General features: G+C 52.8%; 48 protein-coding genes and 1 pseudogene. 20 read left to right on the top strand and 29 right to left on the bottom strand.

The window, feature by feature from the left end:
• The 5 genes and pseudogenes from QLH52_RS22400 to QLH52_RS22420 all read left to right on the top strand — a co-directional run.
• Positions 1–104: pseudogene (locus tag QLH52_RS22400) on the top strand (IS5/IS1182 family transposase); the annotation flags it as partial.
• Positions 105–167: 63 nt separating this feature from the next.
• Entirely contained in the window at positions 168–803 is a 636-nt protein-coding gene (locus QLH52_RS22405; protein WP_319963019.1) for a DedA family protein, read from the top strand.
• A gap of 18 nt (positions 804–821) precedes the next feature.
• Complete coding sequence (locus QLH52_RS22410; RefSeq protein WP_033155782.1) at positions 822–1,892, top strand: AI-2E family transporter; 1,071 nt, start codon at positions 822–824, stop codon at positions 1,890–1,892.
• An 8-nt stretch (positions 1,893–1,900) separates the two neighbouring features.
• Positions 1,901–2,674: a DUF3530 family protein gene (locus tag QLH52_RS22415; protein WP_319963044.1), complete on the top strand. Its 774-nt coding sequence runs from the start codon at positions 1,901–1,903 to the stop codon at positions 2,672–2,674.
• 24 nt (positions 2,675–2,698) lie between these two features.
• Positions 2,699–2,935, top strand: a complete 237-nt coding sequence (locus QLH52_RS22420) for a TIGR02647 family protein (RefSeq protein ID WP_171695983.1) — start codon at positions 2,699–2,701, stop codon at positions 2,933–2,935.
• Positions 2,936–2,942: 7 nt separating this feature from the next.
• Here the strand turns inward: QLH52_RS22420 and QLH52_RS22425 are convergent, their stop codons facing one another.
• On the bottom strand, positions 2,943–3,314 hold the full coding sequence (locus tag QLH52_RS22425; protein ID WP_319963020.1) for a DUF6164 family protein: 372 nt from the start codon (positions 3,312–3,314) through the stop codon (positions 2,943–2,945).
• Between the two features lie 75 nt (positions 3,315–3,389).
• Here QLH52_RS22425 and QLH52_RS22430 point away from each other — a divergent pair, with 75 nt between their 5' ends.
• The gene (locus QLH52_RS22430; protein WP_319963021.1) at positions 3,390–5,093 is read left to right on the top strand and encodes an ATP-binding SpoIIE family protein phosphatase; all 1,704 of its coding nucleotides are present in this window, start codon (positions 3,390–3,392) and stop codon (positions 5,091–5,093) included.
• 5 nt (positions 5,094–5,098) lie between these two features.
• Here QLH52_RS22430 and mutM read toward each other — a convergent pair whose 3' ends face one another.
• From mutM to QLH52_RS22450, 4 genes are read right to left on the bottom strand one after another with little or no spacing between them, the layout of a single operon-like run.
• Positions 5,099–5,914, bottom strand: coding sequence for a bifunctional DNA-formamidopyrimidine glycosylase/DNA-(apurinic or apyrimidinic site) lyase (mutM, locus tag QLH52_RS22435; protein ID WP_319963022.1), 816 nt, complete (start codon positions 5,912–5,914; stop codon positions 5,099–5,101).
• 7 nt (positions 5,915–5,921) lie between these two features.
• Positions 5,922–6,545 (bottom strand): high frequency lysogenization protein HflD, encoded by a 624-nt coding sequence (hflD, locus tag QLH52_RS22440; protein WP_171695979.1) that lies wholly within the window; start codon positions 6,543–6,545, stop codon positions 5,922–5,924.
• Position 6,546: 1 nt separating this feature from the next.
• Entirely contained in the window at positions 6,547–6,984 is a 438-nt protein-coding gene (locus tag QLH52_RS22445; protein WP_319963023.1) for a rhodanese-like domain-containing protein, read from the bottom strand.
• A gap of 28 nt (positions 6,985–7,012) precedes the next feature.
• Positions 7,013–8,218, bottom strand: a complete 1,206-nt coding sequence (locus tag QLH52_RS22450; RefSeq protein ID WP_319963024.1) for an EAL and HDOD domain-containing protein — start codon at positions 8,216–8,218, stop codon at positions 7,013–7,015.
• A gap of 120 nt (positions 8,219–8,338) precedes the next feature.
• On the opposite strand from QLH52_RS22450, the gene QLH52_RS22455 reads away from it, so the two are divergent.
• Genes QLH52_RS22455 through QLH52_RS22465 form a run of 3 tightly spaced genes read left to right on the top strand, consistent with a single transcriptional unit; the run spans position 8,339 to position 11,420 of the window.
• Positions 8,339–8,548, top strand: coding sequence for a heavy-metal-associated domain-containing protein (locus QLH52_RS22455; RefSeq protein ID WP_319963025.1), 210 nt, complete (start codon positions 8,339–8,341; stop codon positions 8,546–8,548).
• 55 nt (positions 8,549–8,603) lie between these two features.
• Positions 8,604–10,853 carry a heavy metal translocating P-type ATPase gene (locus QLH52_RS22460; RefSeq protein WP_319963026.1) on the top strand — a complete coding sequence of 750 codons (2,250 nt, stop codon included), beginning with the start codon at positions 8,604–8,606 and terminating at the stop codon, positions 10,851–10,853.
• A gap of 9 nt (positions 10,854–10,862) precedes the next feature.
• Positions 10,863–11,420, top strand: a complete 558-nt coding sequence (locus QLH52_RS22465; RefSeq protein WP_319963027.1) for a Uma2 family endonuclease — start codon at positions 10,863–10,865, stop codon at positions 11,418–11,420.
• Between the two features lie 44 nt (positions 11,421–11,464).
• On the opposite strand, the gene QLH52_RS22470 is transcribed toward QLH52_RS22465, so the two are convergent.
• The 4 genes from QLH52_RS22470 to QLH52_RS22485 are packed head-to-tail and all read right to left on the bottom strand — an operon-like array spanning position 11,465 to position 15,665.
• The gene (locus tag QLH52_RS22470; protein ID WP_101055126.1) at positions 11,465–13,081 is read right to left on the bottom strand and encodes a methyl-accepting chemotaxis protein; all 1,617 of its coding nucleotides are present in this window, start codon (positions 13,079–13,081) and stop codon (positions 11,465–11,467) included.
• A gap of 15 nt (positions 13,082–13,096) precedes the next feature.
• Positions 13,097–13,678: a hypothetical protein gene (locus tag QLH52_RS22475; RefSeq protein ID WP_101055128.1), complete on the bottom strand. Its 582-nt coding sequence runs from the start codon at positions 13,676–13,678 to the stop codon at positions 13,097–13,099.
• A gap of 11 nt (positions 13,679–13,689) precedes the next feature.
• Positions 13,690–14,196 (bottom strand): cytochrome c3 family protein, encoded by a 507-nt coding sequence (locus QLH52_RS22480; protein ID WP_033155403.1) that lies wholly within the window; start codon positions 14,194–14,196, stop codon positions 13,690–13,692.
• A 2-nt stretch (positions 14,197–14,198) separates the two neighbouring features.
• Complete coding sequence (locus QLH52_RS22485; protein ID WP_101055130.1) at positions 14,199–15,665, bottom strand: hypothetical protein; 1,467 nt, start codon at positions 15,663–15,665, stop codon at positions 14,199–14,201.
• 371 nt (positions 15,666–16,036) lie between these two features.
• Here QLH52_RS22485 and QLH52_RS22490 point away from each other — a divergent pair, with 371 nt between their 5' ends.
• The 3 genes from QLH52_RS22490 to lpxB all read left to right on the top strand — a co-directional run bounded on the left by QLH52_RS22490 (position 16,037) and on the right by lpxB (position 19,298).
• On the top strand, positions 16,037–16,975 hold the full coding sequence (locus tag QLH52_RS22490; RefSeq protein WP_101055132.1) for a Gfo/Idh/MocA family protein: 939 nt from the start codon (positions 16,037–16,039) through the stop codon (positions 16,973–16,975).
• Between the two features lie 12 nt (positions 16,976–16,987).
• On the top strand, positions 16,988–18,085 hold the full coding sequence (locus tag QLH52_RS22495; RefSeq protein WP_033155400.1) for a DegT/DnrJ/EryC1/StrS family aminotransferase: 1,098 nt from the start codon (positions 16,988–16,990) through the stop codon (positions 18,083–18,085).
• 61 nt (positions 18,086–18,146) lie between these two features.
• Positions 18,147–19,298 carry a lipid-A-disaccharide synthase gene (lpxB, locus tag QLH52_RS22500; protein ID WP_033155399.1) on the top strand — a complete coding sequence of 384 codons (1,152 nt, stop codon included), beginning with the start codon at positions 18,147–18,149 and terminating at the stop codon, positions 19,296–19,298.
• A 71-nt stretch (positions 19,299–19,369) separates the two neighbouring features.
• Here lpxB and tgt read toward each other — a convergent pair whose 3' ends face one another.
• On the bottom strand, positions 19,370–20,479 hold the full coding sequence (gene tgt / locus QLH52_RS22505; RefSeq protein ID WP_033155398.1) for a tRNA guanosine(34) transglycosylase Tgt: 1,110 nt from the start codon (positions 20,477–20,479) through the stop codon (positions 19,370–19,372).
• Between the two features lie 298 nt (positions 20,480–20,777).
• On the opposite strand from tgt, the gene QLH52_RS22510 reads away from it, so the two are divergent.
• From QLH52_RS22510 to QLH52_RS22530, 5 genes are read left to right on the top strand one after another with little or no spacing between them, the layout of a single operon-like run.
• A complete protein-coding gene (locus QLH52_RS22510; protein WP_033155397.1) occupies positions 20,778–21,878 on the top strand; it encodes a response regulator in 1,101 nt (366 codons plus the stop codon).
• A 7-nt stretch (positions 21,879–21,885) separates the two neighbouring features.
• On the top strand, positions 21,886–22,806 hold the full coding sequence (locus tag QLH52_RS22515; RefSeq protein ID WP_101055137.1) for a response regulator: 921 nt from the start codon (positions 21,886–21,888) through the stop codon (positions 22,804–22,806).
• Between the two features lie 17 nt (positions 22,807–22,823).
• A complete protein-coding gene (locus QLH52_RS22520; RefSeq protein WP_101055139.1) occupies positions 22,824–25,145 on the top strand; it encodes a PAS domain-containing protein in 2,322 nt (773 codons plus the stop codon).
• Positions 25,142–27,790 (top strand): PAS domain S-box protein, encoded by a 2,649-nt coding sequence (locus tag QLH52_RS22525; protein WP_101055141.1) that lies wholly within the window; start codon positions 25,142–25,144, stop codon positions 27,788–27,790. Before QLH52_RS22520 ends, QLH52_RS22525 begins: the two co-directional genes overlap by 4 nt.
• Before the next feature lie 52 nt (positions 27,791–27,842).
• Positions 27,843–31,001 (top strand): response regulator, encoded by a 3,159-nt coding sequence (locus tag QLH52_RS22530; protein ID WP_319963028.1) that lies wholly within the window; start codon positions 27,843–27,845, stop codon positions 30,999–31,001.
• 113 nt (positions 31,002–31,114) lie between these two features.
• Here QLH52_RS22530 and bfr read toward each other — a convergent pair whose 3' ends face one another.
• The 13 genes from bfr to pta all read right to left on the bottom strand — a co-directional run bounded on the left by bfr (position 31,115) and on the right by pta (position 45,666).
• Positions 31,115–31,585, bottom strand: coding sequence for a bacterioferritin (bfr, locus tag QLH52_RS22535; RefSeq protein ID WP_033155394.1), 471 nt, complete (start codon positions 31,583–31,585; stop codon positions 31,115–31,117).
• 134 nt (positions 31,586–31,719) lie between these two features.
• A complete protein-coding gene (locus QLH52_RS22540; RefSeq protein WP_319963045.1) occupies positions 31,720–32,694 on the bottom strand; it encodes a CobW family GTP-binding protein in 975 nt (324 codons plus the stop codon).
• A gap of 189 nt (positions 32,695–32,883) precedes the next feature.
• The gene (locus QLH52_RS22545; protein ID WP_319963029.1) at positions 32,884–33,879 is read right to left on the bottom strand and encodes a CobW family GTP-binding protein; all 996 of its coding nucleotides are present in this window, start codon (positions 33,877–33,879) and stop codon (positions 32,884–32,886) included.
• 10 nt (positions 33,880–33,889) lie between these two features.
• A complete protein-coding gene (gene folE2, locus QLH52_RS22550) occupies positions 33,890–34,678 on the bottom strand; it encodes a GTP cyclohydrolase FolE2 (protein ID WP_319963030.1) in 789 nt (262 codons plus the stop codon).
• Positions 34,679–34,721: 43 nt separating this feature from the next.
• The gene (locus QLH52_RS22555; RefSeq protein ID WP_319963031.1) at positions 34,722–36,407 is read right to left on the bottom strand and encodes a formylmethanofuran dehydrogenase subunit A; all 1,686 of its coding nucleotides are present in this window, start codon (positions 36,405–36,407) and stop codon (positions 34,722–34,724) included.
• Positions 36,408–36,417: 10 nt separating this feature from the next.
• Positions 36,418–37,134 (bottom strand): DUF1826 domain-containing protein, encoded by a 717-nt coding sequence (locus QLH52_RS22560; RefSeq protein ID WP_205800439.1) that lies wholly within the window; start codon positions 37,132–37,134, stop codon positions 36,418–36,420.
• A 9-nt stretch (positions 37,135–37,143) separates the two neighbouring features.
• Positions 37,144–37,929 carry a ZIP family metal transporter gene (locus tag QLH52_RS22565; protein ID WP_319963032.1) on the bottom strand — a complete coding sequence of 262 codons (786 nt, stop codon included), beginning with the start codon at positions 37,927–37,929 and terminating at the stop codon, positions 37,144–37,146.
• Positions 37,926–38,171 carry a hypothetical protein gene (locus QLH52_RS22570; protein WP_319963033.1) on the bottom strand — a complete coding sequence of 82 codons (246 nt, stop codon included), beginning with the start codon at positions 38,169–38,171 and terminating at the stop codon, positions 37,926–37,928. The genes QLH52_RS22565 and QLH52_RS22570 overlap by 4 nt, the downstream gene beginning before the upstream one ends.
• Complete coding sequence (gene zigA, locus QLH52_RS22575; protein WP_319963034.1) at positions 38,164–39,381, bottom strand: zinc metallochaperone GTPase ZigA; 1,218 nt, start codon at positions 39,379–39,381, stop codon at positions 38,164–38,166. The genes QLH52_RS22570 and zigA overlap by 8 nt, the downstream gene beginning before the upstream one ends.
• An 80-nt stretch (positions 39,382–39,461) precedes the next feature.
• Positions 39,462–41,492: a TonB-dependent receptor gene (locus QLH52_RS22580; RefSeq protein WP_319963035.1), complete on the bottom strand. Its 2,031-nt coding sequence runs from the start codon at positions 41,490–41,492 to the stop codon at positions 39,462–39,464.
• Positions 41,493–41,782: 290 nt separating this feature from the next.
• Positions 41,783–42,988 carry an acetate/propionate family kinase gene (locus tag QLH52_RS22585; RefSeq protein ID WP_319963036.1) on the bottom strand — a complete coding sequence of 402 codons (1,206 nt, stop codon included), beginning with the start codon at positions 42,986–42,988 and terminating at the stop codon, positions 41,783–41,785.
• A 24-nt stretch (positions 42,989–43,012) separates the two neighbouring features.
• The gene (locus tag QLH52_RS22590) at positions 43,013–43,540 is read right to left on the bottom strand and encodes a DUF2380 domain-containing protein (RefSeq protein ID WP_319963037.1); all 528 of its coding nucleotides are present in this window, start codon (positions 43,538–43,540) and stop codon (positions 43,013–43,015) included.
• Positions 43,537–45,666 (bottom strand): phosphate acetyltransferase, encoded by a 2,130-nt coding sequence (gene pta / locus QLH52_RS22595; protein ID WP_319963038.1) that lies wholly within the window; start codon positions 45,664–45,666, stop codon positions 43,537–43,539. Before pta ends, QLH52_RS22590 begins: the two co-directional genes overlap by 4 nt.
• Before the next feature lie 250 nt (positions 45,667–45,916).
• Here pta and QLH52_RS22600 point away from each other — a divergent pair, with 250 nt between their 5' ends.
• Together QLH52_RS22600 and QLH52_RS22605 are read left to right on the top strand one after the other, a co-directional pair.
• A complete protein-coding gene (locus QLH52_RS22600; RefSeq protein ID WP_033155385.1) occupies positions 45,917–46,561 on the top strand; it encodes an FHA domain-containing protein in 645 nt (214 codons plus the stop codon).
• 4 nt (positions 46,562–46,565) lie between these two features.
• Complete coding sequence (locus tag QLH52_RS22605; protein WP_319963039.1) at positions 46,566–46,973, top strand: PilZ domain-containing protein; 408 nt, start codon at positions 46,566–46,568, stop codon at positions 46,971–46,973.
• Between the two features lie 23 nt (positions 46,974–46,996).
• Here QLH52_RS22605 and QLH52_RS22610 read toward each other — a convergent pair whose 3' ends face one another.
• From QLH52_RS22610 to QLH52_RS22630, 5 genes are read right to left on the bottom strand one after another with little or no spacing between them, the layout of a single operon-like run.
• A complete protein-coding gene (locus QLH52_RS22610) occupies positions 46,997–47,476 on the bottom strand; it encodes a protein disulfide oxidoreductase (RefSeq protein ID WP_319963040.1) in 480 nt (159 codons plus the stop codon).
• On the bottom strand, positions 47,476–48,210 hold the full coding sequence (locus QLH52_RS22615) for a M48 family metallopeptidase (RefSeq protein ID WP_319963041.1): 735 nt from the start codon (positions 48,208–48,210) through the stop codon (positions 47,476–47,478). The genes QLH52_RS22610 and QLH52_RS22615 overlap by 1 nt, the downstream gene beginning before the upstream one ends.
• Positions 48,207–48,872: a transglutaminase-like cysteine peptidase gene (locus tag QLH52_RS22620; protein WP_319963042.1), complete on the bottom strand. Its 666-nt coding sequence runs from the start codon at positions 48,870–48,872 to the stop codon at positions 48,207–48,209. Before QLH52_RS22620 ends, QLH52_RS22615 begins: the two co-directional genes overlap by 4 nt.
• A complete protein-coding gene (locus QLH52_RS22625; RefSeq protein ID WP_319963043.1) occupies positions 48,859–50,763 on the bottom strand; it encodes a bifunctional diguanylate cyclase/phosphodiesterase in 1,905 nt (634 codons plus the stop codon). The genes QLH52_RS22620 and QLH52_RS22625 overlap by 14 nt, the downstream gene beginning before the upstream one ends.
• 5 nt (positions 50,764–50,768) lie before the next feature.
• Positions 50,769–51,161, bottom strand: coding sequence for a group II truncated hemoglobin (locus QLH52_RS22630; protein ID WP_033155379.1), 393 nt, complete (start codon positions 51,159–51,161; stop codon positions 50,769–50,771).
• Positions 51,162–51,287: 126 nt separating this feature from the next.
• Between QLH52_RS22630 and QLH52_RS22635 the strand changes: the two genes are divergently transcribed.
• Positions 51,288–51,956 carry a Bax inhibitor-1/YccA family protein gene (locus QLH52_RS22635; protein ID WP_171695947.1) on the top strand — a complete coding sequence of 223 codons (669 nt, stop codon included), beginning with the start codon at positions 51,288–51,290 and terminating at the stop codon, positions 51,954–51,956.
• Between the two features lie 194 nt (positions 51,957–52,150).
• On the opposite strand, the gene QLH52_RS22640 is transcribed toward QLH52_RS22635, so the two are convergent.
• Positions 52,151–52,291 carry a hypothetical protein gene (locus QLH52_RS22640; RefSeq protein ID WP_155931185.1) on the bottom strand — a complete coding sequence of 47 codons (141 nt, stop codon included), beginning with the start codon at positions 52,289–52,291 and terminating at the stop codon, positions 52,151–52,153.
• Between the last annotated feature and the right edge of the window lie 419 nt (positions 52,292–52,710).

Raw genomic sequence — 52,710 nt, forward strand, 5'->3', positions numbered from 1 at the left:
GACTGAAACATTTTAGAGCTATTGCCACCCGATATGACAAACTAAAACGCAATTTTGAAGGTGCTATCGCCCTGGCTTGTGCATTTATATGGTTACCGATGTGAAACGGCAACAGCCCCTAGTAGCAGATATTATTGACCGAGATTTTTCAACCAAACGAGTAAAACATGGACTGGCTACACTATTTGACCGACATTCTGCTGCACATCGATAAACATTTGGCCAATATCATCAGCGACTACGGCACGCTGACCTATGCCATTTTGTTTTTGGTTATTTTTGTCGAGACCGGTTTTGTAGTGATGCCGTTTTTGCCCGGTGACTCCCTGTTGTTTGCCGCCGGTGCCTTTGTGGCGATGGATGCTTTCAATCTGCCGATATTGCTCGGTGTTTTGGGAGCTGCGGCGGTGCTGGGCGATACCGTCAACTATTGGATAGGTCGCAGCATTGGTCAACGCGCCTATTCGCTCAGTTGGGTAAACCGCGAACATCTTGACCGCGCCCAGGCGTTCTACGATACCTACGGCGGTAAAACTATCGTACTGGCGCGCTTTGTGCCTATCGTGCGAACCTTTGCGCCGTTCGTGGCCGGGATAGGGAAAATGCCTTACAGCACTTTCATTTTGTATAACATTATCGGCGGAGTGGCATGGGTGTTGATTTGCGTGTTTGCCGGCTATTTCTTCGGCAATATTCCGCTGGTGAAGAAAAACTTTGAGTTAGTGGTGTTAGGCATCGTGCTGATTTCGGTCTTGCCGATAGTCCTGGAAGTTTGGAAAGCCCGTAAACAAGCCAAGCAATAAGGTCGCATGATGGTAGAGATGAACGATTCGCAAAAATGGTTTGTACTGGCCTTTATACTGGCTTTCGGCGGCCTATTGTATGTGTTGGCGCCGGTGCTGATGCCTTTTGCGTTTGCGGCCATTCTCGCTTACCTCGGCGATCCTGTTGTGGATAGGCTGGAAACTTTGCAATTCCGCGGTTGGCGTTTAAATCGGACGCTGGCAGTCATGGTGGTGTTTTCCGGCATCATTTTTTCGATAGCTGCGCTGCTGATCGTCATCATTCCTGCCCTGGAATATCAAATCAGCGAATTCATCGACAAACTGCCGTCTTATTTAAACTGGATAAACAAATCGGTCGTGCCGGTTTTGCAAAAATATCTGGGACGCACGATTAGACCGTTGCGCGAAGATCAATTGATTAATCTGATCAAGAGTCATTGGCAAGACGGCGACGGCGTTGCCGAGAACCTGATTCAATCGGTCTCCCATTCCGGTGCGGTGATCGTTGGTTGGGTGATGAATCTGGTGTTGATTCCGGTGATTACCTTCTATTTACTGCGCGATTGGGACGACTTAGTGGCGCGAATCCACGATTTGTTTCCACGCCGCGTTGCCGGCACTGTCGCCAAACTGGCTGGCGAGGCCGACGTGGTGTTGGGTGCGTTCATGCGCGGCCAGTTTTATGTGATGCTGGCGCTGGGCGTGATTTACAGCGTCGGCTTATGGTTGGTGGATCTGGAACTGGCCCTGGTGATCGGTATGCTGGCTGGTTTGGTCAGTTTCGTGCCGTATATGGGTGCCATCACCGGTATCGTCTTTGCCTGCATCGCGGCCTTGCTGCAATTTCAGGATGCGATGCATTTATTGCCGGTGTTGATCGTTTTTGCGGTGGGTCAGAGTATGGAAGGCATGCTGTTGACGCCGTGGTTGGTCGGAAACAAAATCGGTTTACATCCCGTAGCAGTCATGTTTGCTGTACTGGCGGGTGGTCAGCTGTTCGGGTTTTTAGGCGTCTTGTTGGCCTTGCCGGTGGCGTCGGTGATTATGGTGCTGTTGCGGCATATCCATGAGCGTTATACCTTTAGCGGTTTTTACAGCAAAGGTTAGTGTTCGCTATGCGCAATGCGTCGTTATTTGCGGCATTATTGCTAATTTCGACATCGGTGTTTGCGACCGATAGCCGCAGAGAGCAGGACTTTGCTGCGGCTATTCAGCAACAATTGCCCGTGGGGCAGGCGATTTGGTTGAAATCCGCCGACAAAACTTTTCTGGCGCTCTTCACGGAAGCCGAAAAGACCGACAACAGCCAAGTGGCAATCGTACTGCACGATATGGGCGAACATCCCGATACCAAGCCATTGATTCATCGCTTGCGAACCACGTTGCCGATGCATAATTGGGCGACGCTTGCCCTACAAATGCCTGTCAGGGAAAGCGGCGCGCAGGCTGAAGACTATTACCCGCTGTTCGAAGAAGCACGTGGACGGATTGATGCGGCTGTGGAGCATCTGCTGAAAAACGGTGCGAAACATATCGCAATTGTCGGCTACGGCATGGGCGCTTTGATGGCCGCATCCCGCCTTGCCGATAAACCCAATGACGTGACGGCGCTGGTATCGATTAGTTTGCCCGTGCCGCAAACCACTGCAACACAGGCGCAAAGCCTCGATTTGATTAAAAAAGTGCAATTGCCTTTTTTGGATGTGTATGCCGAGTTTGATTTACCGGCAGTGCTCGATAGCGCCCGGCAACGGCGTATGGCCGGTAAAGATAATCCGGTGTATCGGCAGATAAGAATGGATGGCGAGGATCACGGCTATCAACAAGATTACGATTTGCTTGTAAAGCGCGTATACAGTTGGCTGACTACGACGGTCAGCGAAGATTAATAATTATTACAAAGGGTGTAACACATGCTTTTAACCGAAGAATTGGTCGCGGAAATTAAATTTTTATCCTTGTTCAATCTGGAGTCCGTACAAGAAGGCGTCAAGGTGCATGGCAATGCCGAGCCGGTATTGATTGCTGCGGCGCAACGTCTGTTCGACAAAGGATTGGTCACCCAGCATGACGGCGGGTATCTGACCGACCTGGGTATAGAAGTGGCGGAACACGCCCAACGGATGTTGACGATATTGCAGTCTAACTAACGACGATTCAAAGGCCTAGGCCCAGCTCGAACAACCACTTCAAAGAGACGTAAAAAATCAGGACTATGAGCAGGCTATAGCCGAGAAATCGGATGGGCTTGTTCAGATTGTGGCGGAAAAAGCCTTGGTATTCGCCTTGCGCCTTCAATTGCCGGTAAAGTGCGCGTTGGTTTAGGGCGCGTTTTTGTTGGTATTCGTTGAATAATTGTCTGGCTTTATCGACGTCATCGCGTTGATAAAGCCAGATAGCCGGCATGGAAATGCCCCAGTTGCCTGCTGACGTTTCGTAAAATTCAATATCGTTGTCGGCCAGTAACTGCCGAACATCGTCCGCTTCGTCCGTGGGTACGCCTCTTAGCGAGAAAAATAAAATCGTCATAGCCAGCCGCATGGTGTAAGAAGCGCAAATTATAAATCAATAAGCGTGCATCGAGCGCCGGGCAAACTCTTCAGAATGAATCAACCCAGCCCATTTCCACTGCCCGCTCAGACCTCTATTGTTTTGCTGGAGGATGCTGGAGCAAACCCAAGTGCAGATAGTTTGCAAGGCGTGCTGCGCGCGCAGGATTTTCGCTGTGCGGTGGCGTCGAGTGCGGAAGAGGTGATGGAGCTGCTGACAAATGCGCCGGTGGACTTACTGATTATTGCCTGTCGAGATTGGCCTTGGCGGCAGGTAGCCGATATGCGCGATGCGGCCGATTCCTACCTGCCTATCATATTGATTGCCGATGATTTAACCGACACGCTGCTGGACCATTGCGCCGCTGTTGAGATCGACGCCGTCATTTGTCGACCGGTCAATCAGCATTTATTGCTGTTAAAAATACGGTCGTCGTTAAAACTGCGCATGTTGTATCAGCACGAGCACGCGCAAAAAACGCTGTTGCTCGATTATTGGCAGACTTCCGATCTGGAACATGAAGTCGCGGCCAAACTGTTCAACGACGTGTTAAAAGCCGACTTTCTGGAAACTGAAGCCGTGGAAGTGGTGATGTCGCCGATGGCCTTGTTTAACGGCGATTTGGTGTTGATTGCCAAAACCCCGGAAAATCATTTGCATGTGCTGTTGGGCGATTTTACCGGCCACGGTTTGTCGGCATCGATAGCCGCTACGCCGCTGGCGGATATTTTCTATGGCATGACGCGGAAAGGTTTCGATATTAACGAAATCGTTACCGAAATTAACGCCAAACTGTATCGGGTGTTGCCGGCCAACCGCTTTTTGGCGGCGACGGTGGTGGCGCTGTATCCCGAGTCGTCGTCTATGAAAAGCATTACCTGCGGGCTACCCGAGCATTTTTTAGTCAATCATGCCGACAACAGTTTTTTGGCGATACGCTCTTTGAATATTCCGCTGGGTATTCAGCCTTCGATTGACATCGAAGAGCAACTGCATCGGGTAAGCGAGAATCAGCGTTTATATCTGCTCACGGATGGCATTTTTGAGGCGGAAAATGCTGAAGGTGAGCTTTTCGGCGGGGAACGCATTCTTAATGCTATCCGGCAAAGTAAATCCGACGCCATCAAAAATTTGCAGGCCAGCCTTGAAGCACACACCGGCGGTGCGATTCAGAAAGATGACAATACCCTGGTTATTTTGAGCTGTGCGGTCGATAGCGTGCCCTGGGGGCGGCGAGAAATCCGGCTTCCCCGGCAACGGATCGCCGCGACGACCTGGAAGCAGGTACTGGAATTTGACATCGATAGTTTGCGCCTGATCAATCCGGTGCCGGTCATGGTCAACACCGTCATGGAAATCCAGGGTTTACAGAATTATCGCCAGGATATTTTCATGATAGTCAGTGAATTGTTCGCGAATGCGCTGGACCATGGCGTGCTGGGCTTGGATTCGGCTCTGAAGAGCAGTCCGGAGGGCTTTATGCGCTTTTATGCGATGAAGGACGAGAGGTTGCAACAGCTCCAGCGCGGCAAAATCCGCTTATCGTTTATCCATCATGCGACCGAGTACGGTGGCCGCTTGATCGTTAAAGTCGTCGATAGCGGCAACGGCTTCGATTGGCGACGGCGCATCGGTTTGCGGAAGAGTGATGAGGCTTACTGCGGCCGCGGCATTATCATGCTGGAGACTTTATGCAGCAGCCTGAGCTACCACGGTTGCGGCAATCGCGTAACCGCCGTTTTCGATTGGCGGCATTAACGGGCTTAGTGTTGGCAATTGCCGCAATAGTAGCTGGCTCGTTGACCTATTTTGAGTTGCTGAATTGGTTCCTTGCAGCGCAGGCAGGCTTGTCCGCCGCGACCGTACACATTTAGGGATTGTTTGAAATAACCGGGTTTGCCCTCGGCATTGCTAAAGTCGCGCAACGTGGTGCCGCCTTTATCGATGGCTTGTTGCAATACGGTTTTGATCGCCGCCACCAACGCTTCGCACGCCGGCGTATCCAGTTCTCCGGCGCAGCGCATCGGCTGTACGCCTGCTAAGAACAAGGCTTCGCTGGCATAAATGTTCCCCACGCCCACCACGACATGGCTGTCCATAATCAATGATTTGATCGGCACCGCGCGGTTTGCCGCCCGCTGCCGCAAATAGTTAGCGTCGAATGCCGCGGAGAGCGGTTCAGGCCCCAGCGTGGCCAGCAAGGGATGCAACATTGGATCTTCGGCAGTCCACAAGGCCGCGCCGAAGCGGCGCTGATCGTTAAAGCGCAGTACCGTATCGTCGGCAAAAATGAAGTCGATATGGTCGTGCTTGCGCAGCGTTTGCTCGGGTGTGGTGATGCGCAGATTCCCCGACATGCCCAGATGCAGGATCAGCGTGCCGCGCCCCGTACCGAGTAATAAATATTTGCCGCGCCGCTCGACAGCGTCCAGACGCTGGCCCGGCAAATCGATGGTCAGGGACTCGGGAACCGGCCAACGCAACTGCGGGTGACGCACAATCACGGTTTTAAAGGTTTTGCCGGTAATATGCGGCGCGATGCCGCGCCGACTGGTTTCGACCTCAGGTAATTCCGGCATGATTGCGTCAGATTTGGGTGAGTAAAAACTGGGCTTCGTCCTGGATCTTTTTGCGGAAGAACAATAGCTTCCAGCGGCTGCCGCCGCATTGCCGCCACAATAAAGTGGCGCGTATGCCTGCCAACAGCAGGGCGCGTATTTTATTCACAGTACTTTGGTTGCCCAGATATTGCTGATCGCCTTGCACCATGATCCGCGGTTGCAGGGTACTGATGGTGCTGTGATACACATCGGCCAGATTGGCCAGCACATTTTCATGCAGCACGCCGAAATGTTCGGTTTGAGCTTGAGCCTTGCTGACGCCGGCCTGTATGGTTTTTTGCATGTCCGGCTGTTTGTTCAACTGTTTTTGCAAATAGACAATCTGTGCCGCGTATCGGGCCTGTTCCGGACTGGCCAGCACCCGGCTGCCGAGCTGGGTCGTGAGCTGTTGTAAGCCGTGTTCGATACCGATCAAGCCGCCGTAGACATCAATCACGCTGTCCGCGTCTATTTTCAGCAAACTGCTGATGCTGGCTTCCAATGCGGCGTTTGGACAAGTGCCGGTGCCGGCAAGCTGATGCACCAAGGAGCAGGCTTGGGCGATGCCGGCCAGCGCGATGGTTTGGTTACTGAGCGTGTTCAGGGACATGTTACTTACAGGCGGTAGTCAAACAATCGGCTTTAACCGGGTGGCCGTCTTTGATCCATGACTGGATGCCGTTGGACAAATGATAGACATTTTTCATGCCCAGCTGCTCGGTGAGGATTTGGCCGATCTTACCGCTCCGATTCCCGGAACGGCAAACCAAAATGATCGGTTGGTCGGGCGACGATTTCAGTTTTTCCAAGTTGGCCAGCCATTTTTCCTGGTCGAAGTGGCCGTTGCCGTCAAAGGATTCCAGTTTTTGGCTGTTGGCGATGACGCCGGTGGCTTGCCATTCCGGCGCGGTACGCACATCCACGACCAGCGCATTCTGATTTTGCTGCATGCTTAGAAGTTGTTCGGCAGTGACTACGCCTAGTTCGGTGGCGTAAAGATGGGCCGCGAATAGACAGCCTAGCCAGAATAAAGTCAGTCTCAGTTTCATGATGATGCCGGTAGGTAGGATAAATGGCTCAAGCGGCCAAGAAAGGTAAAATGCGCGTCGCCCACCAGTCTATGCTCTCCAGATAGATATTGGCGATACACTCGGGATTTATGCCGCGGAAGGTGCCAAGGCCAGGCTCCCAGCGCTCGTAGGCGATGCAGAATTGTAACGCTTCGCCGGCGTTGCCGCGATATTTCAAAATGGCATCGTCAACATCTTCCGCCAGCGGCAATTGTTCCAATACTTTGTTCGCCGGCATGTCCAACAGACTGTCCAAACCCGACAGCATGCCGATTAAAAAATAGTGTTCCTGATCGTCTTTAAGTTCTCGCGCTATTAATTCACACATTTTGGCGCGGATCAGCACGTTTTGCAGTACCGAAGAAGGTTTGCCGGACATGGAAGATAAGGCCAGAATATTCACCCAGCGTTTGATCTCGACCAGTCCCAGGCAAGCTATGGCATGCTGAATGGATTCGATTTTTTGCGGCAAGCCGAAAAACGCGGAATTTAAATAATGCAGCAATTTAAAACTCATCCCAACGTCTTGCGAGATAATCTTGCCGATTTCCGCAAAACTGGCGTCCGCCTTGTTCACTGCGGACAGTAATTGGATGGCGGCGGTTTGGCTGACGCCTAGCCGTTTACCTTCCACAATATTGGGTTTACTGAAGAAAAAGCCTTGAAACAGCTCGCAGCCCCATTCGCGTAGGGTTTCAAACTCCTGATGCGTTTCGACTTTTTCCGCGAGCAATTTGAGTTTATAGGGTTTTAGCTGTTCAATCAGTTGCCGGGTGCCGTCCAGTCCGTCGGCCATCACATCCAGCTTGATAATATCGGCAAACTCCAGCAAGGGCAGCCACTCCGGGGACAAGACGAAGTCGTCCAGCGCGATGGTATAGCCCAGTTGTGATAATTCTTTCAGGTTGGCGACAATGTTGTCATCAATAGTCACGCTTTCCAGTACTTCGATGACGATACGCTCTTTGGGCAGATGCAGCGGCGTTTTGTCTAGGATGTTTTGCGTGGTGAAATTAATGAAGGCTTTGTGGGGGCCGACCAGTTCGTTCAGGCCGATTTCCAGCAGCGTATCGGTGATAACTTGATTTGTGGCGTTGGCGGCACCATCTTTCAAACTGAGATCGAAATCTTTGCCCCTGAATAAAATCTCGTAGGCGAAAGTGTTCAGATGGCGGTCCAGAATTTGCTGTCTGCCAATCAGAAAATCTGTCATTTATTTACGGGCTCCCGATCATTGCACTATCATGCGAATAGGTCGCGCCTTATACCATGTTCAAACAGTTTAAGTCGAGAATGGCCGACCAGTCTTAATTTCAATCATAAGGAGATCAACATGTCCGAATCAGCAACGTTAACAGTAAGCGGTATGAAATGCGGTGGTTGCGAGAGCAGCATCGTCAGTAAAGTATCGGCGATTGCCGGCGTGGTAACGGTGCAGGCCTCGCATAAAGACAAACGGGTCGAAGTCGAATTTGATCCGGCGCAAACCGACTTGGACGAAATCGAAGACGTTATCACCGACGCCGGTTTCAAGGTCGAATAAAACCGCATCGGCGTTTGCCTACGGATCAACACGATATTGCTTGGGAATCGTCATCATGACTTTAGATCAATCGACTAATCAGCAGCAGGAAATACGCCTTTCCATACTCGGCATGCGTTGCGCCGGCTGTGTCAGCGCAGTGGAAACCGCCTTGCAATCGGTGCCGGGGGTTGCGTCCGTCACCGTCAATTTTGCCGACCACTCTGCTACCGTCGGCGGCGATCCCGATCATCAAGCCATGAAGCAGGCCTTAAAATCCGCCGGCTACGATGCGGCGGTGATGGAAGGCTTGGAAGACCCGAGTGAAGAGGAAAAGCAGGAAGAAGAGCGTTATCGCGACCTGCTGCGAAAAGCTGGCGTGGCCGGCGCATTGGGTCTGCCTTTGATGCTGGGCGCACATCTGGACTGGTTTCCGGCCATGGGCAGTGCCGCCGGCACGGTGTTTTGGTCCGAGGTGGCCCTGTTGACGTTGGCGGTGATGTTTTATTCCGGCGGACATTTTTTTCACAGCGCGCTTAAATTGCTGCTGGTCAAGCAGGCCAATATGGATACCTTGATCGCGCTGGGTACCGGCTCGGCGTGGTTGTACTCCTGTATCGTCATTGATTACTCCGGCCAGCTGCCTTCACTGTCCGCTCATGCCTACTTCGAGGCCTCGGCGGTGATCTTGGCGTTCATCAATCTGGGCAGTGCGCTGGAAACTCGGGCGCGGGGTAAAACCTCGGCGGCGATACGCGCGCTGATCGGTTTGCAACCCCGTACCGCTCGGGTGGTGCGAGAGGGACAAGAGATCGATATTCCTATTGAGCAAGTCGGTCTTGGTGAAACCTTGCGGGTTAGACCCGGCGAAAAAATCGCCGTGGACGGTGTGGTGTTGGAAGGACATTCCACTATCGACGAATCCATGCTGACCGGCGAATCGATGCCGGTTGAGAAAATGGAAGGTGCCAGTGTCGCCGCCGGCACCATCAATCAGCAAGGCAGTTTTTTATTTAGCGCGACCCGCATTGGCCGCGATACCGCTTTGGCGCAGATTATTCAAAGCGTGCGGCAAGCGCAGAACAGCAAACCGGCGATTGCCAAACTGGCGGACAAGATTTCCGCGGTATTTGTCCCCACCGTGGTGGGCATATCGGTACTGACTTTTTTAATCTGGTTGAGTATTGGCCCAGACCCGGCTCTGGGTTATGCGTTTGTCACATCGATGACGGTGTTGGTAATTGCTTGCCCGTGCGCATTGGGTTTGGCTACGCCGATTTCGGTGATGGTCGCGGTCGGTCGTGCCGCGCAAATCGGTATATTGATCCGCAAAGGCGAAGCCTTGCAAAGCGCCGGCAAGTTGACTTGCCTGATTCTGGATAAGACCGGCACCGTCACTGCCGGTAAGCCCAGTCTGGCTGAAGTGATCGCTTTTGGCGATGTCGACGAAGTCCAGGTGTTGCAGTATGCCGCCAGTCTGGAATCGGGGTCCGAACATCCCTTGGCCGCAGCGATACTGGCGGCTGCCGAACAAAAACAGCTTAAGTTGGAGAAGGTCAGAAAATTTCAGGCCGTGGCCGGGCACGGTATCGCCGGCCGCATCGCGGATCGGCAATGTTTGTTCGGCAATGCCGCGTTGCTAGCGGAACATGGCATCGACGATAGCAAGCATCGCGATAAAATGGCCGAGTTGGCGGCAAAAGGCCAGACACCAATGTTTTTGGCCGTCGAAAATTCGGTGGTTGGCATCGTGTCGGTCGCAGACCCGATTAAACCCGATTCCGCCGCAGCGGTACGGCAATTACGGAAGCAGGGTATCCGCGTGCTGATGGTGACGGGCGACAACGAGATCACCGCGCAAGCGATAGCGGCGCAAGCCGGAATCAGCGAAGTCCGAGCGCAAGTCTTGCCACAAGACAAAGCCGCCGTGGTAAAAGCCTTGCAACAGCAAGGCGAAATTGTCGGCATGGTCGGTGACGGTATCAACGACGCGCCGGCCCTGGCGCAAGCGGATGTCGGTTTTGCGATTGGCACCGGCACCGACGTGGCTATCGAAAGCGCCGACATTGTGTTGCTGCAAGGCTCCTTATTGAAGGTGTCCGAGGCAATGGCGCTGTCGACATTGACGGTTGCCAATATCAAGCAAAACCTGTTGGGTGCATTTTTCTACAACACTATCGGCATTCCGGTCGCGGCCGGTTTGCTGTATCCGTTATTTGGCTTGTTACTCAACCCAATGATTGCCGGCGCGGCCATGGCCATGTCATCGGTCACGGTCGTCAGTAACGCCAATCGTTTGCGCTGGATTAAGCTGGATGTTCAGTAGGGGCGAAGAATGAATAGCGTGCCTAAAGCGTCGGTACAAACCTTCAGTATCGCCGACTATACGGGATGGCCGGACGACGAGCGCTGGGAGTTAATCGACGGCGTTCCTTACAATATGAGTCCCGCACCCAGCATCAAACATCAGACGGTTGCTGGACGTGTTTTTAGCCGGATGGAACAATTTTTAAAAGGTAAGCCCTGCAAGCCTTTCATCGCCCCTGTGGACGTCATTCTCTCCGAGCATGACGTGGTGCAACCGGATTTGTTTGTGGTCTGCAATCCGGAAAAGATTGGCGAAAAAGCCATACACGGGGCGCCGGATTTGGTGGTAGAGGTTTTATCCCCCAGCACGGCGCTGAAGGATATGCGAGAAAAAAAAGCGCTCTACGAGCGTGCCGGCGTGAGGGAATATGTGGTCATCGACCCGTTGGAAAATTATGTTCAGCGTTTTTTTCTGGGCGCAGACGGTCGCTATGCCAATGCCGACGTTTTTGGGGTTGAGGAAGATTTGCCCCTGTTGAGTTTGTCGGAGTTGATTTTGCCCTTGGCGGAGGTTTTTGAGTTGTAAGGCGCTATTGGCTTGCAGGCAAACCGAATAGCGCGCTGGGTGGCTTATAGTTTGAATTGGGAAATCGTGGTGTGTAAATTACCGGCGATTTTTTGCAAATGATGGGCTTCTTGCGCGGTTTGCTCGGCGTCCTTCGAGTTGTTGATGGTGACGTCATTAATCGAATTGATGTTTTGATTAATGTGCTCGACGACGATTTTTTGTTCTTTCACCGCGTCGGAAATATGCGTATTCATGGTGGAAATTTGCGCCACCATACTGGAAATGTTGTCCAGCAATTCGCCGGTACTTTCGATGACTTCAACGGTCTCCTTAGCCTGATTTCGGCTTTCCGACATGGCTTTCACCGCTTCCCGCGAGCCTTGCTGCAAGCGCTCTATCATCGCTTGAATTTCATGCGTGGAATCCTGGGTTCGGCTGGCCAGTGTCCGCACCTCGTCCGCCACTACCGCAAAACCACGGCCTTGTTCGCCGGCTCTGGCGGCCTCAATCGCCGCATTGAGCGCCAATAAATTAGTCTGATCGGCGATGCTCTGAATCACATCCAGCACCGAGCTGACATTCACGCAGTTTTGCTCGACATTACCGATTACGGTGCTGGCCCTGTCGATATTGTTAGACAGCGCATGAATCGATTGCACCGTATTGGTCACCACCGCCTTGCCGTGGTTGGCGGCCACGCTGCTTTTCTGCGCCGTTTGCGCGGCGTTAGCCGTGTTGTTGGACACTTCCGTCACTGTCGCGGATAGTTCCGTTACCGTTGCCGCGACCTGATCCGTGCCCATCTGCTGTTTCAAAATATCCTCTTGTACCCGCTCGGACATTTGGCTCAAGCGGTTCGAGGCAGTGTTCAACTGTTTGGATTCCGTCGCCACTTGCCGCATCAGGCTATGTAACACGCTTAAAAATTCGTTGAACTGGGTGACGATAATGCCGACTTCGTCATTGCCTTCGTGCGGAATGCGCCGGGTCAAATCGCCGCCGCCCTGTCTAAGCAGATACAGCGATTTTTGCAGCTCGGTCAGTGGCGGCTCTATTTTGAAATAAAGCATGCTCAAACAGACCGTCACAAACAGTAGCAACCCGATGGAAAACGCAATACGCGATAGGCTGTAATCGTGCAAAGACGAACTTAATTGTTGTTTGGCGAGGGCAAGCTCCCGATCAAGTTGCTCGGTAATTCTGATTAATTCTTCGGTCAGCGTGGCAGCTGTGTCGTCAAGACCTGAGCCCGGCGCCTTCATGGTAACGGTGCCCGCCTCGGTGCCCAACTTAATGTAATCCCAAGCCATCTTTACGCCGGCATCGTGCATTACTTGAATTTTCCGCTTCAATGTTTCGACTTGCGCGTGCAATGCCGGGTGAGATTGTTCGGCTTTGTCCAGATTTAACAATGCGGCGTCCAGGTTTTCTTTGGCTTCGGCAAAGCCGCCATCATCATGCGTCGCGCCGACGTCGGTCAGAAATTGTTGAATCTGCACGACATGAAAACGCACATGAGACAAATAGTCCGAGGTGTTTTGTTTTTGCGCTGCTGCTTGCAAGTTGTCGTCTATGGACTGAAATGCATGCCACAGCGACAACACAAACAGCAGATTGGCAAATGCCAAAGCGGAAGCAATTAAGATCAGCGAAGATTTGATTGAGATATTTTTAAACATGAGGTTTTTGGGTAATTATTTTTCAAGTTTTTCTAAATCAGTCACCAACGCCGTCATTGCCGCAACGGCATGGTGTTGGGCTTCTGACAGGGCGTCGCCGTTGTTTAAGGCGTACAAACCGATCTGCCGGTTGAGTTCGGCAATTAAGCGTGCGCGATGCTCGCGGCGGTTGCGTAGTTTGGCAACCATATTCGAAAACGACAGCGCCAAATCCTGTAGCTGATCGTTTTCTCGCAAGTGCGTGACGGTATCAAGCTTGCCGTCGCCGACCTCTTGGCAGAGTGTTTCGAAGCGATATAAGGGCCCGGCGATTTTATGCGAGGCGTAAAGAACGGTGCTCACCGCAATGCCGCCGGCAACCAAAATAGCCACCAAGTTGCCGATTAAAATCGATACGCCCAGGCGTTCCGCCGCATTAACGATATTGGCGTGCGCCGACTGGGATTGAGCCTGCAGATCGCCGCCGGTCATCCAATAAATCAGTAGGGCCGAACATAATCCGGCCAGCAATATCAGTGCAAAAGCGCCGAGGATGAAACGGCCTTGAAAATCCCTTTTGATAAAAATTTGGCGACGTTTGGTAACGGTATTGTTCATTTTCAGGAACCTTAGTTGACGTTGTGACAAGTTAAACAGAGCTCGCCGTCGCTGTTGTTACGGCGGAGTAAAAAGCTTTTTTTCAGCCTTTCGGCGTTCATCAGTTTATCCATGAAGCTGTGGCTGGCTTGCGGCCGGTCGCTATCCAGCTTGCCGTGCGTGTAGTGGCAGGTCAGACAGGTAATGTCGTTTTCCTCGTTAAGCGGCAAGTCGGCGGGTACCGGAAAGTCGATATTCAAACCCACTTTGTGGCCTTGGTTCGGATTATGGCACGAGGAGCACATGGCCACGCCGTCCTTGCTAAAGGTGGTTTGATCGGCTGATATATTTTTGCTGTGTAAAATGCCGTCCTCTTTGATTTCCGGCGTCGTCGTATGGCAATTACTACACCCGGCTTGCGGCGATTGCTTGGAAATGAGGTGCGGATTGTCGTCGGCGGTATGCGCGCCACTGACGAACAACAGCAAAAGTGCGCCGGTGCCGCCGGCCAATAAGCATTTGTATAGGAGCTTGTTCATGATTAGAAAGACATGACGATTTGGGCTATGCCCAGTTTTCTGTCGAAATAACGCTCGGCGGTTTCGGTGCCCAGCGAATCGTTGTATTCAAATTTGACCCGTAAATGATCGCTGAATTTGTAGTTAAACCCGAGGCTAAGCATGGAGAGATCGTTGATCGCCACGGTGCTGCCATCAAAGTCCAAGCCAAGGTCTTGCGAAGGCTGCCAGCGGCTGTAGCGGGCGAACACCACAATGGGCTGTTTGCTCAGGCTTTCCAAATCCACGGTCAGCGTGGAGTGGTAGCCCAATTGGTGGCCCTTGCCGAACGGGCTGGTGTTTGGATCTGGGATGATGACAGGCAGTGGGTTGCCATCCGCGTCTTGTTCCAAAAACACCTGTTGATGCGCATTCAGCAGCATGAATTCGTTTTGTAAACGCCACATGCCGTAGCCGATACTCAGGTCCGCGCCGTAAACGGTATTGCGGATGCGGTTTTCGCCATCGAACTCGCTCAGATGGGAGACACCGATTTCGATACCTTCCGGATTGGTGTTGTGGATTTTGTAGGTATTTTGCCCCATAGCCAGGCCCACCCGGCCGCCGACGGTATGGCCGTCATTGGCGTACAGTGCGTCGGTCCAGAATACCGAGTAGTTGAATATATCCCAGGCACCGTAGGAACGAATGCCGTCGGCATTGTAACCGCCCAGCTGCATGCGGGAGGTGGTCAACGGTGCGGTAACAGTGATGCGGTCTTTGTTAGCGAAGTTTTGGTAATCGTTGCCGAACGGTAAGTCGAAACGGCCGGCCTGGATGTGCAGGCCTTTGTTATTGAAAATCCGGCCGCGCGGCGGAATACGATCATTAAACATATGGTAGTCGACCAGCGCGACGGCGATACCGGCCATTGTGCTGCCGCCACTCAGCGCGCCGGGGCCGCTGTTACCGCAGAATACCGCACCGGGCGCACCATAGTCGGCGTTGGATGAGTTGCCGCATAACACTAAAGCCGAGCTGGCGCCGAAATGGTCGTCGTGTACATAGTCCAGGTCCAACTCCACCGAGCCGACGCTAAAGGTCTGGTCAGTAGAGTTGCCGGTTTTGGCGTTGATGTCGAAAAAACCGCTCATTTGCAGGCCGTTGGCTTCGGCCGCTTCTTTTAATGCGGCAATTTTTTTGTCCAGGGCCTGGAGTTTGGTGTCCACGGTTGGCTCAGGTTTGCCGTTCGCAGCCGTTTTCACCGGTGCCGGGGCGGGTTCGCCGGCCTTAGCGACTGCCGGGCTCGGCGCTGCCGCTACAGCGCCGCTTCTTTCTTGTTCCAGTTGTTTGATACGGGCTTCCAGTTGTTCGATTTTCTGGTCCTTTTCCTTCAGCACGCCTTGCACAATCTGGCGGATATGTTCGTCTTCCGCAGCGGTGGCATGCGCGTTGGCGTGGGCTGCCAGGCTGAGCAGGGCGATAGCTATTCGCTGGTTTCTTGGATGCATAACTGTCTCTGTGTGTAAGCTTAGGACTACATTTTTTTCAGAATCTTCGTATCGAGGCAAGGTTAGTTGCTTTTGTAGGCATTTCAAGTTGATGCATGGGGCTGGCCTTATTCAACGGGCTCAACTTATCCCTGGCGCCTCGTTTGAGCTGAGGTCGTCAAAGCCTGGAGTGGTTTGTCCTTCGATAGACTCAGTACTCTCAAGGGCATAAAGGCGAATGGTATCTAAGGGCCGGGTTAACCATTCGCCGATCCGTTTGCGAATGCTGGTGCGGCTTATTCAACACAGAATCTGATGTTACAATGAACGGTTTTATGCCCGGCGCGCGTCTGTCAAAGGCTGGGAAACCGCGAATCAAGCTTAGGTCGTTTATGAATAAACTGAAATGTGCCGTGATAGGTGCCGGATATTTAGGAAAATTTCATGCGGAAAAATACGCATCGTTAAAGGATTGCGAGTTGGTGGCGGTGGTTGACATCAATGCCGAGGCGGCGCAACAAGTTGCCGAAAAAAACGGCGCTCAAGCGTTGACGAATTACCATGATTTACTCGGCAAAGTCGATGCGGTGAGTGTTGTGGTGCCCACCAGCTACCATCACAGCGTGTCCAAAGACTTTCTGAATGCCGGTGCGCATGTACTGGTGGAAAAGCCGATCACCGTTACCGTGGAAGAAGCCGATGAGCTGATCGCGATTGCCAAGGAAAAGAACGTCATTCTGCAGGTCGGGCATTTGGAACGCTTCAACCCGGCCGTACGCGGTTTGGAGAAAATGGAAGACAAACCGCTGTTTATCGAGTCGCACCGCTTGTCGCCGTTCAATCCGCGCGCTAATGACGTGAGCGTGGTGCTGGATTTAATGATTCACGACATCGACATCATCATGGCGCTGGTCGATTCGGAAGTGGAAAAAATCGATGCCAGCGGCACCGCCGTATTAACCCAAGGTACCGACATCGCCAATGCCCGCATCACCTTTAAAAACGGTTGCGTGGCGAACGTCACCGCCAGCCGCATCAGCATGAAAATGGAACGCAAGATGCGCATGTTCCGTCCTTGTTCCTATATTTCCGTGGATTTTCAGAATCGGGTTTTGATTAAACATAGAACCGGCGATAAAGAAATGTTTCCCGGTATTCCAGAAATTGTCACCGAGGAATCGGTATTCGAAAGCGGCGATGCCTTGCTTGATGAGATTAAACATTTTGTCAATTGCATCAAGACCGGCGAAAATCCGCTGGTTCCCGGCGAAGCGGGCCGCAAAGCCCTGGCTACCGCAATAGAAATCACCAAATTTTTAACCCATCGATAAAGGGCTGACACTATGATCCCCATGGTCAATCTGCAAGCGCAGTATGCGGAAATTCAAGATGAAATCGTCGGCGGTTTCACCGAAACCCTTAACAATTGCGCGTTTATCCTGGGGCCGAATGTGCAGGCTTTTGAAAAAGAAGCCGCTGCCTACCTGGGCGTTAAACATGCCATCGGTTGCGCGTCCGGTACCGATGCATTGCATTTAGCCTTATTGGCGGAAGGCATAGGCGCGGGCGACGAAGTCATTACCAGCGCATTTACTTTTATCGCCACCGCAGAAGCAATCAAATACGTCGGCGCCAAGCCGGTGTTTGTCGACATCGATCCGGGCACGTTCAATATCACCCCGGAAAATATCGAAAAAGCCATCACAGCCAAAACTAAGGCGGTGATGCCGGTGCATCTGTTCGGCCAACCTGCCGATTTGCCGGCCATCAAAGCCATTTGCGAAAAACATGATTTGAAACTGATCGAGGATTGCGCGCAATCCTTCGGCGCGACCGTCTACAACAAGCAAACCGGTAGTTTCGGCAATGCAGCCGGTTTTAGTTTCTTTCCCAGCAAGAACCTGGGCTGCTTCGGCGACGGCGGCTTGGTGACGACCGATTCCGACGCGACGGCGGCCAAGATCAAGCAATACCGCAATCACGGGTCGGACGTGCGCTACTACCACGACGTGATAGGCTACAACAGCCGGCTGGACGAGCTACAGGCCGTGGTGTTGCGCGCTAAGTTAAAACGCATCGATCAATACAATGCCGCTCGTCGCCATGCCGCGCATTTGTATTCTGATCTGATGGCCGATTTGCCCTTGACTACGCCTTATGAAGACGGCATTGGTGTGCATGTCTATCATCAATACACCTTGTTGTCCGACCGCCGCGACGAGGTCATGAAAGCCTTGCAAGAGCAGAAGATTGGTTGTGCCGTTTACTATCCGGTACCGCTGCATCAACAGAATGTGTTTAAAGAAGAGTGCGCAGGCCTTTCCCTGCCAGTTACCGAGTCGGTTGCGGCGCGTTGCTTCTCTTTACCGATTTGTTCCAATCTGAGCGACGATACCGTCAAGCAAATTGTCGAAGTGATTCGCGGCGTTTTCCCAGCGTAAATTCCAAAACGCATTAATGTAGGGTGGGCTAAGCACCGCGCAGCCCACCAACTATTCCCAAATGACCAATCAATCTGCCTACACGGTGCTGTTTAGCGCCGGCGAATCCTCCGGCGAGCAACACGCCGCCAATATGTTCCTGGAACTGAAACAGCGTTGTCCGTCGATTCGCGGCATCGGCATGGGCGGCAGCAAAATGCGCCAGGCCGGTATCGACGTGCGCTACGACTCGGCCGGCATCGGCGTGATCGGTTTGGTGGAAATTTTGAAGCACTACGGCGAGATCCGCCGCGCATTGAATTTACTGAAACAGATCATTCGCGATGAAAAACCGGATTTGCTGGTTTGCGTCGATTACAAAGAGTTCAACCTCAAGCTGGCGCGCTTTGCAAAAAGCCAAGGCGTGAAGGTGTTGTTTTACGTCAGTCCGCAAGTTTGGGCTTGGCGGCCGGGCAGGGTGGTGACCTACGGCAAGGCCATCGACATGATGGCGGTGATTTTTCCGTTCGAGACCCGCTATTACGAAGCCGAAAATGTCCCGGTCCGTTATGTGGGCCATCCCTCGGTAGATAAAGTCCATCCGCAGGGCAGTCGCTCCGAGGATTTCGAGTTGTTCGGCCTGGACCCCCATCGGCCTGTCGTCGGCATACTCCCTGGCAGCCGCGGCAACGAGATCAAACGTATCCTGCCGGTGATGTTGGCAGCGGCGGCTAGTTTGGCCGCGCAGCGGCCGGAATTGCAGTTTGTCTTACCGCAAGCCGATTCGATCAGCGATGCGGCATTGGCTGCGCATTTCGTAAACACTTCGCTAGCCGTTAAGGTAATCAAACAGCAGCCTTATGATGTCATCCAATGCTGCGATGCGGTGATGACTACTTCCGGCACCGCCTCGCTGGAAATTGCCTTACTCGGCGTGCCGATGGTGATTGTGTATCGGCTGGCGGCGTTTAGCTATTGGCTGGGTAAGCGCTTGGTAAAAATTCCATTTATCGGGCTGCCGAATATCATTGCCGGCAAGACCATCGTCAAGGAATTGATCCAGGAACAACTGACGCCGGAAAATTTGGCGGCCGAGATTCTGCAACTGTTGGACGACGGGGATTATCGGCAAAATTGTCTAGCGGCGTTGCAGGCCGTCAAACACCAACTCGGCGATGGCGGCGGCTCAAAAAATATGGCGCAACTGGCCTTAGAGATGTTGGGCGGTGCTTAGCCGCTCAACACGGGTAAAGCATCCGGCGGCTTGCCGGCAAACCACCGTATTTTGAAACGTAACGGCGGCTTTTAAACCGATCCGCGGCTGCCGCGTTGGTCGTAAAACGCCGCAACAAATTCATCGAAAGTCTGCCCGTCAATCGCGTCCCGCAAACCTTGCATCAACTCCAGGTAATAGTGCAGATTGTGGATGGTGTTGAGCCTGGAGCCCAGCATTTCTTTGCACTTGTCCAAGTGTTTTAGATAAGAGCGCGAGTAGTTTCGGCAGGTGTAGCAACTGCAATCTTCGTCCAAGGGTCGGGTATCAAATTGGTATTGCTGGTTGCGGATTTTGATCACGCCGTGGCGGGTGAATAAATGGCCGTTGCGGGCGTTGCGGGTCGGCATCACGCAATCGAACATATCGATACCGCGCCTAACACCTTCCACCAGATCTTCCGGGGTGCCGACGCCCATCAAGTAACGGGGTTTGTCCACCGGCATTTTCTGGTGGATCGCATCCAGTGTCGCCAGCATTTCGTGCTTGGGCTCGCCGACCGACAAGCCGCCGATGGCATAGCCGTCAAAGCCGATGTCGGTCAACCCGGCTATCGATTCTTCGCGCAATTGCGGATACATGCCGCCTTGCACAATACCAAACAATGCAGACGAGTTACCTTCATGCGCACGCTTGCTGCGTTCAGCCCAACGCAAGGACAAGCGCATGGAGTCAGCGGCTTCTTGATAGGTGGCCGGGTATGGGGTACATTCATCAAAAATCATCACGATATCCGACCCTAGATCGCGCTGCACCTGCATCGATTCTTCCGGGCCCATGAAGATTTTGCTGCCGTTGACCGGCGATTTGAATGTCACGCCTTGTTCGCTGATTTTTCGCAACGCGCCCAGGCTGAATACCTGAAAACCGCCCGAGTCGGTCAGAATAGGCTTTTGCCAGCGCATGAAGTCGTGCAGGTCGCCGTGGGCTTTCATCACCTCCATACCGGGTCGCAGCAGCAAATGAAAGGTATTGCCGAGAATGATTTGTGCACCTAGTGCGTTTAAATCTTCCGGGGTTAGCGATTTTACCGCGCCGTAGGTGCCGACCGGCATGAAGATGGGGGTTTCCACCACGCCGCGGGCAAAAGTCAGTTGACCGCGGCGGGCGTGACCATCGGTGGCTTTGAGTTTGAATTCCATGCAAATCCGGCAAATGAAAAAAGGCGGAATTATCGGTCCTTTTCGTTCCGCAAGCCAGTGGAGTTGTCGTTTTGAGTTCAACAGGCGAGCGTGGCGGCTTTTGTCCCCTGAGAAAACTTGTTGGTGTCGGATTGTGTTATAAATTTGAGGCACTTGCCGCAGCTTTTCTATCGAAATACCTCAGGTTTGGTAATTCCGTTTATTATCCGGATATTGTTCATTTCACTATGTAAACTAGCAAAATTGATGAATTTTCTTCAGGCCATAACAACAATAATCGGCCGTTCTCGGGGGAAGTATGTTGGATACTAAAAGCAAAACCATTTTGGTAGTCGATGATTCCCCGGAAAATCTCACCGTCATCAGCGAATTACTGCAACCGCAATACCGCGTGCGCGTCGCTACCTCCGGGCAAAGAGCCTTGCAGATGGCCGCCAATCAGCCTTATCCGGACTTGATTTTGCTTGACGTGATGATGCCGGGCATGGACGGTTACCAAGTCTTTGAGCATCTGCGCGCCGATCCTATTACGCGCACGATTCCGGTGATATTCGTCACGGCGATGGACAGCATGGAGTCCGAGCTGCATGGATTGGATGTCGGCGCGGTCGATTACATTACCAAACCCATTCTGCCGCCCATCGTTTTAGCGCGGATCCGCACCCAGTTGGAGTTAAAGCAGGCCAGAGATTGGTTGCGCGACGAAAACACCTACTTGGAAATGGAAATAGCGAAACGGATGAGCGAAAACGAGTTGATTCAAAAAGTCAGCATTCGCGCCTTGGCGCATCTGGCGGAAATTCGCGATCCGGAAACCGGCAACCACATCTTGCGCACCCAAGGTTACGTACAGCATTTGGCGCTTGCATTGCAGAGCCATCCGCGTTTTTTCGCGACATTGACCGATCATTACATCGAATTGCTGACGCGCTCTGCGCCGCTACACGATATTGGCAAAGTCGGGATACCGGACGCGATCCTGCAAAAGCCGGGTAAACTCACTCCCGAAGAATGGGCGGTGATGAAGACCCATGCCAAATTGGGCAGCGATGCGATAGAAATGGCCGAACGCGATGCGACGCGCTCGGTGGAGTTTCTGATTTTGGCGAAGGAAATCGCGCATTGGCACCATGAGAAATGGGATGGCAGCGGCTATCCGGAGGCGTTGGCCGGCGATGCCATTCCGGTTTCCGCGCGGATTATGGCGCTGGCGGATGTATTCGACGCTTTAATTTCCCGGCGCGTTTACAAAGAGCCCATGGCTTTTGCTGAAGTCAAGACTATTATTGCTGAGGGACGTGGTCGCCACTTTGATCCGGACATAGCCGATGCATTTTTAGCCGATTTCGATTCATTCTGCGCTATTGCCCAACGCCATCTCGATTCAATTCCGGAGTAAATGAGTCATGACGCAACACGCTCGTATATTGTTGGTTGAAGACGAGGAAATCATCGCCATCATCATTCGGGATTTACTCGCTGCCGAGGGCTTTCAGGTGACGGTTTGCGCAAATGGCTGCATTGCCTGGGAAACATTGCAGCACGACCGGATGGGCTACGACCTGGTGCTGTTGGACCGGGGCTTGCCGGGGATGAACGGTATGGAATTACTGCGATTGATCAAGGGAGATCGGGTCTTGGCTGCCATACCAGTGATTCTGCAGACCGCCCGCAGCGACAAACGAAGCATCCAGGAAGGGCTTAGTCAGGGGGCTTATTACTATCTGACCAAACCGATTCAACCGGAAATCTTGATCGCCGTGATCAATGCCGCACTGCAACAACGCCGTGAGTTGCAGGAAATGTCCGAAACAGCCAATCGCGCCGGGCGTCCTTTGGCACTAGTGCAATCCGCCGTATTTCGTTTTCGCGATCTCGATGAAGCCAAGGTGTTGAGTCATTGTTTAGCCCAATCCTGTCCGGAGCCGGAGCGCGTCGTCCAGGGTTTGCAGGAGTTGATGGTCAATGCGGTCGAGCACGGTAATCTGGGGGTTTCTTATGCGGAAAAAGGCGAACTGATGCTGGCGGGAGTCTGGCTGGAGGAAATTCAAAGACGTTTGACACTCCCGAAATTCAGCCGGCGTTTTGTTACTGTGCATTTCCAGCGTTTGCCGGATAAGCTGGTGTTCACCATTCAAGACCAGGGAGATGGTTTCGATTGGCAAGACTTCCTGGATTTTTCCCCGGAACGGGTGTTCGATTTGCATGGCCGCGGTATCGCGATGGCCAGATTGATGAGCTTTGATCGTCTGGAATATCAAGGTAACGGCAACACGGTAACTGCTGTGGTCAACGGCGTGTCCTTTTTGTACGGCTTCGACCATTAATTAGACTTTGCAAGCCCATGCAGTCGAATAACGATCCATCAAACTCAGCGCAGGTCAGCCGCAAAAGCGTCTTAGCCGTCGTACTGGTATACGCCATCTTCGCCGCCAGCTGGATTTTGGTATCGGATCAATTGGTACACCACGTATTCAAAGATCCGGACCAGCTGACGCTAGCCAGCATGCTGAAAGGCTGGTTTTATGTGTTGGTGACTTCTTTATTGCTCTACGGTTTGATGCGGCGCTGGTTTGGTCGAAACAGCGAACCGCAAACCGTTCCCCAGGTACCGCGTAGCCATTGGTTGCCGCTGAGCTTATTGATAGTCGCCATCCTGGCTTTGATGGCTGCCAGCGCGGCGCTGACGATTGAGCAACACGCCCAAGAAGAGTTCGGCAGGCTTCAGGCGGTCGCCGGCTTCAAGTCCAGGCAAATCAGCGACTGGCTGACTGAACGGCGCGGCGACGCGGATTTTATCCAAACCAGCGAATTTATCGTCGACTTGTATCACCGTTGGCAGATTGGTGGGGATCTGCAAAGCGCCGAGCGCCTGCAAAGCCGTTTGGAGCAATTTCGTAAAAGCTGGGGAGTCACGGCTATCAGTCTGCTTAGACCCGATGGCGAATGCTTATGGCGTTCCGCGAAAGCTCCCGCCACGCTGTTGCCTGAGCTGCTAAAACTTACAGAGTTGTCGACCAAATCGCGGCAAATCCAATTAGTTAATCCCTACAGAGATGATAGCGGGCGCGTCCTGCTGGATTTGGTGGTGCCGCTGACAGCGCAGCCGGTAGCGGCGCCGCTGATTATTTTACATATCGATCTCAGCGAGTGGCTGTTTCCGGTTCTGGAGAGTTGGCCTGTGGCGAGCGGCAGCGGCGAAACCTTGTTGTTTCGGCGTGCCGGCGATGAGATTCTCTATCTGAATCCGCTGCGTTTTCGCCCGGATGCGGCTGCTTCGCTGCGTCTGCCGCTCAACACGCCTAACTTGCTGGCCGGCAAGGCGTTGCAAAGTCCGGTTAGTCTCGACAACATCCTGGAAGCTAAGGATTACCGTAATGTCTCCGTCATCGGTCTGGTACAGGCGATTAGCGGTACCGACTGGCTGTTACTGACTAAGTTGGATAAGGTCGAAATCTACAGCAAAGCCAGAAGCAAAGTCGTCTGGATTGTTTGTGTCGGTAGTTTGACCATTTTTATCGTCTGCGCCGGTTTTTATCTGTTGCGGCAAAGTCAGAGACTGGCCTTGGCCACGGCGGTGCAGAAGGCGCAAGCGGAGCGATTGCGGGCGCTTGATTTATTAGCCGCAATCTCCGATTTGTCCGTGGACGCGATCTATGCCAAAGACCTAGACGGCCGGTATATTTTGTTTAATACCGCCGCCGCTAATTTTGTCGGCAAGCCGGTCGAGGAAGTCATCGGCCAGGACGATGGCGCGCTATTTCCGCCGCATCAGGCCGAGCACTTGAAAGAGTTTAGCCGCCGGGTAATGGCGGAAAATATCACGCTGACGGAAGAAGAAACCCTGGACACCCAATTCGGATCAAGAACTTTCTTGACCACCAAAGGCCCGCTGTGCGATGCAAACGGTAAAACCATCGGGGTGTTCGGTATCTCGCGGGACATTACCGAACGTAAACAGGCCGAGCTGAAGCTGCGCGAGAGCGAGGCGCGCTTTCGCGGTTTGGTGGAACAGTCACTGGCCGGCATTTATATTATTCAAGATGCACGCTTTGTTTACGTGAATCCAGGGTTTGCCAGGATCTTCGGCTATCAGCGGACCGAGGATATTATCGACGGCAAAACAGTGGCCGATCTGGTCTGTCCGCAGGACAGGCAGATGGTGTTGGAAAATTTGCGCCGACGGATTGATGGCGAGATTGAAGACCTTAACTACCGTTTCGAAGGCTTGCACCACAACGGCCACTGCATTCATGTTGAAGTCCATGGCCGCAGTTTCGATTATAAAAACCGGCCGGCGGTAATTGGTTTTATTCTGGATGTCAGCGCCCGCAAAGCCGCCGAAGATCAACTTAATCTCCAGGCCGCGGAATTAAAAGCGCGGAATGATGAATTGGAGCGATTTAATCGGGCCATGGTCGGGCGCGAGCTGGACATGGTTAATTTAAAGCAGCAGGTCAATGAGCTGTCTGCGCAGCTTGGTCGCCAGCCCCCCTATACATTGGCGTTTCTCTCAACCCAACCCGAAAGTGCTGTTGGTCATGATTTTGCTGAAGTTCACACCGAATCCGGCTTGGACCCTCTCAAACCGGACGGTATATCAGTAAGCAATGCGGACGGATTAATGGGCGGCGATACATCGGTTGCGGAAGAAGACCGTTTATGAGTATCCCCGAGTTGCCATTGGGCGATTTTTCCGCGTTGGTGCCTTCCCGTTACCGGAGTAGCCATAGACTCGCCTACGTGTCGGCGGTGGTCCTGGTATTGGCCGCGCTGGCAATTCGCCTGTGTTTGCCGGCATCCATTGGCGAGCGCCCGATGTTGCTGTTATTTTTGTTTCCGGTGATCGTGAGCGCCTTGTTCGGCGGCTTGGGGCCTGGATTATTGGCGACATTGATGGCGGCGATGGTCAGCGATTTCCAATTGCTGCCTCCCTATCGCAGCTTGGCAATTGCCGGCCCTTACGATGTCGTGCAATGGACGTTGTTGATTGCCAATGGTGTTTTAATCAGCCTGCTCAGCGAATTCCTGCTGCGGACTCGGCAACGCGAGAATGCGCACTGGCAACAATTGCTGGACGCGCGCGACCAGCTGCGGGTTAGCCAAACCCTATTTCAGACTACGTTCGAACAAGCGGCGATAGGCATTTGTTTATTGGCACCGGACGGGCGTTGGCTGAAGGCTAACCGCCAGTTTTGTGAGATTGTGGGTTATAGCCTGGAAGAATTGCTAAGCAGCAATTTTTCGGACATTACTTATTGGGAGGATTTTGGCGATTTGTCGCAGATGCCGACAGGTGAAGGTGAAATAGATAGTTTTTCCGGAGACAAGCGTTTCATTCATAAGAACGGCAGTGTTGTCTGGATTAGATTAAGCGCTTCCGTGGCGCGTAAGCCGGATGGTAGCCCTGCGTGTTTTATCTTGCTCATGGAAAACATAGAGCAGCGTGAACAAGCGTTACTGGCGCTACATGAAAGCGAGATGGCTTTGAAAGTCGCTCAGCGTTTGGCCGCCTTGGGCAGTTGGGAATGGGACTTGCGCACCGGCGAATCGAAGTGGTCGGAGCAGATATACAGTTTATTCGGCCGAGCCCCTCATTTACCGCCAGCCGGCTATGACGAGGTTGGGCGGTATTTTAAGCCCGAGAGCTGGCAGCGCTTGCAAGCAGCCGTAGCTCAGGCTTGTAGCGACGGCTTGCCTTATGAATGCGAGGTGGAATTGCAGAACGATGGCGAACTGCATCGCTGGTTAGTGGCCCGCGGCGAGGCGGTCCGCGATGAGCAGGCTAATATCGTGGCTTTGCATGGTACCGTGCAGGATGTTACCCCACGTAAACAAGCCGAACTTGCGCTGCAAGAGGCGCAGCGGGCGGCCCTGGAAAAACAACGCGAGGCCAGGCTAGCCGCACTCAATTTGATGGAAGATGCGCTGGCGGCCCGCAAAGCGCTTGAAGCGGCGAATGCGTCGCTGCGCGAAAGCGAAGAATTTAAGCGGGCTATTTTGGATTCGGTGAGCGCCAACATCGCCGTGCTGAACCGCGATGGTGTGATTGTCTCCGTCAATCGACCCTGGCAGCAGTTTGCCGAGGATGATGCTCTGGCATGCGGGCAATCCGCTGATATTTGCAGCATAGGCACCAATTATTTGCAGATTTGCCGGCAGGCATCGGGTCCTTATCGGCAGGGGTCTCAGGCCGTATTCAACGGATTGTCGGCGGTGCTGGAAGGCCGGCTTCCCCGCTTCAGGTATGAATATGCCTGCCATTCCGCGCAGAAGCAACGTTGGTTTGCCATGGTTGTCACGCCTCTGGGATTTGGGGAAGGCGGCGCGGTGGTTTCTCACGCCAATATCACCGAGCGCAAATTGGCGGAAATGGCCTTGGTCGAAAGCGAGGAGCGCTTACGTCTGGCTCAAAGTACTGCCAATATCGGCATCTGGGATTGGCATATTGATAACGACAAAGTGCAATGGACTCCGGAACTTGAGAGGATGTTCGGTTATGCGCCAGGCGCTTTTTCCGGGGACTACTCGGCTTTTTCCCAGCGCGTGCATCCCGACGATTTGGCCGAGTTGAAGCATTTTCGAGATTCAGCGGTTGCCGCGCATCGGACTTTTGATTTTGATTTTCGGGTGCAAGCGGAGCCGGGGCGTTTCAGATGGCTAAATTGCAAGGGCGGAGCCAGTTACGATGATATGGGCCGGGCGCAAAGGGTATTTGGGGTTTGTATCGATATTACCGAACGTAAAAATACTGAAAACGAACTCAAGCTCTGGGCGCAAGCATTCGAAAACGCCGAATTCGGATTGGCGATTGCCGACGCGCAGAGCAATTTGTTCTTGGCCGTGAATCCGGTATTTGCTAAGGAGCGTGGTTACGCCCGAGAAGAATTGATCGGTAAACCGGTCATGACGGTGTATCCGGCCGATTGGGTCGAACAGATCAAACAGCAGATCAATATTCTGGATTCGACCTGTCATGGGGTATTTGAGGCGGAACATCAACGCAAAGACGGCAGCCGTTTTCCGGTGATGATGGATGTTACCGTCATCAAATCCGGCGACGGCAAATCACTGAGCCGTGTGGCCTATGCCTTAGATATTAGCGAGCGCAAAGCCGCCGAGGTTGCTCTGCGCGAGCAAACTGAGGCCCTGCAGCGTTTCAACCGAGCCATGGTCGGCAGGGAAATGGACATGATCGCATTGAAACAAACCATCAACGAGCTGTCCGGGCAGTTGGGACAGGAACGCCCCTATCCGCTGGCGTTTATAGAGCAAGCCGGCACAAACCCGGTTGGGAATGTTCCGGGATGAAACGCGCCCGGTTTGCGTATTACTTAGCCGCCATGATGATCGTGATGGGTCTATGAATCCTGAATTGAAATTGCTGATTATCGAAGAATTACAGGCTGATTATCTGGCCCTGGTGCACCACCTGCAGCAGAACGGCCTAAGCGTGGCATGCCGGCGGATAGATAGCCGTGCGGCGCTGGCGCTGGCTTTGCAAGACGACTGGGATTTGGTGCTGTCGGATTACGCGGTACCGGGAATGGATATTCGCGATACCTTGCAATTCATTCAAACGCACAGTAAAGATTTGCCGGTTATTCTGGTCTCCGCCAGCGTCGGCGAAGAAGTCGCGATGGAGTTGTTACGGCTGGGGATGGTCGATTTCGTGTACAAGGACAATCCGGTCCGCTTGGTGCCCTCCATACGCCGGGCTGTCGAGGAACGCGATCAACGCAGGATAAGACGTGACGCGGAGCAGGCCTTGCGGCAAAGCCAGGAGCAAGCGCTGTTAGAGCAGCATCAGGCGCAACTGGCGGCCTTAAATTTGATGGAAGATGCCATCGCGGCCCGCCAGCGCGCGGAAGATGCCGCGGAAGCCTTGCGCGCGAGCGAACGGCGTTTAATGCTGGCGCAGGAGGGGGCGCATGTCGGGATTTGGGATTGGGATATTGTCAATGATCGCGGTTATTGGTCGCCGGAATGCGAGCGGCTATATGGCTTGGAACCCGGCAGTGTGCGGTTTAACGCCGACTGGCGCGCAAGAGTGCATCCGGACGACCAGCATTTGATTGATGCGCAGTGGGAAAGCCGCATTTTGCGTGGCGAGGCGTTCGAGGTGGAGTTTCGCTATATTTTGCCAACCGGCGAAACGCGATGGCTGAGCAGCAAGGGCCGGGCGCAATACGATGCTGCAGGTAAACCGATCATGCTGTTTGGGGTCAATCTGGATATTAGTGAGCGCAAACAAACCGAACAGCAACTGCGTAAGTTGGCGCAGGCGGTGGAACAAAGCCCGGCCAGTATTATCATCACCAACCTGAATGGCGATATCGAATACGTTAATGAGGCGTTTTTGCAGGTGAGCGGCTACCGGCGCGACGAGGTCATCGGCCGTAATCCGCGTATATTGCAATCGAAAAAAACCCCGCCGGAAAATTATCGGGCGTTGTGGACCGCACTGGGCTGTGGTCAGACCTGGAAAGGCGAATTTATCAATAAACGCAAGGACGGTAGCGAGTATGTGGAATTTGCCATTATCGTGCCAATCCGTCAGGCCGACGGCAGCGTAACCCATTTTGTTGCGGTACAGGAAGACATCACCGAGAAGAAACGTGTGGCGCTGGAGCTTGATCAGTATCGGCACCACCTGGAAGATTTAGTGACCAGCCGCACGGCTGAACTGGAAGCGGCGAAACTGTTGGCCGATGCCGCCAATCAAGCCAAGAGCGCCTTTTTGGCCAATATGAGTCACGAGATTCGTACCCCCATGAATGCCATCATCGGCTTGACTTATTTGCTGCGGCAAAGCAGTCCCAATCCGGAACAAAGCGAGCGTTTGGACAAAATCGATAGCGCCGCCCAACATCTATTGTCGATTATTAACGACGTGCTGGATTTATCGAAGATCGAAGCCGGCCGGCTGGAGCTGGAGCAAACCGATTTTTCCCTGGCGGCGGTATTGGACCACATTCGTTCCATTATCGCCGATCAGGCGCGGGCCAAAGCCTTGAGCATAGAGGTGGATGGGCAGGGCGTTCCGCAATGGCTGCGCGGGGATCCGATGCGTCTGCGCCAAGCCATGCTCAACTACGCCACCAATGCCGTGAAGTTTACCGAACGCGGTTCGATCCGGTTGCGGGCGATGGTGCAGGAGGAAACCGCCGCGGGCTTGCTGCTGCGCTTCGAGGTGAACGATTCCGGAATCGGTATCGAAGCGGAGCAACAAGCCGGTTTATTTCAGGCTTTCACCCAGGCCGATGTGTCGACCACCCGCAAATATGGCGGGACAGGCTTGGGATTGGCGATTACCCGCCGCCTGGCGAATATGATGGGCGGCGATGCCGGCGTCGATAGCGTATTGGGTGAAGGCAGTTGCTTTTGGTTTACCGCCCTGGTTCAACGCGGGCACGGCGTCATGCCTTTACACCCCAGTGAAAAGCCCGTCGACGCGGAAATGGCGTTACGCCGAGATTACGCCGGTGCGCGTTTGCTTTTAGTGGAAGATAATCCGATCAATCGGGAAGTGGCGCTGGAGTTGTTGCATGGCGTGGGTTTGGCAGTGGATACCGCCGAGAACGGGCGAATCGCTCTCGAAAAAATCGGCGAGAACGCCTACGATCTGGTGTTGATGGATGTACAGATGCCGGAAATGGACGGTCTGGAGGCGACGCGGGCGATACGTGCGCAGCCGAGTTTTGCCGGCTTGCCGATTTTGGCCATGACCGCCGCTGCGTTCGAGGAAGACCGGCATGTTTCGCTCGCTGCGGGTATGAACGATTTTGTCGCTAAACCGGTGATTCCGGAAGATCTTTACGCGGCCTTGTTGCGCTGGTTGGCACCGCGTTCTGATCCGCGTCCCCTGAGGCCCGATAAAGCGGAGGCAGGGCGCTTTTCGGCAAAAACAGGGGCATCGGACGATACGCTGCCGCCGGCTTTGCTGGCCATCAGCGGCTTGGACACCAAGCAAGGCCTGGCTGTAGTGAAGGGCGACGTGGATAAATATCAACGATTGTTGAGTATGTTTGCCGATGCCCACAATGAAGACTTGAAACAAGTTCAGGCCTACTTGGTTGATGGCAAATCCGCCGAAGCAAAACGCATCAGTCACTGCTTAAAAGGCGTTGCCGGCACGCTGGGTGCCAAACAGGTTGCCGATTTGGCGGCTAAATTGGACCGGGCGATAGCCGAAAGCAGCGATTTGGCGGTCTGCATGGAGTTGGCGGCGTTGTGCGATAGCGAATTGACGCATTTGGTTCGCGCTATTCTGGATTTACCTTCTCAACCGGCAAGCAGCGACGCGGATGAGGAAATTATCGACGCGGAAAATATGCGCCAAGTCGTAGCTGCACTGGCAAGTCTTTTGGCGATTGGCGATGCGCAAGCCAGCCGTTTGGCGCGGGAATACGCCGTGTTGCTGCGGTCAAAATTGGGGGTTGCATATCCGGATTTTGCCAGACAAATCGAAGCGTTCGACTATCAAGCCGCTTTATTGCTTTTACAAGCTGCGGATTTGTAAGGCTGTAAGCTGAGTGAGGTTTTAAAACTATGGGCTGTCAATCGGTAGCAGCTGGCATAAAAAAGCCGCAGTCACTAAAAGCGACCGCGGCTATTGCTGTGCAAAGTGCCGAGTCAGGACATTTGCGATTGCAGATAATTTGGTAAACCAATCATGTCGATCAAGCTCAATTGTTTTTCCAACCAGTGCGCATGATCTTCTTCGGTGTCGTCCAGCATCACTTCCAGAATTTCTCGGGTTTGGTAATCGCGCACGGTTTCGCAATAGGCGATGACTTTGCGCAAATCCGCAACCACTTTGTATTCCACCGCCAGATCGTTTTTCAGCATCTCCGGCACGTTGGTGCCGACCGCCAGCGGTTCGCGTTTGGATAAATCCGGCGTGCCTTCCAGAAACAAAATTCGCTTGATCAAGGCATCCGCATGGTTGGTTTCGTCTTGAACCTCGTGATTGATGCGTTCGTATAATTTGCTGAAGCCCCAGTTTTCATACATCCTGGAATGAATAAAATACTGGTCTATTGCGGTCAGTTCGCCTGCCAGCAATTCGTTTAAGTGAGCTATGACTTGTTTGTCGCCTTGCATATGCCGCCTCCCGGATAAATTTGCTAATGCCCTGGGCTATGGTAATACAAAATGCCGCCGGATACTGGGTTTGCGTGGATTCCCGCTGGGCCATTGTCACCCCGGCCCTTAAAAATACCATTCGGCTTAATAAATTAATGCAGCTTGATAGCGTTCCTGCTAAGCAGTGGAACAAAAGCCTTGTTTAGATCAGTAGCAAGTGCCGTTGGCTCGCCATTAACGATGAATATCAGCCGGCTGCGGCGGTCGTCGCTTGTTCTGGCGGTTAATGGGGTAGGTGGGTACAGTCGAGTGCCGGCTGCCTGAATCACCATCGGTTCGGTTTGTTCGGCAAGATAAATCACGCCTTTGATGCGCAATAAGTCTTGTGGGTGGCGGTTAAGCAGCTGTTGGAGGAGGGTTTGCAGGTGCTGCCAGGGCAGAATTTGTTCCAGATGCAGCGAGATACTGCGAAAGTTATGTACCGGTAACGGGCCGGCAGGAGGCAAGCGGCGCAAGCTTGGGCCTGCTTTAGTCAGCAGGCTAAGTGCATGAAAGTCTTCTGCCGTCAGTCTGGGCGTGGCCGGCGCTAGAACTTGCAAGCGGGTTGCCAATGCGGTTTGCTGGTCGGCATTGCTTACGTCGGCATGGGTCAGCAATAAAGTATCGGCCCAAGCCACCTGCGCCCGCGCTTCGGCAAAACTGTCGAGCTGTGCCGCAGCCGATGGTATGGCCAAGGTAGTGATGACGTTTTGCAAATGATAACGGCCAGCCAGCCAGCGCTCGCGCAACAGGGTATCCAGAATCGGTTCCGGGCTGGCGATGCCGCTGGCTTCGATAATCATGCGTGCGAAAGGTTTGCTTGCCGCTTGCTCCCAGGTCATCCACAGGTTTTTTAACGTGGGCGCCAGCGCGCCTTTGACCTTGCAGCACAGACACCCGCCGGACAGCACGGTCAGCGGCAGATTTTGGTTTGCCAACAAATCCTGATCGACCGGTATTTCGCCGAACTCGTTTATCACCACGGCGGTCTTTACCCCGTCAGCCAAAAATCGATTCAACAAGGTGGTTTTGCCGCTGCCGAGGAAGCCGGTGAGCACAAAAACAGGGATTTTGTCTGGATCGGGCATTTTCAAGTGGTCGCCGCTTTCTTCATGAAAAGCTGTGATTACGAGGTCCAAGCGAATACAAATTTAATTTACCTATTCGGACCGGTTATCTGTAAAGGCGAATTATGCCTGTTTTTTGAACCGGAACGTCAACGACAACTGCTGACTGGCCTGCTGCCCAGTGACCAATAACCCATTCAGCGACTTTGTTTAAACGCCTACCCGGCAAGAAGCCAAGGCCTCCAGCATATCCTCCTTGGGTAAGTTGCGACCGATAAACACCATACTCGATTCCCGTGCTTCATCGGCTTGCCAAGGGTTGCCGAAAGTCTCGGTCATCAGCATATGCACACCTTGATAAATCACTTTTTGTTCGCAGCCGGCGATGTTAAGAATGCCCTTGTAGCGGAGCAAGTCGTTGCCGTAGTCGCGGATCATGATGTTCAGGAATGCCAGAATCCGCGCGGCATCCAGAGGCCGGTCGGTTTGGTAGACCAAGGCACGGATGTCGTCCTCGTGCTCGTGGCTGATGTCTTCCAGAAAATCCGGTTCGATTTTCAAAATATCATCCAGATTAAAGCCGTCAATATCCAGAATATCGCGCAGTTCGGTTTGGCCGAAATGCACGTGTTTGATTGGCGCTCTGGGGTTCATAGCTCGGAGGCGGGTTTCCAGGTCTAAAACAATTTCCGGTTCTTGGAGGTCGGTTTTGGATAGCAGGATGCGATCAGCAAAGCCGACTTGCTCTTGCGCTTCGTGGTGTTCGGCTAGCTGGCGGTGAGCGTGCACGGCATCGACGACGGTGATGATGGCGTCCAGCTGGTAGTTTTCGGCAATGTTTTCGTCGACGAAAAAGGTTTGCGCAACCGGAGCCGGGTCGGCCAAACCGGTGGTTTCGATGATCACTCGTTCAAATTGGAGTTCTCCGGATTCGCGGCCGTCGCTGAGTTCGCCGAGAATACGCACCAAGTCGCCGCGCACGGTGCAACAAATACAGCCGTTATTCATGGTGACGATTTGTTCGTCGGCTTGCACTAAAAGTTCGTTGTCGATACCGGCTTCGCCGAATTCGTTTTCGATCACCGCAATCCGTTTGCCGTGGTCTTCACTGAGAATCCGGTTCAACAAAGTGGTTTTGCCGGCGCCGAGAAAGCCGGTGAGAATGGTCACGGGCACGGCGCTGTTAGTTTTGAGGTTGGCGTTCATAGGGCCTCCGTCAGGATGGGGAATTGACACGCTGTATCAGTGCATAAGCTGAGTGATTATGGATAGACTCGAAGTTTTCCGATTCGACGCTGTAACTGATGATCCGTGGCTCTGCGTTCAAGCGGGCGGCTACATCGCGCACCATGTCTTCGACAAATTTGGGGTGGTCGTAGGCGTATTCGGTGACGTATTTTTCGTCCGGGCGCTTCAACAGGCCATAGATTTGCGAGGAGGCTTCGGCTTCTACCAGCATGATCAGTTCTTCAAGCCAGATAAACGACTTGGCCTCTACAGTCACGCTGACGTGTGAGCGTTGATTATGGGCACCGCGTTCGGAAATTTCCTTGGAGCAAGGGCACAGACTGGTGACCGGCACAATCACCTTCACTTTGATGCGACAGCCGGCGTTATCGATTTCGCCAATAAAACTGACTTGATAGTCCATTAAGCTGCGGACGCCACTGACCGGCGCTGCTTTATCGATGAAGTAGGGAAAACGCATCTCGATATACCCGGATTCGGCCTCCAATTTGGCGAGCATGTCCTGCAGCATCGCCGGAAATGAGGCAATGCTGATTTCCCGGTCGTGATCGTTCAAGATTTCCACAAAACGGGACATATGGGTGCCTTTGAAGTCGTGCGGCAAATTGACGTACATCGCAAAGTGCGCAACGGTGCGCTGTTCGCCGCCACTTTTCTCTTTGACCCGGATCGGGTGCAGAATGTCTTTGATGCCGACTTTGCCGATGGCAATGCGCCTTGTGTCAGGGCGGCCTTGAATGTCTTCGATAGGGAGCATGAGTTTAACTGAATTATTCAGGATTTTTGTGTTCGTCCGCTTATCAGCGGTGCACCCTAAACCGGGGGCGTTCTGCGAAGTCGGCATCGTTGATGGCGAAATTGTTAAGTTTCAAACTGTAGAACCGGTTGAAATGATCTTGCACCGTCCGCGTGATGCGGGCATCGTAATTGGGTTGCAGCATTTGAGCTCGGCCGCTTGGCCGCGCCACGACCACGCCGTTTTGCACCACTAGTTCACCGTGTTTAAACATTAGAGCGGCATTGGCGAACATCGCAGCGATATTTGCTTGGGGATGGGTAGTAAATGCACCGGTGATCGGATCGCATCTGCCAATACCCGCCGGGTCGTAGACGGCAATGTCGGCTATTGCCCCCGGCGCCAGATGACCGCGATCATGCAAGCCCAATAACTTTGCGGCAGCACTGCGGGTCATGCTGGCAATTTCGTTTAAGGTAAATTCGCGCTTGAGGTTGGGCAACAAGGTCATCGCCAGCGCTTCTTGATTTAAGCCTGCCATATAGGCCTGGCGGTAATCGGCGTCCATCAACAGTCGGATCAATTCGGGGTAGGCGTTAAACGGTGCGCCGTTCGGATGGTCGGTGGTAAAGAATAAACGCTCCGGGGCTTCTGCAAGCAAAAAGAGCTCCAAGCCGATGGCCCATTGCAAGGTGTTGACGAAACTGGCTTCCCGGTATCGGTAAGGCACCACGCCGCCGGAACCTTCACACTCGGCGTCCCACATTACCCATTTATTGGGGCTGGCATCCGCGTGGCGGCTGTATTGAGCGATGACATCGCCGGAAATGGTCACGGTCTGGCCGAACAGCACCTGGCCGACATCCATGGTGATATTCGGATGGCGGTTGAACGCTTCCAGAAGTTGCGCGGCTGCAGAGGAAAAGCCCTTGCTGCCGTCTTTGCCATAGGCGTAGAACTGGACGTGGGCTAGATGCATAGGCAGTCCTTGCGCGGCTGCCATGGTGTCTATGATGGTTTCGATATTTCCTGGAATACCCAAGTTGTTGCAATGCACATGTACCGGGTGTGGCACGCCTAGTTGGCATACGGCAGTTTGCAAGGTTTCCAGAATTTGCCGGGAGCTGACGCCGTAGTCGGGGACAATGTCATCCAAAGCGAATTGGCGGGCATTGCTTTTAAAGGCGTTGGCACCACCGGCGTTGATGACTTTCAAGCCCAGCGCGCGGGTAGCGTGTAAAGTCCAGGCTACGTAGTCGTTGATTTGGTTTTGGCTGGCTTTGGCTCGTATCAGTCGCAACAACAAGTCGTCGTTACCCAGAATAGCCAGGGCGGCCGTATCCATAATGGGAATATCGGCCATCTGCAAATGCACGTCCAAGGCATTGACCGGTAACATGGCCGGTTCGACCACCGTGGTGTAGCCCATGCGCGCGTAGCGGTAGCCGGTGTCGGTGGTCGACCATTTCGCCGTGCTGAAGGGATGACGCAAGCGCCGTTCCATGTGATTACGGTGTTGTTCAGGCAACAACAGGCGTGCGGTGTTGACGTTGCCGCCGGCAATATGGCTGTGAATATCCACCGCGCCGGCCATGACAATCTGGCCGGATACGTCGTATACCTGATCGAACTTGGCGTCGGGGCCCGGGTCGGCTGTGATTACGCCATCACGGATAAATAGATCGTGCGATTCACCTTGCCGGTTTTGTGCGGGATCGTAGAGGTGTCCGCCTGCTAATTTGATCAGCAATGCCGCGCCCTCACAGCATATCCAACGTCAGTACCAAGCGCCGCGGCTGCACCGCCGTTGGCGTAGGTGATCGATGCACAAAACCCTGGCCTTCGTTACCTTCCCAGGCTTCGCCTTTCATCAGGCCCACGGCATAGGCGGGCATCCGCCGAATCGCCGTTTGGTCGGCGATCAAACCGGACTGCGCATCATCCAGGCCGCCACTGCCCATCCCCAGTTTTCGTCGATCCAGCGCATATTCCGGTAGCCATTCGGTGCCGATGCCGCCGTAACTACAAATCATCCGCGCAGGCACTCTATCCACGTGAAATCGCGGACACATGGCGATTTTCAAGGTCCTTAGGCGCAAGCCGGCTTGCTTGAGTTCGAATAGCTCGCAGAACGCCGTCGTCAATAGTTCGATGTCTGCCAGCCATGTGTCATAGCCATCGAGTTGGCTGGCTTGCGGCCACAGGTTTGTATAGTTAAAATCAGATGGATTGACGGGCTGACTGAGTTCCAAGGGGCCGAATAGCTTCAAGGCTTGATAGATAAAGCCTTCAATGGTGGCCGGCAATGGTCGTTCTATTAAGCAAAAGTTCACCTCGTCCTCGTAGATGCGCGTCAAATCCACAAAGTTTGTGGAGACGACGGTGCGGGTCGATGGCCGATACGAAACGGGCTGGAAGGATGTGGGGCCGGCTAACGGCGACAGGGATGATTGACGAAAGGGTATGCGGGCAAACACAAAAACTCCTTAACTAGCGATCAGGAACTGTTCGAAAAATACGATGAATTGCATAAACACGATGCCGAAACCAAACGCGGCGGTTTGTCCGCTCAGGCTGGGAAAACTGCAAGGTTCGTGTAATACCGGAATCAGATCGGAGGCGGCGATATAAATAAAACCGCCGGCAGCGATGGGTAACAGTAGCGACAAGGAAGATTCGGCTAACTGGCTGAGTAAAAAGGTAAAAATCGCTCCCGGCAAAACGGTTAGCGAGCAATAAAAGTTGTAGAGTACGGCTTGCTTGGGTGCATAGCCGCCGCGCAGCAGGGCGCCAACATCTCCGAGTTCCTGCGGGACTTCGTGGGCGATAATGGCCAAGGTGGTGGTCAATCCCAGTGCCGGATCGGCCAGAAAACTGCCGGCGATCAAGATGCCGTCGACGAAGTTGTGCATGGCATCGCCGATCAGATTCATTTTAGCCAATGGCATGACCTCGGCACCGGTTGGCGTGGTGTCGAAGTTATGGTCGTGCCGCCAGCGCACCAATTTTTCCAATACAAAGAAACCGAATACACCCACCAATACGGTCAGGCAGACATCGCTGACGCTGCCGTGGCGGTCTATGGCATCGGGGATCAAATGAATGAAAGCATCACCCAAGAGTACGCCGACTGCCAGCGCGACTAGATACGGTACTACCCGATGCAAGGCGTCGGGTTTCAACCACAATGCAAATAAGCTGGACAATGAGCAAAGGCTGACGGCGAGACAGGCCGCGATGGCGCCGGCCATAGTGCTGATAGCGATAGTCATGTGCGATGGGGTGTTTTGGCTTTGAGCGAGTGGTATTCGTGCTGAGAACTGTAAATAAATCCGGCTAATTTGTTCGGCAAGGCATGGGTAGCAAAATGCGTCAGCATGAACCCCAACACAGTCAAAAACAGTTTTGACAGCACACGTTTGGTGGGCGGTCTGTCAATCAAGGGCAAGACAATGGCCAGAATAAGCAACAATCCAATGCCGATGATATGCAGATAGCTGTCGATGCTAGCCATCGGCAAACCACTGCGGAAATTCATCTTGATAGTGTCGCCAAACTGCCGGGCCGGCTGATAGTTCGGCGTCGGTTAACAGGCACTCGTCCAATTCGCGGCGCACTTGGTCGGCATTGAGGTTTTGACCGATAAACACCAGTTCTTGGCGGCAGTCGCCGTAGGGTTCGGCCCATTGTGACTGGATGTCCAGCAGATAGTCTTGCGGCCATTCCTGGCGCGGTACTGTCGCCCACCAGCGACCCGCCAAACCATGGTGCATCACGCCGCCCGCTTGTGACCAGCTGCCGGCGTGATCAGGGCGCGATGCCAACCAAAAAAAACCTTTGGAACGCAACAAGGTGCCGTTATCCCAATCGCCGTGGTGCAGATGATCATAGAAACGCTGCGGATGAAATGGGCGCCGGGCGGTGTAAACGAAGCTGCTTATGCCGTATTCCTCGGTCTCCGGTTTATGTTCGCCCCGCAATTCTTTTAACCAGCCTGGGGCTTGCTCGGCTTTTTCGAAATCGAACAAGTCGGTGTCGAGTACTTTGCTTAAATCGACCTGACCCATCACGATAGGGAGGATTTCCGCATCGGGGTTGAGGCTGTGTAACACCGCTTTTAGGTTGATAAGCTCGTCGCTGGCGATCAGATCAATTTTGGAAATCAGAATGACGTTGGCAAATTCAATTTGATCGACCAGCAAATCGGCGACGTTACGTGCGTCGTCTTCGCCGAGTGATTCGCCGGTTTCTTTTAAACTCAAGGCTTCCAGGTAATTGCGCATAAAGTTGACCGCGTCCACCACGGTCACCAACGTATCCAGGCGGGCAATGTCCGATAAACTCAATCCCTGTTCGTCGCGAAACGTGAAGGTTTCCGCAATCGGCAGAGGCTCGGCAATGCCGGTGGATTCGATTACCAAGTAATCAAAGCGGCCATCCTTGGCCAAGTTGCCGACCTCGATCAGCAAGTCCTCGCGTAGCGTGCAGCAAATGCACCCGTTGCTCATTTCGACCAGTTTTTCCTGGCCACGATTCAGTTGTACTTGGTTTTTGACCGTTGCCGCATCGATATTCACCTCGCTCATGTCGTTGACAATTACGGCCACTCTTAAATTCTCCCGATTGTTGAGGATGTGGTTCAACAAGGTGGTTTTACCCGCACCCAGGAAGCCGGACAGTACGGTGACAGGGAGTTGTTTGGCTGGTGCGGATGCGAGGGTCATAGTGTTTTAGATGATATATTGTAGCGTTTGCTTAGCCAAAAAAAGGCGCTGTCGAAAAAAACAGCGCCGGTTTCAGCGTTTTAATAACTGACTCTAAAGCCGACTTCCGCGCCGCGTCCGGCTTCCGGGGCAAAGTTTCGCAAGTACGATGTCGAGTTGCGGATATTTTGATCCAGCAAGTTGTTACCTTTGGCGAACACCATCAGTTTGGCGTCTTTATAGGCCTGGACCTGATAGTTGGCGCCGACATTCAGCAAGAAATAGCCCGCGGTGGAGGTTTCGAAATCGCCGGCATGGGGCTGGGATTCGGCTCGGGTAAAGCGCAGATAGGTGGATAATTTGTCCCGGTTGAAATCCAGTTGCAGGCCGTAGCGCAAGGGCGGCATACGTGGTACGTCACTGCCGTTTAGAAATTCGCCGCGGGTGTAGTCGCTGAATAAAGTCATTTCCAATAAGCCAACCTGGTTTTCCATCATAGGCATGATCAGTTTGGCTTCGTAGCCTTTGAAGATGGCGTCGTGTTGTCCGCTGGTAACCAAAGGCACGCAATCCGCCACGCAGGGATTGCCGTCTTGATCGACGAATTCGCCGCTGCGTTGCTGGAAAATATAATCGCTAGCCCAGTTGTGGAATAAGTCGAATTCGGCGCGTAACCAGTCGGTTTTGAAGCGGTAACCCAGATCCAGGTTGTAGGAGGTTTCTTCTCGCAAACCCAGGTCGCCTCTGTCGTAACTGCGGGTGGCGTCATGGTAGCCGGCGGACAGCAGTTCCTGGACTTGCGGGGCGCGCGAGGAGCGCGTGACTGCCAGATTCAGGCTGTTGCGATTATCCAGTTTCCAAACGGCCGAAGCCGACGCGCTGACGGGCGTGTAGCTGAGATTGGCGAAACCGTCCGGGCGAATATCGGTTTGTTCGACGCGGGTGCCGAGTTGATAAGTCACCGCGCCAATATCGAACGATTCCACGGCAAATACACCGTAACTGCTGATGTCCGAACGCGGGACGATGCTGTCGCCGGTGAGTTTTTCGATCGCATTAAAGTCGCTGGCTTGGGCTTGAAAACCCACCACGCCGCGCAACGGTCCCAGGTCCTGGTGAGCCATTTCCATGCGGCCTTCGTAAGACTGGTTGGTGTAATAGGCGCCGGGCTCGCCGTTGGCAATTTCGGTGTGTTGGTAATCGGTGTAACCCAGCCGGGTGCGTAGACTTTTCGCGAAACGGAACGGGTTGTTTAATTCGCTCTTAAAATCGTATTTGGTTTGCCGCATCGCGATGCTGACGGTTTCGTCGCCGGTGCCGTCTGGTGCGATGGCGTAGTTGTTATTTAGATTATTGATGGATACGCCCGCAAAACCGGGGGCACCGATCCAGGACAAGCCGGCCGAGCCACTGATGGCTTCGGCGCCGGTGTTGTTCAGAAAGCCTTTGGGGTTGTCGACAATCTCCAAACTGGGATCGGTGATGGCTACTTTAGCGGTGTCTATGCCGCTGCCGCCGATGTCCAGATTGTTACGATGCCGATAAAAGCCGTCCAGGTGATAAGCAATATTGTCCTTGCCGCCCTCGACTTTCATGGTGGTGCTGGTTTCGTCGGAGGTGGAATCGAAACGTTGCTCCAACGCGGCACCTACCAGCTTGTCGAATTGGCGGACGGGGATGCGGTTATCAATGACGTTAACCACGCCGCCCATCGCGCCGCTGCCGTAGAGCAGAGTGGCAGGGCCACGCAGGACTTCGATGCGTTCGGCTAACAGCGGCTCGACGCTGGTAGCGTGGTCGGGGCTGATTGCCGATACATCATTGCTGCCGATACCGTTGCTCAATACCCGCACTCTGGGGCCAGCTTGACCGCGAATCACCGGAGTACCGACGCCAGGGCCGAAAGATTGGCTGCTGATCCCCAATTCATTTTTTAACGTATCGCCGATGCTGTGGCCGGATTTCATCCGTAAATCGTCGTCGCTTAATACGGTGACCGGTACCGGACTGTCCGATTTTTTATCTTGCAGCGGTGCCGTGACGATGATTTCGTCCAGTGCTTGAATAGCAGGTTCTTCGGCCATCAGAACCTGAGATGGCAGCATTAAAATCAGGGTAGCGGTTTTTTTCATGTTAAGTGGAGCAGGCAGGAATGATGTGTAAAGATGTTATATTATAACGGATATGGATGCAATATTATCACATTGGTTTTTTACATCGTCTTGTTGCGGCTTATTAGGTGATTTGAGTTTAATTCGTTGTGAAAACAACAAACTCGACAGCAATAGTTCCGAAAGGGCGATGCGGGCCGCTCTCGAGATCATATGGTTGAAATATTACGGAAATGTTTCTTTTAGCGTCGGAATGAAATACTTATTCCCGGCGATGTTGATAACGCGGAGTAATTTGCGCCTAAGCCCTGCTAATTTAGGGTCTGCGGCAGTTCCAGACATTGCATGGCTTGGATTGCAATTTCTAGTTCCTCGTTCGTGGCAATCACCAATATCGCCACTCCGGAGTTGGCTGGATTGATGCTGTCGCATGGTCTAACCGGTTTTCGGTTCTTTTCCTGGTCTATGGCAATCCCGAAGAGGGTCATATCCAGACACACTTGTTCGCGCAGCCAGGCATCGTTCTCGCCGACGCCGCCGGTAAATACCAAGGCATCGACCCTACCCAGCACCGCAAAGTAAGCGCCGATGTATTTTTTGATGCGATAGGCGTACATCGCTAACGCCAGCCTAGAATCCTCGTCGCCGGATTCGGCCATGCGGTGTATGGCCCGCATATCGTTCTCGCCGCAAATCCCTTTGCAACCGCTTTCTTTATTTAACAGGGTTTCGATAGCCTCGTTGGACAAATTCAGCGTACGGTTCAGATAAAAATGGATTGCCGGATCGATGTCGCCGCAGCGACTGCCCATCATCAAACCTTCCAGCGGCGTCATACCCATCGAGGTATCGATACTACGACCGTTTTGGATGGCGGTGACGCTGGCGCCGTTGCCCAGATGCAGGGTGATTAGATTGGTTTCCGACAACGGCTTGCTGAGATACTGCGCGGCTTGCTCGGCAACATAGCGGTGCGAGGTGCCGTGGAAGCCGTAACGTCTGACGCCATGATCGGTATAAAGATGTTCGGGCAGTGGATAGCGGTAGGCATAACCCGGCAGGGTTTGATGAAATGCCGTATCGAACACCGCCACTTGCGGCGTCTCGCCCATTTGCCGGATGGCTTCCTCAATGCCCAAAAGATTGGCAGGGTTATGCAGCGGCGCCAATGGGATCACTTCGGCAATGCGCTGCATCACTTGCGCATCGATTAAGGCCGGTTCACGAAAATGTTCGCCGCCATGCACCACCCGATGACCAATGCCGGCCAGTTCGCGGCGGTCGGTCAAAACGCGGCAGGCAGCCAGTGTTTCGAACAACAATTGCAAGGCTTGTTGATGGTTGCGGCAATTGATTTCGTCACGTGTCCGGTCATTATTCGCCAGCGCATAACTATGGCTAGCGGCATCTTCGCCGATACGTTCGATGATACCGGCGATCAGCACCGAGCGATCAGACATCTCGAATAAGCTGTATTTAACCGATGAACTGCCGGCGTTGAGCACCAGGATTTTCATGAATATCGTAAAAGGGTGGGATGATTAATGTACAAGCTTCGCCGGTGGCGGTGGGCTGTAGTGGCGCTCCAGATCATGATCGATTTTCGTGGTCAGGCTTTCCACGGCTTTGATGGTCAGGCTGGCGTTGGGGCCTTTGGATTCGGCAATGTAATCGCCGACCAATCTACCATTGTCTACCTTGACCAAACGCCCCATTAGATATGCGAATAAAAAGCTGGGTTTATGTAACCGTCCGATCAAAATGTAGTCGGCTTGGTATAGCTTGCCCAGTTGCGCGGCGGCGTCGGCATGGTCGAACAAATAGCCAACGCCGCTATTGGCGGCTTGCTGCGCCTGGTGCGGTATGGCTACGATTACATAGCCGGCGCGGGCTAATTCTTGTTCCAGCAGCGGTTTGATTGACGCGGTTCTTTGCAATTCAGCGGGGACGCCGGGTGCCAGTGTCAGGTCTTTCAATTCAAAATCCAGGACGGCGATGCGGGTCTGTGCCTGCAAATTAAAGCTTAGAAGGCAAAAAAGCAAACTGCTTGATAGCGTTTTATACATCATGTTTTGTCGGCTTCCTGGGCTTGAATCGCGGTGATGACGACGGTGTTGACGATGTCTGTCACTGTGCAGCCGCGGCTCAAATCATTGACCGGTTTGTTCAAGCCTTGCAGGATGGGGCCGACAGCGATTGCGCCGGAGGAACGTTGTACCGCTTTATAAGTGTTGTTGCCGGTATTCAGGTCCGGAAAAATCAATACTGTGGCGCGGCCGGCGACTTGGCTGTCGGGTAATTTGGTTTTAGCGACGCTGGCGTCTACGGCGGCATCGTATTGCATCGGGCCTTCCAGCTGTAGGTCCGGACGCAGACTTTGAGCGATTTTGACGGCGTCTCTGACTTTGTCCACCGCTTCGCCCTTGCCGGATTCGCCGGTGGAGTAGGACAGCATGGCAACGCGCGGCTCGATGTTGAACATGCGTGCCGTTTCGGCGGCGTTAATCGCGATGTCGGCCAATTGCGTGGCGTTGGGGTTGGGAATCACCGCACAATCGCCATAGACCAATACGCGATCTTCCAGGCACATGAAAAACACGCTGGAAACAATGGACGCGCCGGGTTTGGTTTTAATGATTTCGAAGGCCGGACGAATAGTATGTTGAGTCGAATGCACCGCGCCGGATACCATGCCGTCTGCATAAGAAAGATGTATCATCAAGGTGCCGAAATAGCTGGGATCGGCCATTAGGTCGAAGGCAGTATCGTAAACAATACACCGATGTTTGCGAGCTTGGTAATAGGTTTCCGCGAACAGCGGCCGCAGATCCGATTTTATCGGGTCGATGATGTTGACATTGTCCATCTTCAAGGCCATGGCCTGGATTTTTTGCCGGATCTCAGCTTCGTTACCCAGCAGGGTGATTTTCACGACATCGCGCAGCAGCAAAATCTCCGCCGCGCGCAGAATCCGTTCTTCATTACCTTCCGGTAGCACGATATGTTGCTTCTTGGCCTTGGCGCGCTGCAACAGGTCGTATTCGAACATCAAAGGCGTAATTTTATGCGAAACCTTGCTGCACAGCCGCAGCCGCAGTTCCACCATGTTCATGTTACTTTCGATTAATCCCAGCGCGGTGGCGATCTTGCGGTCATCTTGCGAATGCAGGCGGGCGGTGACCTGGCTGACCTGCATAGCCGTGGTGAAGGTGTCGGAATCCACGCCGAGTACCGCAAACGGTGTGCCGCCCAGGCCATCGATCAATTTTTGCACTTGCGGGGCAGGCTGTTGGTGGCCGGTTAATATCAAGCCGGCGATTTGCGGATAGTTACTGGAGTTGTAGGCCATCAGGCTGGCCATGATGATGTCCGATCTATCGCCAGGCGTGATGATCAAGTCGCCGGTTTCCACATAGTCCAGAAAGTCAGGCACCAACATGGCCGCCACTTTGTAGTGGTACACCTCGCGGCTCATGGTGGCGTTTTCGCCGGAAAATACTTTCGCGCCTATGACCTTGGCAATGTTGCCGATGGTGGGTTTTTCCAGGGACGATTCGGCAGGCACCACGTACACCGGAAATTCGTTGGAATGATTCAAGCTGTGGCGTAGGCTGGCAATTTGATTTTGCGCGACACCGATGATGACTGTGGCCAGCGATTCGCAATCGTGCTCGTGCATGGAATGTTTCAGGCTGGCCAAACCGTTTAAAATTTGTTCGTCGCTACGATTTTCGCCCTGCATAACCGGCATCATCAGGCAGCCCAAATTGTTGGCGACATCGGCGTTGAAATCGAATTCGGAAATGGCATTGCCGTGTCGATAGTCGCTGCCGACACAGAGCACATGATCGCAACGGGCTTTCAACGCTCGGTATTTGGCCAGAATGGTTTTCAGCAGTTCGTCGTACTGTTCGTTTGCCAAGAGCTGCCTGGCTTCCGCGCTGGTGCAGCCATACATGGCATCGTACGGCATGGAGAGCTGATAGCGGTGGCTAATGAATTGAATCAAATCGTCTTTGTCGGTATCGCTTTGAATAATGGGCCGAAAAAAACCGATATTGTCCGCGTAGCCGGATAACATTTCGATGATGGCCAACATGATCAAGGATTTACCGTTACCCTCGTCGACACCGGCAATATAGATGTCTTGCGAAATCAAGGGCTCGCTTGGTGCTTGGGGCTGAGTTGGATTCATGATCGATGACTTAATGTATTGATGGAAAAGTCTAACCGTGGATGTTGCCACATGGGGCGCCGCTTGGCGACTGTATATTTTTATTTATTCGGGCACCGCAGGGGTGTTGGATGCATGCATATAGTCTTTGGCTATCATAGGTTTGGATTTAAAAAATAATGTAATATCAAAATAATTATTGATTAATCTGCAAGCTTGGCTTTAATGGCTATACTACTAGCCGGGCGCAGGGATTACTTGAACAACAGAGATGGCGAAATTTACCGTTTATTTTAAAGACAATGCAATCCATACAGGTGTTTTTGATTCTGGTGTAGTGCATATTGGTCGTGATGAAACCAATGACCTAGTGGTTGATAGTCTTGCCGTCGCGCCCGCGCATGCCGTTGCCGTGATTAAAGACGGCACTTGCGTTCTCAAGCAATTGAACGAAAAATTTCCGCTGTTGGTCAACGATCAGCACACCAAAGAATGGAGTCTGCAAAACAACGACATCATCAATATCGGCAAGCACTATATCGTCTACAACACGACCGATGAATTTTCGGAAAAAGTCCTGGTATCGACGCCAGCCGACTTTGGCGATGCAGACGTGCGGGCCTTAAATGAAAAGCTGGAAGATGCCGTCAAATCCCCCGAAGCCAATTTGCAAGTATTGAACGGCATGCATATCGGTCGAATTCTGCGCTTGAAGAAAGCCATGACCCGCCTGGGCCACGAAGGCGCAGGGGTTATTGTGATAGCCAGACGCAAGGACGGCTATTTCCTTTCCGCCTTGCAAGGGCATGAGGGGCTGGCGATTAACGATGAGCCCTTAGGCGACCGCACCGTACAGTTGCAACGCAACGATGTGATTGTCGTTGATAGTACCTCAATGCAATTTTTCTTGGATTAAGCGTATGACATTTGAAAAAAGCGATGATAAACGCCGTTTTCATAGGATTTTTTACCATACAGGGGCTGTGTTAACCGGTTCGGGGCAAACCTATCCTTGCAAAATTATTGATCTGTCCCTGCGCGGTTGCCTGTTGGATTGTGAGCAGCCCTTAGCCGGTCAGGCCGATACCTTATATAACTTGAAATTCGATTTATCCGAAGAAATCAGTATTAGCATGGAAGTGGCGGCAACTCATGCCGATGCCAACAGGGTGGGTTTTAAATGCGTGCATATCGATATAGACAGCATTTCCAACTTACGCCGATTGGTGGAACTCAACCTGGGCGATAGCGAGTTGCTGGAGCGGGAATTGGCGGCCCTGGGTGATTTGGCGGCCCTGGGTGATTTGGCTGAACAAGCCGATCATTAATCCGGATTGTTTCCTCGATAAAATCAGCTCAATCCTGCCAGCCAAAGTCTAATACGCATACCCCATTCCGACGTATAGCCTACTGTCGTAAAGACAATCTCGCCGGCGGCGTTAATAAAAAATACAGCCGGCACGCCTCTAATCCCATAGCGTTGACCGAGATTGCAGCTGTTGTCGTTCACAACCGGCCAGTTCAGTTGTTTGTCGTTCAGATAGTTCTGTAAGGTGCCGTCGTCGCCCGAGCGCACCGCTACCGTCAATCCCGGATAATCCCGCATTATGTTGCTGATGCTGCCCTGCATGCTTCGGCATATCCCGCACCATTCCGCCCAGAAATACAACACAGCTGGTCCTTTACTTATGCGTTGCATGGGGTTTTCGCCGGTCAGTGTGGTTTGCACTATGGGTGGCGGGGTGCCGCTGACCAAATCCTGATGGACTAAAAATTGCCCCGCAAAGATAAACAGTGCCGCAAATATATAAAATCCCAACTTTTTCAGCATTACAAGCCTTGCATCACGCTGGCTCCGTGCTGTTTTAGCCAGAGCCGGCGTTGTTTAAAGTCGGGTAGGTGTTCGCCAACCAATTGCCAAAAAGCCGGAGAATGATTTTTGTGTTTGATGTGGCAAAGTTCGTGGACTACCACGTATTCCAAAACGGCGGCCGGAGCCAGCATTAGTAGCCAATTCATATTGATGTCGTTTTGCGGACCGCAGCTGCCCCAGCGGCTTTTTTGGGTTTTGATGCGGATGCTGCGCGGAAACAGGGCAAAGCGCGGTGCGTGCAGATCGACCCATAGTTGGACATGCTGTTTGGCCTGGTTTTTCATCCAACGTGTCAACGCTTGCTGGATCAGTGCGGAGTATTGTTCATCGGCAATCCCAACCGGTAATTTCACCCAAAACATCTCGTCGTTAAGCAACTCGATGCGGACCGTTTTGGCTTTGCCGGTGGTGATTTTTAGCGGTAAGCGGCGGCCTTGGTAGGGTATATGCGCGCCATCCCGATACTCGCTTGGTGCTAGCTTGGGGGCGGCGGCTTGCACTCTGCCGGCGACGCGCTTTAGTGCGGCTTCTATCCAGTCTTTTTGGGCTTGCACAAAATCCTGAATGCGCCGTTCGGACACTTTGAGCGGGGCTACCACTTCTATTTTGTCGGCGGTGACCACGATGCGGGTGTTTTTGGCCCGGCTGCTGCGGCGCAGCTTGTAAGGTAAGGGGGCGGTTTGCTTGTTCAAAAAGGCGATTCCAGCATTCTTAATTTAAGCTCGGTCCACATGCTTAAGCGGTCCGAACCGCCGACATGTTGCCCGGAGCCTTTGCTTTTGGCAAGCCATAAGCCGGTACCGTTGAAGCTGTACACGGGCTGCAAGTCGATGCGCTGCGTAGCCGGGACTATGCTCGGCTTCAGATTGTCCAGCACCAAGGGCACTGCGCGCGGCGAGTCGAAATAGGTTAATACCATGTGCGCCTGATTCAGTTCCAAAGCCTTGACGTAGGTAATCCGCAGTTTACTTTCATCGACGCCCATTTCTACCAAAGTAAAATATTTGGCGATGGAGTAATCTTCGCAATCGCCGGCGCCTTTAGCCAGAAACTCGGTAGGTGCCGCCCAGTAATCGGTTTTTTGCCACAGGATAATATCGTCAACAAACTCGACGTTACCGTTGAAAAAATTATTCACCCGCTCCAATTTCTCTGCTTCAGGCCAGCTCTTGCCGTTCTCGATCAAACTTTGCCAGTCCACAAAACGTTGCTTGGCGGCCGCACCGTATTTTTTTTCGACTCTATCCAGCAGGCTCTGATCGATTAACAGGCTGGCTGCCAGCGCAATGCCGCAACATAGGCTGAAGACGAGAACGGCTAATCCGTTGATTGCGCTTTTGTTAACGGCTGGCACCGACGATTCCTATCGCCTTTAAGCGGCGATAATCCTGATCCGATTGCACGTTCTCCGCCAAGATGGAAATATCCAGCAATGTGGAAATTTCTTGCATGGTTTGCACAAAAGCGTGTTTTTGCGAGGAACTGTCGATGCCGTTGCCGATGTCGCGGGCCAGGCGGATAAAGTCCGGTTTCAGGCGTTTGACCAATTCCGCCGACATGGATTGGGTTTCGAAGCGTTTGATCATCACCCTGGCGCCCCAAGCATGCACAGTCTCTATGAAGGCCTGATAGGCGTCTATATCCTTGACGACGGCATAAGCCGACAAACTGAATACCAGCTTTTTGGCTTCCGCCGGATTTTGTTTGATTAGTTTTTCCAACCAGAGCCGGAAATCGCTGTTTTTGATAGTGCGGGTCGATACGTTGACGGCGATGGCGTGTTCAATGTGGTTGTGTCGAATATGCTCCAACGCGATGCGAATGACGCCTTTATCCAGGTCGACGATTTTGGCGAATTTTTCGGCAATCGAGATGAATGGACCGATGGCCACCAGGCCGCCTTGTTTATCGTGTACCTGAATGAAAGCCTCTTCCATCAACAGTTCGCCGCTACTGAATGCGGCGATCTGGCCGATATACCAAACCGAGTAACCGTCGTTATCGACGCAATCGAAGACCAAGTCCTTCCAGGTGGCAATATCACGCGCAAAATTATCGCCGGTGCGGATGAAATAACTGTTAGTGCCGATCAGATGGGCTTGTTCATAAGCTTCGTGGGCGGCTTCCAATAAAATTTCGGTGGTCAGCAGCGGATTGAAAGCAACCACGCCAATGTGGGCCAAATCGGTTTTTTGGTAACGTTCGCCTAATTCGGTTACTTCGTTGCTCAAGGTTTTCATCAACCCTTCCAATTGTTCCGCATTCCCAAGCTTCAGCACGAGTGCAAATTCGGCGCCGTAGAATCGATAAGCTTTGCCGGCTTGTGCTCCAGCCAGATCGGCGATTTTTCCCAGGATGGCGGCAAACGCTTGTAAGAATTGATCGATCACGTCGCTATCGCGCTCTTTGACCAGATCGACCAAACTATCGATTTTTATCAAAACCACAAAGGCATCGGCGTCTTCCAATGCCAAATTTTTCATGTCGGTTTCGAACACGGACTTTTTATACAGCCCGGTCAAGTCATCGCGTAACAGGCTGGCGCCCATTTGATCCAGCTTGCCATGCAACGCTGCTATCGTGGTTTTGATCTTATGCGACATGGTGTTCATTGATGCCGCCACGTTGCGCACTTCGCGGGTCCAGGGCAAGGCTTCGATGCTTTCGAAATGGCCGTCGCTGATCTGCTGAGCCAGTAAATCGATTCTACTTAGCGATGCCAGCGTGACGCGCAATAACAAGGCTAACAGGGCAATGGATAGTAAAAATGCCGCCAGGGAATAATAAAATCCGGATTTGGCTTGCTCATACAGTTTTAAATAGGCATAGCCGGAGTTGACTGTCACGTAGATCACGCCGCTCATGTTCCAGCCCGAGCTGATTTCGCTTTCGGCGGTGGCCGATGTCATGGGCAGCAGTTCCGTAAACCAGTCCGGCACACCTTCTATGCGTTTGTCGCTGCTCAGGGCTACCAGCTCTTTGTTGTCGGCGTCGACCAGCCTGATTTCCTTGTAATAACCCATATCAAAAATGGCGCTCATCATGGTTTTAATCACCGGGTCGCGGTTATCAACCATGTAAGGGCTAAGCGATAGACCCAGCGAGGTGGCCGTATCTTGGGCGTGGTTTTTTGATTCGCCTTCCAGATAGTCCTTGATGTTGTTGACGCTCAATGCGAAATTGACGCTGAAAATCATCAAAAACAGCGCGGATATCAGGATTAACAATTGCTTGGATAATGACATTTGGCTCAGCTTCCCGTGGCTTCTTGATTGATCATATGCGTCGCGAGTTGTTGTAAGGCGGTACGGATGTTTTCGCGCAGGCGTGGGTCTGTCTCAATTTCATCCAAGGCTTTGTTCATGCATAGCATCCATTGATCGCGCTCCGATTCGCCAATTTGAAACGGAAAGTGTCTGGCGCGCAGCATGGGATGGCCGAATTCTTCGATAAACAAATTGGGGCCGCCCAGCCAGCCGGAGAAGAACTTAAATAATTTGTCTTTGGCGCTTGCCAAGCTGGGGGCATGCATGGCCCGGATGCCCTGGGCTTCCGGCAGAATATCCATGTAAAAGTAGAATCTGTCGACCAGGCTGCGCAACGCATTCTCGCCGCCGATTAACTCGTAGGGGGTGGGGCTCATGTCCTATTTAACCTCGTATGTGCAATTTCTTTAGGTATACTAGCAGACGGTACCGACAATGCCTTGAAACTCCAGGGCCGTTGCGCGGTCATAGCATTACTTGTAACTTTGAGAGGATAACTGATCATGCGTTTAAATACTGCAACTGCTCGTTCGGAAGCCGGCATACTGGCGACCAATAAGGTTTTAAAGAATACTTATTTATTGCTATCGATGACTTTGCTGTTCAGCGCTGCTATGGCTGCGGTAGCCATGACGCTGGATTTGCCGCATCCGGGCTTGATTATCACCATGGTAGGCTATTTCGGCCTGCTGTTTTTAACCACCCGTTTCAGTAACAGTGCTTTGGGCTTGGTGTTTGTGTTTGCATTGACCGGTTTCATGGGGATGACCTTGGGGCCGATTTTAAACATGTATATACATGCGTTCAGCAACGGTCATGAACTGATTTTAACCGCACTGGGCGGTACCGGCGTGATTTTCCTTGGTTTGTCAGGCTATGCCTTGACCACCCGCAAGGATTTTAGTTTTATGGCCGGCTTCCTGATGGTGGGCGTTCTGGTAGCGTTCTTCGCGGGTTTGGCTGCGTTACTGTTCTCGGTACCCGCGCTGTCGTTGGCGGTTTCTGCGATGTTCGTATTGTTGATGTCCGGTATGATTTTGTATCAAACCAGTGAAATCATCCACGGCGGCGAAACCAACTACATTTTAGCTACCGTGTCATTGTACGTGTCCATCTACAACCTGTTCACCAGCTTACTTCAACTGTTGGGCGTATTCGGTGGTAACGACTGATAATTCGGTCAAATGTCTTATCACAGTGCGTGCTAGACAAAGCGGGCTGTTAGAGCAACGTTGATAAAGAAAATGCCCCGTCGGGAAGCCGGCGGGGCATTTTTTTTGAGTATGGGCATTAAAGCTGGGGGGCGAGCGAAGGGCTGGTTTTCGCCTGTTACTTAACCCGTCCGCAAGGATGTATATGGGCCTCTTTAATGTTGTTCGGGGCTATACCAAGCTTCAGCTGCCATTTTGTACATTTCTTGAAAAATGACTTTCAATAATTGAAAAGCTGAAATAGCTATAAGCGCCCCGATAGTGACTCCGGCCATAGCGACAAGTGCAATTTTCATAATGCCTCCTCAGTTGATCGAATAAAGTGTGAACAGCGTCTAAAAAAATCCCGCTTCGGGCGCGATTTTCCTATGTTAAACAAGGATTTCAAGTGGTTTTTAAACGACATCTGTCGCGCGATTTTTCAATGTTACGTATCTTCAGAGACTTAACATTGGACCTTAATGTTGTTTGCTAAAAATTTTTTTTCAGAGGCTATGACTCTAGCTGGCGGACGCTGATTTTTGAAAAACGTTTAAGCGGATATTATCGGATCGGACTTATACTCTGGTGCTGCGGTTAATAGACGCAAAAGGGACCTTGTATTATCCACCCGTGTTTTTCAGGAGATAATAAAATCTCGAAAAACATGCCTGAGGGGCACCTCAGGTTTGGGTCACTGGATGCCGTATCGGACCTTGGACTATTGAAGCCCGAG

Source organism: Methylomonas defluvii (assembly GCF_033949435.1).
GTDB classification, from domain to species: domain Bacteria; phylum Pseudomonadota; class Gammaproteobacteria; order Methylococcales; family Methylomonadaceae; genus Methylomonas; species Methylomonas defluvii.

Bases quoted from the DNA above. Each gene is read 5' to 3' on its own strand.
- QLH52_RS22405 (WP_319963019.1), top strand. From the start codon at position 168: ATGGACTGGCTACACTATTTGACCGACATTCTGCTGCACATCGATAAA.
- QLH52_RS22410 (WP_033155782.1), top strand. From the start codon at position 822: ATGAACGATTCGCAAAAATGGTTTGTACTGGCCTTTATACTGGCTTTC.
- QLH52_RS22415 (WP_319963044.1), top strand. From the start codon at position 1,901: ATGCGCAATGCGTCGTTATTTGCGGCATTATTGCTAATTTCGACATCG.
- QLH52_RS22420 (WP_171695983.1), top strand. From the start codon at position 2,699: ATGCTTTTAACCGAAGAATTGGTCGCGGAAATTAAATTTTTATCCTTG.
- QLH52_RS22425 (WP_319963020.1), bottom strand. From the start codon at position 3,314: ATGACGATTTTATTTTTCTCGCTAAGAGGCGTACCCACGGACGAAGCG.
- QLH52_RS22430 (WP_319963021.1), top strand. From the start codon at position 3,390: ATGAATCAACCCAGCCCATTTCCACTGCCCGCTCAGACCTCTATTGTT.
- mutM (WP_319963022.1), bottom strand. From the start codon at position 5,914: ATGCCGGAATTACCTGAGGTCGAAACCAGTCGGCGCGGCATCGCGCCG.
- hflD (WP_171695979.1), bottom strand. From the start codon at position 6,545: ATGTCCCTGAACACGCTCAGTAACCAAACCATCGCGCTGGCCGGCATC.
- QLH52_RS22445 (WP_319963023.1), bottom strand. From the start codon at position 6,984: ATGAAACTGAGACTGACTTTATTCTGGCTAGGCTGTCTATTCGCGGCC.
- QLH52_RS22450 (WP_319963024.1), bottom strand. From the start codon at position 8,218: ATGACAGATTTTCTGATTGGCAGACAGCAAATTCTGGACCGCCATCTG.
- QLH52_RS22455 (WP_319963025.1), top strand. From the start codon at position 8,339: ATGTCCGAATCAGCAACGTTAACAGTAAGCGGTATGAAATGCGGTGGT.
- QLH52_RS22460 (WP_319963026.1), top strand. From the start codon at position 8,604: ATGACTTTAGATCAATCGACTAATCAGCAGCAGGAAATACGCCTTTCC.
- QLH52_RS22465 (WP_319963027.1), top strand. From the start codon at position 10,863: ATGAATAGCGTGCCTAAAGCGTCGGTACAAACCTTCAGTATCGCCGAC.
- QLH52_RS22470 (WP_101055126.1), bottom strand. From the start codon at position 13,081: ATGTTTAAAAATATCTCAATCAAATCTTCGCTGATCTTAATTGCTTCC.
- QLH52_RS22475 (WP_101055128.1), bottom strand. From the start codon at position 13,678: ATGAACAATACCGTTACCAAACGTCGCCAAATTTTTATCAAAAGGGAT.
- QLH52_RS22480 (WP_033155403.1), bottom strand. From the start codon at position 14,196: ATGAACAAGCTCCTATACAAATGCTTATTGGCCGGCGGCACCGGCGCA.
- QLH52_RS22485 (WP_101055130.1), bottom strand. From the start codon at position 15,665: ATGCATCCAAGAAACCAGCGAATAGCTATCGCCCTGCTCAGCCTGGCA.
- QLH52_RS22490 (WP_101055132.1), top strand. From the start codon at position 16,037: ATGAATAAACTGAAATGTGCCGTGATAGGTGCCGGATATTTAGGAAAA.
- QLH52_RS22495 (WP_033155400.1), top strand. From the start codon at position 16,988: ATGATCCCCATGGTCAATCTGCAAGCGCAGTATGCGGAAATTCAAGAT.
- lpxB (WP_033155399.1), top strand. From the start codon at position 18,147: ATGACCAATCAATCTGCCTACACGGTGCTGTTTAGCGCCGGCGAATCC.
- tgt (WP_033155398.1), bottom strand. From the start codon at position 20,479: ATGGAATTCAAACTCAAAGCCACCGATGGTCACGCCCGCCGCGGTCAA.
- QLH52_RS22510 (WP_033155397.1), top strand. From the start codon at position 20,778: ATGTTGGATACTAAAAGCAAAACCATTTTGGTAGTCGATGATTCCCCG.
- QLH52_RS22515 (WP_101055137.1), top strand. From the start codon at position 21,886: ATGACGCAACACGCTCGTATATTGTTGGTTGAAGACGAGGAAATCATC.
- QLH52_RS22520 (WP_101055139.1), top strand. From the start codon at position 22,824: ATGCAGTCGAATAACGATCCATCAAACTCAGCGCAGGTCAGCCGCAAA.
- QLH52_RS22525 (WP_101055141.1), top strand. From the start codon at position 25,142: ATGAGTATCCCCGAGTTGCCATTGGGCGATTTTTCCGCGTTGGTGCCT.
- QLH52_RS22530 (WP_319963028.1), top strand. From the start codon at position 27,843: ATGAATCCTGAATTGAAATTGCTGATTATCGAAGAATTACAGGCTGAT.
- bfr (WP_033155394.1), bottom strand. From the start codon at position 31,585: ATGCAAGGCGACAAACAAGTCATAGCTCACTTAAACGAATTGCTGGCA.
- QLH52_RS22540 (WP_319963045.1), bottom strand. From the start codon at position 32,694: ATGCCCGATCCAGACAAAATCCCTGTTTTTGTGCTCACCGGCTTCCTC.
- QLH52_RS22545 (WP_319963029.1), bottom strand. From the start codon at position 33,879: ATGAACGCCAACCTCAAAACTAACAGCGCCGTGCCCGTGACCATTCTC.
- folE2 (WP_319963030.1), bottom strand. From the start codon at position 34,678: ATGCTCCCTATCGAAGACATTCAAGGCCGCCCTGACACAAGGCGCATT.
- QLH52_RS22565 (WP_319963032.1), bottom strand. From the start codon at position 37,929: ATGACTATCGCTATCAGCACTATGGCCGGCGCCATCGCGGCCTGTCTC.
- QLH52_RS22570 (WP_319963033.1), bottom strand. From the start codon at position 38,171: ATGGCTAGCATCGACAGCTATCTGCATATCATCGGCATTGGATTGTTG.
- zigA (WP_319963034.1), bottom strand. From the start codon at position 39,381: ATGACCCTCGCATCCGCACCAGCCAAACAACTCCCTGTCACCGTACTG.
- QLH52_RS22580 (WP_319963035.1), bottom strand. From the start codon at position 41,492: ATGAAAAAAACCGCTACCCTGATTTTAATGCTGCCATCTCAGGTTCTG.
- QLH52_RS22585 (WP_319963036.1), bottom strand. From the start codon at position 42,988: ATGAAAATCCTGGTGCTCAACGCCGGCAGTTCATCGGTTAAATACAGC.
- QLH52_RS22590 (WP_319963037.1), bottom strand. From the start codon at position 43,540: ATGATGTATAAAACGCTATCAAGCAGTTTGCTTTTTTGCCTTCTAAGC.
- pta (WP_319963038.1), bottom strand. From the start codon at position 45,666: ATGAATCCAACTCAGCCCCAAGCACCAAGCGAGCCCTTGATTTCGCAA.
- QLH52_RS22600 (WP_033155385.1), top strand. From the start codon at position 45,917: ATGGCGAAATTTACCGTTTATTTTAAAGACAATGCAATCCATACAGGT.
- QLH52_RS22605 (WP_319963039.1), top strand. From the start codon at position 46,566: ATGACATTTGAAAAAAGCGATGATAAACGCCGTTTTCATAGGATTTTT.
- QLH52_RS22610 (WP_319963040.1), bottom strand. From the start codon at position 47,476: ATGCTGAAAAAGTTGGGATTTTATATATTTGCGGCACTGTTTATCTTT.
- QLH52_RS22625 (WP_319963043.1), bottom strand. From the start codon at position 50,763: ATGTCATTATCCAAGCAATTGTTAATCCTGATATCCGCGCTGTTTTTG.
- QLH52_RS22630 (WP_033155379.1), bottom strand. From the start codon at position 51,161: ATGAGCCCCACCCCCTACGAGTTAATCGGCGGCGAGAATGCGTTGCGC.
- QLH52_RS22635 (WP_171695947.1), top strand. From the start codon at position 51,288: ATGCGTTTAAATACTGCAACTGCTCGTTCGGAAGCCGGCATACTGGCG.
- QLH52_RS22640 (WP_155931185.1), bottom strand. From the start codon at position 52,291: ATGAAAATTGCACTTGTCGCTATGGCCGGAGTCACTATCGGGGCGCTT.